Origin of the sequence: Acinetobacter sp. Marseille-Q1618, from assembly GCF_902809855.1 — a bacterium.
Classification (GTDB): Bacteria; Pseudomonadota; Gammaproteobacteria; order Pseudomonadales; family Moraxellaceae; genus Acinetobacter.
In genome coordinates this window covers 230,687-288,357 of record NZ_CADDWJ010000002.1, presented here as the reverse complement: position 1 = coordinate 288,357, position 57,671 = coordinate 230,687, and the positions used below count along the sequence as shown (strand labels likewise).

Annotated in this window: 60 protein-coding genes and 1 pseudogene (2 of these 61 running past the window's edge); 41 read left to right on the top strand and 20 right to left on the bottom strand. The window is 37.8% G+C overall.

From position 1 onward, the window contains the following. Positions 1-1,304, top strand: the 3' portion of a protein-coding gene (locus tag HUS24_RS08545) for an acyl-CoA dehydrogenase family protein (protein WP_173911655.1). 358 nt of this gene lie to the left of the window's left edge; only the last 1,304 of its 1,662 coding nucleotides appear in the window; its start codon lies off the left edge, out of view; the stop codon is at positions 1,302-1,304. A 61-nt stretch (positions 1,305-1,365) separates the two neighbouring features. On the opposite strand, the gene HUS24_RS08540 is transcribed toward HUS24_RS08545, so the two are convergent. Further along, entirely contained in the window at positions 1,366-1,851 is a 486-nt protein-coding gene (locus HUS24_RS08540) for an Lrp/AsnC family transcriptional regulator (RefSeq protein WP_173911654.1), read from the bottom strand. A gap of 127 nt (positions 1,852-1,978) precedes the next feature. Here HUS24_RS08540 and HUS24_RS08535 point away from each other — a divergent pair, with 127 nt between their 5' ends. Then, positions 1,979-2,614 carry a LysE family translocator gene (locus tag HUS24_RS08535; RefSeq protein WP_173911653.1) on the top strand — a complete coding sequence of 212 codons (636 nt, stop codon included), beginning with the start codon at positions 1,979-1,981 and terminating at the stop codon, positions 2,612-2,614. Between the two features lie 380 nt (positions 2,615-2,994). Then, positions 2,995-3,486 (top strand): macro domain-containing protein, encoded by a 492-nt coding sequence (locus HUS24_RS08530; RefSeq protein ID WP_171530825.1) that lies wholly within the window; start codon positions 2,995-2,997, stop codon positions 3,484-3,486. Positions 3,487-3,853: 367 nt separating this feature from the next. On the opposite strand, the gene HUS24_RS08525 is transcribed toward HUS24_RS08530, so the two are convergent. After that, entirely contained in the window at positions 3,854-4,048 is a 195-nt protein-coding gene (locus HUS24_RS08525) for a hypothetical protein (protein WP_171530824.1), read from the bottom strand. Between the two features lie 264 nt (positions 4,049-4,312). Further along, positions 4,313-5,218, bottom strand: coding sequence for a LysR substrate-binding domain-containing protein (locus HUS24_RS08520; protein ID WP_173911652.1), 906 nt, complete (start codon positions 5,216-5,218; stop codon positions 4,313-4,315). A 129-nt stretch (positions 5,219-5,347) separates the two neighbouring features. Between HUS24_RS08520 and HUS24_RS08515 the strand changes: the two genes are divergently transcribed. Both HUS24_RS08515 and HUS24_RS08510 read left to right on the top strand, forming a co-directional pair. Next, on the top strand, positions 5,348-6,025 hold the full coding sequence (locus HUS24_RS08515) for a hydrolase (RefSeq protein ID WP_173911651.1): 678 nt from the start codon (positions 5,348-5,350) through the stop codon (positions 6,023-6,025). Positions 6,026-6,206: 181 nt separating this feature from the next. Then, complete coding sequence (locus HUS24_RS08510; RefSeq protein ID WP_173911650.1) at positions 6,207-6,401, top strand: hypothetical protein; 195 nt, start codon at positions 6,207-6,209, stop codon at positions 6,399-6,401. A 2-nt stretch (positions 6,402-6,403) separates the two neighbouring features. Here HUS24_RS08510 and ptsP read toward each other — a convergent pair whose 3' ends face one another. Both ptsP and HUS24_RS08500 read right to left on the bottom strand, forming a co-directional pair. Next, positions 6,404-8,704 carry a phosphoenolpyruvate--protein phosphotransferase gene (gene ptsP / locus HUS24_RS08505; RefSeq protein ID WP_173911649.1) on the bottom strand — a complete coding sequence of 767 codons (2,301 nt, stop codon included), beginning with the start codon at positions 8,702-8,704 and terminating at the stop codon, positions 6,404-6,406. 82 nt (positions 8,705-8,786) lie between these two features. Then, on the bottom strand, positions 8,787-9,287 hold the full coding sequence (locus HUS24_RS08500; protein ID WP_065993396.1) for an RNA pyrophosphohydrolase: 501 nt from the start codon (positions 9,285-9,287) through the stop codon (positions 8,787-8,789). Between the two features lie 183 nt (positions 9,288-9,470). On the opposite strand from HUS24_RS08500, the gene HUS24_RS08495 reads away from it, so the two are divergent. Next, entirely contained in the window at positions 9,471-10,121 is a 651-nt protein-coding gene (locus HUS24_RS08495; protein WP_173911648.1) for an HAD family phosphatase, read from the top strand. A gap of 80 nt (positions 10,122-10,201) precedes the next feature. Here the strand turns inward: HUS24_RS08495 and HUS24_RS08490 are convergent, their stop codons facing one another. Beyond that, entirely contained in the window at positions 10,202-10,438 is a 237-nt protein-coding gene (locus HUS24_RS08490; RefSeq protein ID WP_173911647.1) for a hypothetical protein, read from the bottom strand. Positions 10,439-10,657: 219 nt separating this feature from the next. On the opposite strand from HUS24_RS08490, the gene HUS24_RS08485 reads away from it, so the two are divergent. Continuing rightward, positions 10,658-10,900 carry a DUF2789 domain-containing protein gene (locus tag HUS24_RS08485; RefSeq protein WP_171530819.1) on the top strand — a complete coding sequence of 81 codons (243 nt, stop codon included), beginning with the start codon at positions 10,658-10,660 and terminating at the stop codon, positions 10,898-10,900. 310 nt (positions 10,901-11,210) lie between these two features. Here the strand turns inward: HUS24_RS08485 and HUS24_RS08480 are convergent, their stop codons facing one another. Beyond that, entirely contained in the window at positions 11,211-12,068 is an 858-nt protein-coding gene (locus HUS24_RS08480; protein WP_173911646.1) for a LysR family transcriptional regulator, read from the bottom strand. Between the two features lie 407 nt (positions 12,069-12,475). Between HUS24_RS08480 and HUS24_RS08475 the strand changes: the two genes are divergently transcribed. Then, the gene (locus HUS24_RS08475; protein ID WP_254433832.1) at positions 12,476-13,159 is read left to right on the top strand and encodes a hypothetical protein; all 684 of its coding nucleotides are present in this window, start codon (positions 12,476-12,478) and stop codon (positions 13,157-13,159) included. Between the two features lie 25 nt (positions 13,160-13,184). Here the strand turns inward: HUS24_RS08475 and HUS24_RS08470 are convergent, their stop codons facing one another. Continuing rightward, positions 13,185-13,442: a DUF2061 domain-containing protein gene (locus HUS24_RS08470; RefSeq protein WP_217424358.1), complete on the bottom strand. Its 258-nt coding sequence runs from the start codon at positions 13,440-13,442 to the stop codon at positions 13,185-13,187. Between the two features lie 116 nt (positions 13,443-13,558). Between HUS24_RS08470 and HUS24_RS08465 the strand changes: the two genes are divergently transcribed. The 5 genes from HUS24_RS08465 (at position 13,559) to leuB (ending at position 18,203) form a co-directional block, all read left to right on the top strand. Beyond that, entirely contained in the window at positions 13,559-14,182 is a 624-nt protein-coding gene (locus HUS24_RS08465; protein WP_173911644.1) for a hypothetical protein, read from the top strand. A gap of 142 nt (positions 14,183-14,324) precedes the next feature. After that, positions 14,325-15,758, top strand: coding sequence for a 3-isopropylmalate dehydratase large subunit (gene leuC, locus HUS24_RS08460; RefSeq protein WP_173911643.1), 1,434 nt, complete (start codon positions 14,325-14,327; stop codon positions 15,756-15,758). 14 nt (positions 15,759-15,772) lie between these two features. After that, a complete protein-coding gene (gene leuD, locus HUS24_RS08455; protein WP_173911642.1) occupies positions 15,773-16,423 on the top strand; it encodes a 3-isopropylmalate dehydratase small subunit in 651 nt (216 codons plus the stop codon). 91 nt (positions 16,424-16,514) lie between these two features. Continuing rightward, on the top strand, positions 16,515-17,078 hold the full coding sequence (locus HUS24_RS08450) for a hypothetical protein (protein WP_173911641.1): 564 nt from the start codon (positions 16,515-16,517) through the stop codon (positions 17,076-17,078). A gap of 45 nt (positions 17,079-17,123) precedes the next feature. Further along, on the top strand, positions 17,124-18,203 hold the full coding sequence (gene leuB / locus HUS24_RS08445; protein WP_173911640.1) for a 3-isopropylmalate dehydrogenase: 1,080 nt from the start codon (positions 17,124-17,126) through the stop codon (positions 18,201-18,203). A 69-nt stretch (positions 18,204-18,272) separates the two neighbouring features. Here leuB and HUS24_RS08440 read toward each other — a convergent pair whose 3' ends face one another. Further along, a complete protein-coding gene (locus HUS24_RS08440) occupies positions 18,273-18,647 on the bottom strand; it encodes a hypothetical protein (RefSeq protein WP_254433831.1) in 375 nt (124 codons plus the stop codon). A gap of 149 nt (positions 18,648-18,796) precedes the next feature. Between HUS24_RS08440 and HUS24_RS08435 the strand changes: the two genes are divergently transcribed. After that, the gene (locus tag HUS24_RS08435) at positions 18,797-19,165 is read left to right on the top strand and encodes a lysozyme inhibitor LprI family protein (RefSeq protein ID WP_173911639.1); all 369 of its coding nucleotides are present in this window, start codon (positions 18,797-18,799) and stop codon (positions 19,163-19,165) included. A 53-nt stretch (positions 19,166-19,218) separates the two neighbouring features. On the opposite strand, the gene infA is transcribed toward HUS24_RS08435, so the two are convergent. Next, positions 19,219-19,440: a translation initiation factor IF-1 gene (gene infA / locus HUS24_RS08430; RefSeq protein ID WP_001284370.1), complete on the bottom strand. Its 222-nt coding sequence runs from the start codon at positions 19,438-19,440 to the stop codon at positions 19,219-19,221. A 229-nt stretch (positions 19,441-19,669) separates the two neighbouring features. On the opposite strand from infA, the gene HUS24_RS08425 reads away from it, so the two are divergent. Both HUS24_RS08425 and HUS24_RS08420 read left to right on the top strand, forming a co-directional pair. After that, complete coding sequence (locus HUS24_RS08425) at positions 19,670-20,680, top strand: AraC family transcriptional regulator (protein WP_173911638.1); 1,011 nt, start codon at positions 19,670-19,672, stop codon at positions 20,678-20,680. Between the two features lie 94 nt (positions 20,681-20,774). Beyond that, the gene (locus HUS24_RS08420; protein ID WP_173911637.1) at positions 20,775-21,485 is read left to right on the top strand and encodes an SMI1/KNR4 family protein; all 711 of its coding nucleotides are present in this window, start codon (positions 20,775-20,777) and stop codon (positions 21,483-21,485) included. 82 nt (positions 21,486-21,567) lie between these two features. On the opposite strand, the gene truA is transcribed toward HUS24_RS08420, so the two are convergent. The 5 genes from truA to asd all read right to left on the bottom strand — a co-directional run bounded on the left by truA (position 21,568) and on the right by asd (position 27,630). Continuing rightward, on the bottom strand, positions 21,568-22,365 hold the full coding sequence (gene truA / locus HUS24_RS08415) for a tRNA pseudouridine(38-40) synthase TruA (protein ID WP_173911636.1): 798 nt from the start codon (positions 22,363-22,365) through the stop codon (positions 21,568-21,570). Between the two features lie 8 nt (positions 22,366-22,373). Next, positions 22,374-23,369, bottom strand: coding sequence for an asparaginase domain-containing protein (locus HUS24_RS08410; RefSeq protein ID WP_254433865.1), 996 nt, complete (start codon positions 23,367-23,369; stop codon positions 22,374-22,376). Between the two features lie 67 nt (positions 23,370-23,436). Continuing rightward, positions 23,437-24,864: a hypothetical protein gene (locus tag HUS24_RS08405; protein WP_173911634.1), complete on the bottom strand. Its 1,428-nt coding sequence runs from the start codon at positions 24,862-24,864 to the stop codon at positions 23,437-23,439. A gap of 54 nt (positions 24,865-24,918) precedes the next feature. Further along, on the bottom strand, positions 24,919-26,361 hold the full coding sequence (locus HUS24_RS08400; RefSeq protein WP_173911633.1) for a FimV family protein: 1,443 nt from the start codon (positions 26,359-26,361) through the stop codon (positions 24,919-24,921). A gap of 150 nt (positions 26,362-26,511) precedes the next feature. Beyond that, complete coding sequence (asd, locus tag HUS24_RS08395; protein WP_173911632.1) at positions 26,512-27,630, bottom strand: aspartate-semialdehyde dehydrogenase; 1,119 nt, start codon at positions 27,628-27,630, stop codon at positions 26,512-26,514. Positions 27,631-27,816: 186 nt separating this feature from the next. Here asd and HUS24_RS08390 point away from each other — a divergent pair, with 186 nt between their 5' ends. Further along, the gene (locus HUS24_RS08390; RefSeq protein WP_173912520.1) at positions 27,817-28,926 is read left to right on the top strand and encodes an endonuclease/exonuclease/phosphatase family protein; all 1,110 of its coding nucleotides are present in this window, start codon (positions 27,817-27,819) and stop codon (positions 28,924-28,926) included. Positions 28,927-29,666: 740 nt separating this feature from the next. After that, on the top strand, positions 29,667-31,112 hold the full coding sequence (locus HUS24_RS08385) for a DUF2252 domain-containing protein (RefSeq protein WP_173911631.1): 1,446 nt from the start codon (positions 29,667-29,669) through the stop codon (positions 31,110-31,112). Positions 31,113-31,208: 96 nt separating this feature from the next. Here the strand turns inward: HUS24_RS08385 and HUS24_RS08380 are convergent, their stop codons facing one another. Beyond that, positions 31,209-32,312: a glycosyltransferase family 4 protein gene (locus tag HUS24_RS08380; protein ID WP_173911630.1), complete on the bottom strand. Its 1,104-nt coding sequence runs from the start codon at positions 32,310-32,312 to the stop codon at positions 31,209-31,211. A 69-nt stretch (positions 32,313-32,381) separates the two neighbouring features. Further along, positions 32,382-33,317, bottom strand: a complete 936-nt coding sequence (locus HUS24_RS08375; protein ID WP_173911629.1) for a lauroyl acyltransferase — start codon at positions 33,315-33,317, stop codon at positions 32,382-32,384. Between the two features lie 121 nt (positions 33,318-33,438). On the opposite strand from HUS24_RS08375, the gene HUS24_RS08370 reads away from it, so the two are divergent. The 12 genes from HUS24_RS08370 (at position 33,439) to HUS24_RS08315 (ending at position 42,210) form a co-directional block, all read left to right on the top strand. Then, on the top strand, positions 33,439-33,990 hold the full coding sequence (locus HUS24_RS08370) for an O-acetyl-ADP-ribose deacetylase (protein ID WP_173911628.1): 552 nt from the start codon (positions 33,439-33,441) through the stop codon (positions 33,988-33,990). A 30-nt stretch (positions 33,991-34,020) separates the two neighbouring features. Further along, positions 34,021-35,019, top strand: a complete 999-nt coding sequence (locus tag HUS24_RS08365) for an acyltransferase family protein (RefSeq protein ID WP_173911627.1) — start codon at positions 34,021-34,023, stop codon at positions 35,017-35,019. A gap of 74 nt (positions 35,020-35,093) precedes the next feature. Next, positions 35,094-35,969: an urease accessory protein UreD gene (locus HUS24_RS08360; RefSeq protein WP_217424350.1), complete on the top strand. Its 876-nt coding sequence runs from the start codon at positions 35,094-35,096 to the stop codon at positions 35,967-35,969. Positions 35,970-36,108: 139 nt separating this feature from the next. After that, a complete protein-coding gene (locus tag HUS24_RS08355; protein ID WP_173911626.1) occupies positions 36,109-36,681 on the top strand; it encodes a hypothetical protein in 573 nt (190 codons plus the stop codon). A 48-nt stretch (positions 36,682-36,729) separates the two neighbouring features. Beyond that, on the top strand, positions 36,730-37,032 hold the full coding sequence (gene ureA, locus HUS24_RS08350; RefSeq protein ID WP_173911625.1) for an urease subunit gamma: 303 nt from the start codon (positions 36,730-36,732) through the stop codon (positions 37,030-37,032). A gap of 14 nt (positions 37,033-37,046) precedes the next feature. Next, positions 37,047-37,361 (top strand): urease subunit beta, encoded by a 315-nt coding sequence (locus HUS24_RS17030; protein WP_173911624.1) that lies wholly within the window; start codon positions 37,047-37,049, stop codon positions 37,359-37,361. A 42-nt stretch (positions 37,362-37,403) separates the two neighbouring features. Beyond that, the gene (gene ureC / locus HUS24_RS08340) at positions 37,404-39,104 is read left to right on the top strand and encodes an urease subunit alpha (RefSeq protein ID WP_173911623.1); all 1,701 of its coding nucleotides are present in this window, start codon (positions 37,404-37,406) and stop codon (positions 39,102-39,104) included. A gap of 12 nt (positions 39,105-39,116) precedes the next feature. Beyond that, positions 39,117-39,695 (top strand): histidine phosphatase family protein, encoded by a 579-nt coding sequence (locus HUS24_RS08335; protein ID WP_173911622.1) that lies wholly within the window; start codon positions 39,117-39,119, stop codon positions 39,693-39,695. Between the two features lie 26 nt (positions 39,696-39,721). After that, positions 39,722-40,234: an urease accessory protein UreE gene (gene ureE / locus HUS24_RS08330; protein WP_173911621.1), complete on the top strand. Its 513-nt coding sequence runs from the start codon at positions 39,722-39,724 to the stop codon at positions 40,232-40,234. After that, the gene (locus HUS24_RS08325; RefSeq protein WP_173911620.1) at positions 40,221-40,886 is read left to right on the top strand and encodes an urease accessory protein UreF; all 666 of its coding nucleotides are present in this window, start codon (positions 40,221-40,223) and stop codon (positions 40,884-40,886) included. The genes ureE and HUS24_RS08325 overlap by 14 nt, the downstream gene beginning before the upstream one ends. A gap of 98 nt (positions 40,887-40,984) precedes the next feature. Beyond that, complete coding sequence (gene ureG / locus HUS24_RS08320; protein ID WP_173912518.1) at positions 40,985-41,599, top strand: urease accessory protein UreG; 615 nt, start codon at positions 40,985-40,987, stop codon at positions 41,597-41,599. Between the two features lie 26 nt (positions 41,600-41,625). Next, positions 41,626-42,210, top strand: coding sequence for a HupE/UreJ family protein (locus tag HUS24_RS08315; RefSeq protein ID WP_173912517.1), 585 nt, complete (start codon positions 41,626-41,628; stop codon positions 42,208-42,210). Positions 42,211-43,010: 800 nt separating this feature from the next. Here the strand turns inward: HUS24_RS08315 and HUS24_RS08310 are convergent. Both HUS24_RS08310 and HUS24_RS08305 read right to left on the bottom strand, forming a co-directional pair. Beyond that, positions 43,011-44,618 (bottom strand): cytosine permease, encoded by a 1,608-nt coding sequence (locus tag HUS24_RS08310; RefSeq protein ID WP_173911619.1) that lies wholly within the window; start codon positions 44,616-44,618, stop codon positions 43,011-43,013. Positions 44,619-44,941: 323 nt separating this feature from the next. Then, on the bottom strand, positions 44,942-46,843 hold the full coding sequence (locus HUS24_RS08305; protein ID WP_173911618.1) for an ATP-binding cassette domain-containing protein: 1,902 nt from the start codon (positions 46,841-46,843) through the stop codon (positions 44,942-44,944). Between the two features lie 34 nt (positions 46,844-46,877). Here HUS24_RS08305 and HUS24_RS08300 point away from each other — a divergent pair, with 34 nt between their 5' ends. From HUS24_RS08300 to HUS24_RS08265, 8 genes and pseudogenes are all read left to right on the top strand, one after another. Then, complete coding sequence (locus HUS24_RS08300) at positions 46,878-47,123, top strand: SlyX family protein (RefSeq protein WP_173911617.1); 246 nt, start codon at positions 46,878-46,880, stop codon at positions 47,121-47,123. Positions 47,124-47,241: 118 nt separating this feature from the next. Then, positions 47,242-48,249 (top strand): hypothetical protein, encoded by a 1,008-nt coding sequence (locus HUS24_RS08295; RefSeq protein WP_173911616.1) that lies wholly within the window; start codon positions 47,242-47,244, stop codon positions 48,247-48,249. Between the two features lie 374 nt (positions 48,250-48,623). Beyond that, entirely contained in the window at positions 48,624-49,073 is a 450-nt protein-coding gene (locus HUS24_RS08290; protein ID WP_173911615.1) for an ammonium transporter, read from the top strand. 29 nt (positions 49,074-49,102) lie between these two features. Further along, positions 49,103-51,745: a type I DNA topoisomerase gene (gene topA / locus HUS24_RS08285; RefSeq protein WP_173911614.1), complete on the top strand. Its 2,643-nt coding sequence runs from the start codon at positions 49,103-49,105 to the stop codon at positions 51,743-51,745. A gap of 77 nt (positions 51,746-51,822) precedes the next feature. Next, positions 51,823-52,269: an NUDIX pyrophosphatase gene (locus HUS24_RS08280; RefSeq protein WP_173911613.1), complete on the top strand. Its 447-nt coding sequence runs from the start codon at positions 51,823-51,825 to the stop codon at positions 52,267-52,269. Between the two features lie 56 nt (positions 52,270-52,325). After that, positions 52,326-53,072, top strand: a pseudogene (locus HUS24_RS08275) (NYN domain-containing protein); the annotation flags it as partial. Between the two features lie 250 nt (positions 53,073-53,322). Next, positions 53,323-54,081, top strand: a complete 759-nt coding sequence (locus HUS24_RS08270; RefSeq protein ID WP_173911611.1) for a hypothetical protein — start codon at positions 53,323-53,325, stop codon at positions 54,079-54,081. A 136-nt stretch (positions 54,082-54,217) separates the two neighbouring features. Then, complete coding sequence (locus HUS24_RS08265) at positions 54,218-54,781, top strand: HdeD family acid-resistance protein (protein ID WP_173911610.1); 564 nt, start codon at positions 54,218-54,220, stop codon at positions 54,779-54,781. Between the two features lie 260 nt (positions 54,782-55,041). Here the strand turns inward: HUS24_RS08265 and HUS24_RS08260 are convergent, their stop codons facing one another. Next, positions 55,042-55,491 carry a carboxymuconolactone decarboxylase family protein gene (locus HUS24_RS08260; RefSeq protein WP_173911609.1) on the bottom strand — a complete coding sequence of 150 codons (450 nt, stop codon included), beginning with the start codon at positions 55,489-55,491 and terminating at the stop codon, positions 55,042-55,044. A 94-nt stretch (positions 55,492-55,585) separates the two neighbouring features. On the opposite strand from HUS24_RS08260, the gene HUS24_RS08255 reads away from it, so the two are divergent. From HUS24_RS08255 to HUS24_RS08245, 3 genes are all read left to right on the top strand, one after another. Continuing rightward, positions 55,586-56,728 (top strand): glycerate kinase, encoded by a 1,143-nt coding sequence (locus tag HUS24_RS08255; protein ID WP_173911608.1) that lies wholly within the window; start codon positions 55,586-55,588, stop codon positions 56,726-56,728. A 61-nt stretch (positions 56,729-56,789) separates the two neighbouring features. After that, complete coding sequence (locus tag HUS24_RS08250) at positions 56,790-57,518, top strand: hypothetical protein (protein ID WP_173911607.1); 729 nt, start codon at positions 56,790-56,792, stop codon at positions 57,516-57,518. A 72-nt stretch (positions 57,519-57,590) separates the two neighbouring features. Further along, on the top strand, positions 57,591-57,671 hold the 5' portion of the coding sequence (locus tag HUS24_RS08245) for an ATP-dependent helicase (RefSeq protein WP_173911606.1). Its footprint extends 1,911 nt past the window's final position; 81 of the gene's 1,992 nt are visible here — the first part of the coding sequence; its start codon is at positions 57,591-57,593; the stop codon falls past the right edge of the window.

Below are 57,671 nucleotides of genomic sequence, written 5' to 3'. Positions count from 1 at the left end.
GGGCGGCAAGATTCTTTTTAGCAGGACAAGTGGAGTGTGGCAATTTATGTCCAAACTCAATGACTTTGGGCAGTATTCCACTGATTCAAAATGAACCTGAACTGTGGGCAAAAATTGGTGAAAAATTATTGTCCAATGAATACGATGAGCGTGATCTACCGATTGCCCAAAAGAAATCAATTTGGCTGGGTATGGGCATGACTGAAAAACAAGGTGGTTCAGATGTCCGTGCCAATGAAACATTTGCAGTTCCTGTGGCTGAATCAGGTCGTGGCAAAGCCTATTTACTCACAGGACACAAATGGTTTTTCTCGGCACCCATGTGTGATGCACATTTGGTTGTGGCAAAAACTGAACAAGATGGTTTGGCGTGTTTCTTTGTGCCTCGCTGGCTAGAGGACGGGATAAAAAACAACATTCAAGTACAACGTTTAAAAGAAAAAGTCGGAAATCGTAGTAATTCAAGCTCAGAGGTCGAGTTTAAAAACGCATGGGGCATCATGATCGGAGAAGCAGGACGTGGTATTCCCACCATTATCGAAATGGCGAATTACACACGTTTAACCTGTTCAGTCGGTTCAAGTGCCATGCTCCGACAAGCATTGACGCAATGCCTTGCCTATACCCGTCAGCGCAAAGCTTTTGGAAAGCATTTAGCAGAACAACCTTTGATGCAAGCAGTTCTTACTGATTTGGCTTTAGAAACTGAAGCAGCGATGCAACTGAGTTTTCATCTTGCGCATTGCTATGAACAAGATGATGCCTTGTCACTTGCATGGAAGCGCATCATGACCCCAGCGGCTAAGTTTTGGGTGTGTAAACGCACAGTTGAGCTCACAGGCGAAATGATGGAAGTTTTTGGTGGAAATGGTTATGTCGACACAGGCATCATGGCGCGTATTTTCAAAGAAGCACCTGTTAATACCATTTGGGAGGGCTCTGGCAATGTTATGTGTCTGGATGTATTACGTGCTATTCAGCGTGATCGTGAATCCATCGAAGTATTGTTCCAATCTTTTGCCAAAGTTGCTTCTCAGGATGTAATTTTACACAATGAATTACAGGCTTTGTTGAAACTATTTAGTGGCTTACAAGCACATGAATTGCAATTTATGGCACGGAGCTTGGTCAGCCGTTTGGTGATTTTGGCGCAAGCAATTTTACTTAAGCAATATGCACCTGATTATGTCTCAGAGGCCTTTATCCAAACGCGTTATAGTGAGTTTCATGGACGAGTTGTAGGGATGGTAGATGCAAAAGTGGTGGATGTTAAACGATTATTAGCAAGAGCATGGGCAGATTAAAAATGTAAAAAAAATTGAAGAAGTTGCTATGATACCAACTTCTTCAATGCTCAATGCAGATTTATTTTAGCTGGGTGCTTTGAATAGGGAAGTTCAAAAAAGGTTTAATTTCCTTTAAAACAAACATACTTTGCATTTCTTTAATGCCTGGCAAACGTCGAATGATAGACATTGAAAAATCAGCATAGGTATCCAAATCAGGTGAAACGACTTGAAGAAGGAAATCAGCATCGCCACCAATGCTATAACAGGCAACGACATGTTCTAAGGCAGTCACTTCTTCTTCAAATTTTTTGGCTTCTTTTTCACTGTGGCTGTCAATTGAAACTCGAATAAAAACCATAACTCCTAACCCGATTTTTTTACGGTCAAGTAATACGCCATAGCCTTTAATGATTTTAGTATCTTCTAAGTGTTTTACACGTCGCCAACAAGGTGAAGCAGACATCCCAATTTTTTCTGCAAGTTCAGCGTTGGTGATCCGTGAGTCAGTTTGAAGAATTTCTAAAATCTTGCTATCTGTTTTATTAATTGTAATCAAAGACATTATTTACCTATAAAATACAGTATCTAGGTTGTTTATACCCTTTTATTTGGTTTTAAGGGAATAAAAAGATCAGCTTTACCTTGGTTTTTGTAAAAAAATAAATGCAATATTTTATAAGAGTATTGCAATGGAATATTTCACCCAAATTTCGACCTATTTATTTACACTAATTTTAGCTGCACTTATTCCTGGACCAGGCATGACAGGGTTAATGTTCAAAACATTAACCCATGGATATAAAAGTGGAATATTCATGCTTTTTGGCTTGATTACCGCAGACTTAATTTTTTTATCTACTTCACTTGTGTTAATTGCATATTTCAACCAACTCAATGCAAGTTTTTCATTTTACTTGGATATCTTATGTAGCTTTTATTTGTTGTATTTGGCTTATCAGTATTGGCATTTTAATGGAAATTTATTCAATGAAATAAGTGAATTAAACACAAAAAATAGGATTTCAGCTTACCGTGATGGCTTATTGATCACTTTAAGCAACCCTAAAACCATTTCTTTTTATTTGGCATTGGTTCCTGTAATTTTTGGCTTTCAATCACTGACAAAAATTAGTTTATTGCTCATTTTATTCACAGGAATAATCTTATTGCTTGTTGGTGGGCTTTATATTTTTGGCGCAGTTAAATTAAAAATGTTACTCAATCAAAAAACAGCCCAACAGATACTGATCAAAGCATTAGCATGTATCATGTTTGGTTTAGCATGCACTATATTATTTCCAAAAGTATATAAACTATTTTTATAAATGGTTTTATTAAATTTGTATCGGATAAATCATTATTTAAGACACTTTTATATTTTTATTTATATATGAATTGAAAATATTTATTTGATTATCTTTATAAAAAATCATCAATAAGCTAACTATTTTTGAAATAAAAATAATTTTATAAACATATGTTTTTACTCGTTGTTTTAGGTGTAAGATGATAATAGAAGCAATGCTTTATTTTAAGCTTTAAAAGTGCTGTGTTTATATCAATATATTAACATTGTTTTGAATAATTTTTAAGCATAAAATGTGACTCGATTGTTGATGTAAAATACATGAAAATAATAAATAAATCCGCCATATTAGAAATAGAAAGATAGAAAGATGATAATTTTAAATAGAGGAGATCGTTCATGATCTATGAAGTTTCTGGAGATATTTTACTGAGCGAAGCACGTGCAATTGCGCATGGGGTTGCACCAAATGATAACTTTGCAAGTGGTTTGGCTTTAAATTTAAGAGAACATTGGCCTGCTTTATATAAAGATTTTAGAAATTATTGCCATATTTATCATCCAAAATCAGGTGAATTGTGGACTTGGGTAAATGCTGAAGGGCAACGCATTATTAACCTCATGACTCAAGAAGCTGCTTATGATAAAGGCGCAAAACCAGGTAAAGCTTCTATTGAATATGTGAACAGTACACTGAAAGCACTCAGACAAGTGGTACTTGATGAGAAGATAGAAAGCCTTGCTTTACCTCGTTTAGCAACAGGTGTAGGTGGTTTGGACTGGGATGAAGTCCGTCCTTGGGTATATAAGCATTTAGAAGATTTAAATATTCCGATTTATATCTACACACTGTATCAAAAGGGTGTTAAGGCTGAAGAAAAAGCTGAATAACCACTATTTATCATCTATAAAATAAGATGAATAATACCATGAAGCTCAACAAGTGATCTTGTTGGGCTTTTTGTGTTTTAAAAGTGAACAGAGGATTGAGCGCCTTAACTCAAAAGGATTTAGCAAATTTCTCTATCTTTTATGAATTATGACATGGAATGGCATAAGGGATAAGTTTCGAAAAACTTATCCCTTATTGGCTTAGAGCAATTACTTATTTAAAGCATAAGCTCAAATCTTTAAATGAGATTACTTTTGTTTTTTAAGCTCTTTTTTAAGCTTTTTCAATTTGCCTTCGTGTTTAGAGATTTTATCCAAACGCGCTTTGATTTTTTTCTTTAAAGATTTAACTTGCTTAGACATCATGTTACTCCTTAGTTTTGGTATCCGTTGGCTGATGTTTTTTGATAAAACTACGGATAAATTTTCTTAATTCTCGTGCTGCACTGGTATCTAGGTTGTCACATAAGTGTAAGAACTCATCCCGCTCAGCACTATTAATGCGAATTAAGAGTTGACCATCTTTTTTATTCACCTTTGTTTTTTTGGGTAATTCAGCCATAACGTATTTATCCCCAAAGGTGATTATCAAAAATGTATATACAATATATATACGTTTTTAAAATAAAGCAAATTTATCTTCTTGAAAAGATTTAATTATTTTGTGATTTAATGAAAATTTATGTAAATTATCGTAAGGATTTAGAACTAAGCTACTGTTATCTCTGTGTTTATTTTAGAATCAATTTGCTTTAAAAAATAAAGATCATTTCATAAAAAGACCAAGATAAAATAGTCAATGTTGGTCTTTTTACTTATTCAATTCTTATGTCGTTTGAGTTGTTCTAAATTCTTCAACTAAAAAATCAATCAATGCTTTGACGGATGGCAGTTGTCCTCTACGTGAGGTATAAGCAAGATGAATTAATTCTGGTTTTGGTTCCCATTCAGGAATGATTTTAACTAAACGTCCCGTTTTTATGTCTTCTCTACTGATCAATTCGGGGAGTTTTGCTACACCTAAACCTTGTAAGGTTGCAGAATGTAATGCGACTAAATCAGTGGTGGTGAGCCGAGGGTCACATTTAAAATAATAATGTTCATTGTTTTGATTAAATAAATTCCAATGATACTCAGGTGCGAACGATTCCATCATCAAAATGGGCCAGTGATGTAAGTCATCTAAAGACTGGAGTTTAAAACGTTGGTTGACCAAATCAGGACTTGCCACAATATATTGCTTTGAAATAGCCAAATCACGAACAATCAAATCACTGTCCGTTAAAGGCAAAGGGCGAATACGAATGGCAACATCATAACGTTCATTGATTAAATCAACTTTACGATTGGTGGCCTCAACATGCAGTTTTACTTTGGGATATTGTATTAAGAATTTATTTAGCATTTGACTGATATTAATATGCAATAAATTAGTAGGGCAGGAAATTTTTACAGTTCCTGTAGGTTCTGCGCTCAGCATTTGCATAGCTTCATCCGCAGCTTCGGCTTCAATCAACATCGCTTTACAGTGCTGATAATAAATTTTTCCGACTTCCGTGATGGAAATTTGTCTAGTCGTTCTATTTAATAATTTGACACCTAAGCGTTTTTCTAACGCTGCTACTCTGCGACTCAATAATGATTTTGTCAGCATTAATTCATTGCTTGCTGCCGAAAACCCACCGTATTCAATTACTTTTGCAAAATAGTAGAGATCATTTAGATCTTTCATTGGCTCACCTTATTTAAAAACTATTTTATTGTTTACGTCTTAGGACAATGTGTCATATTTTTGGTATTTAATAAATATTGTTGCATTATTAATATTATAAACACACCAATAAACATGAAGGTAATAAAAATGTCTACACCAGCAAATTTTAACGGTCAACGCCCAGTGATTGATCCTAAAGATTCAGTAATGTTATTGATCGATCATCAAAGTGGTTTATTTCAAACCGTAGGTGATATGCCAATGACTGAATTACGTCAACGTGCATCTGCTTTGGCGAAAATTGCATCATTAGCAAATATTCCAGTCATTACAACGGCTTCAGTACCACAAGGTCCAAATGGTCCATTGATCCCTGAAATTCATCAAAATGCACCACATGCGCAGTATGTCGCGCGTAAAGGTGAAATCAACGCTTGGGATAATCTTGAATTTGTACAAGCGGTAAAAGCGACGGGTAAAAAAACATTGATCATTGCAGGAACAATTACCAGCGTATGTATGGCTTTCCCTGCAATCAGTGCAGTTGCAGAAGGCTACAAAGTATTTGTAGTGGTTGATGCTTCTGGGACATATAGTAAAATGGCGCAGGAAATTACATTGGCACGCATGGTTCAAGCTGGTGTAGTCCCGATGGATACCGCAGCGGTTGCTTCTGAAATCCAAAAGACTTGGAATCGTGAAGATGCAGCAGAATGGGCGCAAGTTTATACGCAAATTTTCCCTGCATATCAGTTGCTTATGGAAAGCTATAGCAAAGCACAACAAGTCATTAGTAATAACGAAGTACTTGATTCAAATCGCTAATTTTAATTGATGAAGCCATCCTGTAAAGGGTGGCTGTTTAATATAAAATGAGATCTTTATATTTTTGTAAGATATTGATAGTTATGCTAAAATATTTTATTAAAATGCTTGTATTTTGTGCAGAAAGGCGTAATATCACATTCCCATCTTATTTTGATGGGTATTAAAAAAGGTAAATAAAATGGCAAAGAAAAAAGTAGTGCCAGAGCTTGTGACTCACAACTTTGTGGCAAAACACATGCACGATTTTAACAAAAGCCAAACTTTTGTAGATCGAAAAAAAGATGCAAAACGTGGTTATGCTAAACACAAAAAAGGTCGATATTCTGATGATTATCGACCTTTTTGTTTTAATGGCTTTTATTTTTATGCATAGTTTTAACTATAACTGACTACACGTGTTGTACTTTTCACCATATCTCCCAGACCATGGGTTTTAAAATAATATTCAAGCAAACTTCTTACCATCAATGGATTATTCATTTTCAATGCTTGCTCTAATAGCTCTTTTGCATCTGGCATAGGCACATGACAAATTGCTTTACGCACACGTAAAATATTACTTGAACTCATTGATAGGGTATTAAAGCCCATTGCCATCAGCAAAATCGCATTCAATGGATCGCCCGCCATTTCTCCACAAATGCTGACAGGTTTATCATACTTATGACATTCTTTTACTAAACGTGTCAAAGCACGTAATACAGCAGGGTGTGCATGTGAATAAACGTTCGCAACACGTGGATTGTTACGATCAACAGCCAATAAATACTGAGTTAAATCATTTGAACCAACAGAGAAGAAATCTACTAAAGGCGCAAATTCATCAATTTGTAAAAGCACACTTGGAACTTCGACCATGATGCCGATTTTTGGTTTGGTGATTTTAACTTGTTCTTCTTCTTGAACAGCATGCCAGTCACGATCTAGTAAGTATAAAGCTTCTTCCACCTCACTGACACTGGTGACCATTGGCAATAAAATATGTAAGTTATTTAAACCAATACTGGCTTTGAGCATGGCACGGATTTGTGAAGAAAAAATTTCAGGATGATCAAGGGTAAAGCGAACACCACGCCAACCTAATGCTGAGTTTTCTTCTTCAATCGAGAAATAAGGCAAATCTTTGTCCGCACCAATATCTAGTGTCCGCATGACCACAGGTTTATTAGCAAAGTGGCTGAGTTGTTGGCGATAAATTGCCCGTTGTTCTTCTTCACCCGGAAAGCGCTCACGCAGCATAAATGGAATTTCAGAACGATATAAACCAACGCCTTTGGCACCACGTTGCACGCCACGTACTACATCAATCATTAAGCCTGTATTCACATACAACTTAACAGCAATACCATCAGGAGTAATGGCATCTTTGGTTTCGTACTGTTTAAGGTCTTTGGCAATTTGCTCTTCTTCTTTTTGGATCTCTTTATAACGAGTACGCATACGACGTGGTGGATTAATAAAAACCCGTCCTTGATGTGCATCGACGATCATTTCCACATCATCAAGTGTATTGACTGGAAGTTCAGTCACACCCACGACAGTTGGAATGCCGAGCGCACGTGCGACGATGACCATATGTGAGTTCATCGCACCTTCAGTGGTGACAATCGCTGCAATTTTATCGACAGGCAGTTCAACCAAAGCCGCAGTAGAAATTTCATCACCAATAAGAATGCTTTCATCAGTCAGTTCACGATGACTTGAATCTGCTTCTTGTAAATAGGCCAATATACGACGACCAAGGTCTTTTAGATCTGAAACCCGTTCACGCAAATAGTCATCTTCCATTTGTGCAAATAGTGCAATGTGTTTGTCAATCACAATACGTACCGCACCTTGTGCCCAATTGCCATCACGGATTTCAGTCTTGATCTCAGAAGGTAAGGCATTTTCATCTAACATGCGTAAGAATACGCTAAACAGCGCACGCTCTTCTGCCATGAGCGCATCTTGCATTTTGTCATCAAGTGATTGAATTTCATTACGTACAGATGCTATCGCATGATCTAAAAGTTGTAATTCTTCACTAATGTCATCGGCTTCACGATCTGGCACAGCCGCCAAATCTGCAGGTGGATAGAGAATAATGGCACGACCAATCGCAATCCCGCCTGAGCCTGAAATTCCTTGAAAGGTTTTATAGGTCGGTAAACTGTTTGGCTTACGGAAAACGTCAATATTACCTACTGCATGTGCATGTGCAATCACACCCGAAAGTTGGGCACATAAAGTGACTAAAAATGATTCAGCCGCTTCACTAAAATCTTGGGGTTCTTTATTTTGTACCACCAAAACGCCCATGACTTTACGGCGATACATCACAGGGACACCGAGGAAAGAGTTATAAATCTCTTCGCCAGTTTCAGGGAGATATAAAAAGCGTTCGTGTTTCGGCGCATTGTCTAAGTTGACAATTTCCTCACGTTGTCCGACTAAACCGACCAAGCCCTCACTGGTATGCAATGAAACATTGCCTACAGCATTGGGGTTGAGTCCTTTGGTCGCCATGAGGACAAAGCGTTGATTACGCTCATCGAGTAAATAAATGGAGCATACATCGACATGCATCGCTTCAGAAACTTGATTGACCATGATTTCTAAAGACTCATGCAAGCTGACAGACGTATTAATTTCTTGGACAATACGTCTTAGGGTGTCTAGTTGCATGTTCGACATGGGATATATGCTCCTTATAGTAGGATTGTGCTCAAATGTATAATTTCACTTTTATTTATAACAGTAGCCTCTCAAAAAATCTTTAGATTTTTATAGAAACTTCAGGTAAAAATTGTGGCATTTGCATACACAACTCCATCATTGCTTTACGATAAACATCACGTTTAAAATTCACCACCTGACCCAGCGGATACCAATAGCTAACCCATTGCCATTGGTCAAACTCTGGCGGATCAGATAGGTTCAACTGAATATAGTTCGTTGATGCTACCAATTTTAATAAAAACCATTTTTGCTTTTGTCCAATACATACGGGATCGGAATCCGAACGAATGTATCGAAGCGGCAAACGATAATGCAACCAACCTTCGGTTTGTGCAATTATTTGGACGTGCTCTGGTAGGAGCCCAACTTCTTCTCGTAGTTCTCTAAAAAGAGCTTGCTCAGGAGTTTCTCCAAACTGGATACCTCCTTGAGGAAATTGCCATGCATTGTGACCAATGCGCTTTGCCCATAAAACTTGTCCAATATCATTTGCCAAAATGATCCCGACGTTGGGTCGGAAACCTTCTGAATCGATCATTTGGCTACCTAAATTTTGTGAATTTCATTGACTTTGTATATGGGGACATTCACTCTTTAGTCCAACTCGACAAAGTCAAAGTAATAATGTTGTAAAATTGCTATGATCTTAACGAATTTCTATCGACTAGCGGAGATAGATTTACATTTTTTTTCTTAATTTTCAGTTTGCACGAGTATTTTCATGAAATTGGCGCTGTTTGACCTTGATCACACCTTATTAAATACCGACTCAGACCATTCTTGGGGGGAGTTTTTAGTCAAAGAAGGTTTGGTCGATCCGATTCATCATCGTGCAATGAATGATAAGTTTTATGAAGACTATAAAGCTGGGCAACTGGATCCGATTGCCTATAATGAATTTGTCTTTGAGTTTTTGACGCAACATGACAATGCCTATTTAACAGAATTACATCAACTTTTTATGCAAAAAGTGATTCGTCCACAAATGCGTCCCAAAGGTTTTGAGGCGATTCAACGTCATCAAGATGCAGGACATGCTTTAGTGGGAATCACCGCAACATCGGACTTTATTACTGCACCGATTTTCCGTGAGTTTGGGATTACCGAAATCATTGCGACCAATGCAGAAGTAGTTGATGGAAAATACACAGGTAAAGTCATTAATATTCCGTGTTATCAAAAGGGTAAATTGGCACGTTTAGATCAATGGCTTGAAGGGCGTGATGTGACAGAGTCGTGGGCATATTCCGATTCGATCAATGATCGCTTCTTGTTGGAGTATGCAGATCATGCAATTGCGGTAAATCCTGATGATCGTTTAGCGGCTTTGGCAAAAGAACAAGGCTGGGATATTCAAGATTGGTCGATTTGATTTTTCGAAAACTTAAAACAAGCAAAAACTCAAAACAAGCAATGTGATCTGATATTGCTTGTTCTTTAAGTATTTAAAAATTAAGATAAATATTCTTGACGAAATTGTGAGTTAAAACAGCCTAATACAAAAATGAGGGTAAAAATAATCCAACTAAGTACTGCATAGAATCGAATTTGTTCTACATTCCAATCCCATGCAAACCAACCCAAGACAAAAAAAGATTTCCAACCTTGGATGATTTTGGCACCACCCCAAGAAATGATCCATTTATGTAATAGGCTCATGACAATATAAAAAGCGATCCAAATCATCATTTTAAAGACCTGATCAATATTTTTATAAAACTACATTTAAGCGCATGACTTTAAAATCATTAAAACATAATGGTTTGTACATATATATCTGAACTTGTAAATGTTATTTTCAAAAATAATCGTCAAGATTTTGATTATTTTGAATAAATTTATACTTCATTTTAAAACTAAAAATGTTATGTTGAAAGCAAAGATTTTATCTTGATCTGGAGAAAAGAAATGAGCCAAACACGTCCAAGAATGACCAATTTATTTGAACAACTCGGTTTAGATGCAAGCGAAGCAGCAATTGCCCAATTCATTGAAACACATCAACTTGATGCAGATACTTTTTTAACCCAAGCAGACTTCTGGACGGATGCGCAACGTCAGTTTTTAGATGAAAAGTTGAGTTCAGATGGAGAGTGGGCAACGGTTGTGGATCAACTGAATGAATCATTACACGAAGATTCTGTAAAATAATAAAGATATTTTCATGCGGTAAAAATTAAAAACCATGTAATCAAAATTTACATGGTTTTTTTATTTCTTAAATTATTTAATCAAATTGCAATAATCTATGTTTTAAAATAGCACTACAAATAATAAGAATAGTGAAAACAAAAAAGTAAACTCATTATTCAACAATACAACAGATACAATAAGAAAATACAGCGCTCAAGTCAGAATTCCATATTTCAGATACGGAGTTCTTCCAAGTTTAGTTTGACTTGGATGATTTCTGAAATATGGTTTTCTGGTTTTATTTTAAAATCTTAAATCACTTAATAATTTATTTCATCATTTCAATAAGTTCTAAAACAGCACGTGATTGACTACGTGCAGGATGCCAGACCATTCCTAATTGGCGATACATATTTACATTTATATCTAATTGTTTTAAATCATTATTTAATAATGTCTTAGGCAAAACTGACCAACCTAAACCAATTGAAACCAACATACGAATCGCTTCTAAAGTATTGTTACTCATAGTTATTTTAGGTTTTAAACCTTTTTTCTCAAACTCAGCCAAAGTGATTTGACTGGTATAGGTTTGGGATGCAGGAATCAGGCTCGAATATTCGATTAAATCTTCAATGGTAAGGTTTTCTTTGTGTGCCAAAGGATGAAAAGGCGCAACCACAAATGCCAAAGGATCATCCCAGATTTTGACGTATTTTAAACGCTCATCCCCTTGTGGTGGTAAAGTCAAAAATGCTAGCTCTAAATCACCTGCAAGTACTTGTTCGTGCGCTTGTTCTGAGTCGACAAAATGCACATCTAAGGTGACATTTGGAAAATCTTGGACATATTTTTTGAGGTGTACAGGTAAATGATGCAAGCCGATATGATGACTTGTACCAATTTTCAGTTTACCTTGCACTTGCCCTTGTTCATGGCTGAGCGTGTGGTGAATATCACCCAACTCATTTAACCAATTTTTAACTTTGGGTAATAACGAATGTGCCGCATGTGTCGCTTGAACCCCACGCCCTGCGGACTCAAAAAGTTTGACACCAAAATAATCTTCAAGGCTATGTATTCGTTTGGTGACAGCAGGTTGGGTAATAAACAGTTGTTCTGCTGCCATAGAAATTGAACCAGTTTCCATAACTTTAACAAAGGCTTCAAAAGCAGCAAGATTCATGATATTTCCCATCCATAAAGAATTTTTATACGTAATTCATTATTCAGAAATTTTTAGAATTAATCAAAGCAATTCTTAAAAAATTACAAATTTTGAAAATTATTTAAAGCAGGACAGATATCTAGAAAAATTTATATACACGTTTTTGCTATACAAAATATAGGATTTACTTTTATAGTGAAGTTATAAAAATAAATAAAAGGTTAAAGCTATTGCACATTATACAACATCGCGCTATCCATGATTTTAATCAAATAAATCGCAATACATTCAAATGCTCGTGGAAACGGTTTTTTCTTTTGGGTTTTATTATTCTGCTATTCGGGGGCTTATTTCTCTATTATTTTAATCTGTATTTTCCACTGATCTTTAGCATCATTTTTGTGTTTTTTTGGACATTGGCTCGAATGCGGCATCGTCAGAAATTAAAACACTTGGTTGAAATGCAAATTCCCAATGATATTTGGCAAGCATTTTATCAGCGTCATCCACAAGTAAGTTTGTCTTCACAACAGATCATTGCTGAGGGCTTTAAAGATTATCTCGCTCTACATCTGTGGTCGAAAAACTCCTATGCGATGCCTTCACATGCAGTCGATGCATTGTGGCATTTATTGTTGGAAGAGTATCCATATTTTTATCGACAATTATGTCAAAGCTCTTTGGGTTATCTCTTAAAGCATAAACCGCACGATCAAAATCCGACAGCGCTACAAAAAGCACAACAACAGCAACAATTGATGAATACGTGGCATGCTGCATGCCAGATCCATCATTTAGATCCAAAAAATACGCAAACTTTGCCTCGTTTATTTCAGATCGATGCACAGGTAAAATGGGAAAATGGTATTTATTTTAAATTACCCTTATTGCTTGCGATGTACGCACAATTACTTCATGTCAGTTCAAATACTTCACTTATAGAACAAAATAGCGCATGTTCGTCTACAACCGCATGTTCATCTTCATGTTCAGGCTCATCCAGCGATGTGAGTCATTCTCATTCAGGTCATGATGTGAACTCCGATGGTGATTCGAGTTCAGATTCTTCGTGTAGTAGTTGTAGTAGCTGTGGCGGAGGTGGTGATTAAGTACCACAGCATTTGATTTTAGAAATTAAGCATCCATTACTGTAGCTTTTTGTGCATTTAGTGCAGCTTGGTCTTTTTTATTCCAGATTTTTTCATGGAAGAAGAATGCAAATGCTTGTACAGTAGGTTCGAGTAAACTTAAGGTGATAGCCATCCATAAATTACCAGTGACCACATAGCCAACCAACATTGCAACAGTAATGTGCATGATGTAGTAGCTTAAAGTTTTTTTGAAAATACGCTGATTGGTATTAACGAAGTTTTGAATACGAGCCATGAGAATCACCACTAAAATGTTTTAATTTTTTAAATAATAATCATTATCATTTGTGTTGTAAAAGAGATTTTTTGATTGACGACCATTGGTTTTGTAAATAAAAAGCGATAACTGAGAAATATATGCAGGATAACAACTCTAAATTCATACAAATACAAGGTGTTATAAAGTCACTTGAATATGGAGATCATAAAGAAATAAATTGGTGGAACTATCGACGTCCTGTGATTTATGGTCCTCAAAACTTTGATGCGACCTGTTTTTCTGCCCAAATCGATCAATATTCATGTGTTGGGCATTTTACACAATTGGTTTTTACAGAAGAGGATGAAGTCGAGGTTGTTTTAAAGCGATTGGAAAATAGTCAGTATTATCAAGTATATGCTTTACAACATCAGCAAATTTTACATCTAATGCCTGAACTTCATTCAAGTTATTTATATGTAGATCCAAATCAAAAAGTACCAAACTGGATGTGGATTATTTCATTGCTTTCTATCCTATTGCTTTTGAAAAGTTTTGGAATTGTGGGCGCTTTAATCGCTAGTTTTAGTGTTCTCGTTGTAATTGCTTTTAGTTGGGTGCTGTTCCGACAACTTCGAGGACGGTGGAAAAACTTTCTGATCAAGCATCAGTTATTTAAGATGCCATTAATGCAGCAAATTAGTTTAAGTCAAGCGAGTCAAAGTCAGCATTGGTATAGAATGCAAGAATTTGTTATAGACTTAAATTTGGTCAAAAGATAAGTTCAATGAAGTGTTTTTATTATTTTAATATAGATTCCTAAAAGTTTTTAAATTAATAAAAATGATAAATTAGATTTATGTAAAAACGTGGTTATAATCGAAGTTAATGAAAGAATTACCCAGTCCAGTGGAGCACCTCGACATGGCAGGCGAAAACCAAAAAGCAAAAACATTGTATGATAAATTGTGGGATGACCACTTAGTAAAACAACGAGATGATGGTTCAGCACTTCTTTATATTGACCGTCACTTATTGCATGAAGTAACTTCTCCGCAAGCGTTTGAAGGCTTGCAATTGGCTGGACGTAAACCTTGGCGTTTAAGTGCAAACGTAGCAACCCCTGACCATAACGTACCAACTTCAACCAAAGAACGTTCGGAAGGTATTGCAGGGATCGAAGATGATACTTCACGTATCCAAGTACAAACCTTAGATGACAACTGTAAAACCTTTAATGTGGTGCAGTTTGACATTAATGATGTACGTCAAGGGATTGCACATGTCGTTGGTCCTGAACAAGGTTTAACCTTACCAGGTATGACAGTTGTTTGTGGTGACTCACATACAGCAACACATGGTGCTTTCGGTTGCTTGGCACACGGGATTGGGACTTCTGAAGTTGAACATGTATTGGCAACCCAATGCTTAGTTCAAAAGAAAATGAAAAATATGTTGGTACGTGTTGATGGTAAATTAGGTCAAGGCGTTACACCAAAAGATGTAGTATTGGCGATTATCGGTAAAATCGGTACTGCGGGCGGTACAGGTCATGCGATTGAATTCGGTGGTCAAGTGTTCCGTGATATGTCGATTGAAGGTCGTATGACCGTATGTAATATGGCAATCGAAGGCGGCGCACGAGTAGGTATGGTGGCTGTTGATGAGAAAACCATTGAATATGTGAAAGATCGTCCTTATGCACCAAAAGGTGAACAATGGGATGCTGCGGTAGCCTATTGGAATACTTTGCATTCTGATGAGGACGCACATTTCGATACAGTTGTCATGTTACAAGGTGAAGAGATTGAGCCGCAAGTATCTTGGGGTACTTCACCTGAAATGGTGATTCCAGTATCTCAAGCAGTTCCAACTTTAGAACAAGCCAAAGATGAGGTACAGCGCAATGACTGGACACGTGCATATAACTACATGGGTTTAAATGGTGGTCAGTCATTGGCTGATATTCAATTAGACCGTGTGTTTATCGGTTCTTGCACCAATTCTCGTATTGAAGATATTCGTGCAGCGGCTGAAGTGGCGAAAGGCAAAAAAGTAGCGACGAGCATTAAACAAGCGATGGTGGTTCCAGGTTCTGGTTTGGTCAAAGCACAAGCAGAAGCAGAAGGCTTGGATAAAATCCTGATCGAAGCCGGTTTTGAGTGGCGTGAGCCGGGTTGTTCAATGTGCTTAGCAATGAACGCAGATAAATTACAACCGGGTGAGCACTGTGCATCGACGTCCAACCGTAACTTCGAAGGTCGTCAGGGCAATGGTGGTCGTACGCATTTAGTGAGTCCAGCAATGGCGGCTGCAGCGGCAATCGCAGGTCACTTTGTTGATGTACGTTCATTCTAATAGGAGCAAACAACATGAAAAAATATACCGTTGAACAAGGTATCGTTGCACCATTAGATCGTGCCAATGTCGATACAGATTTGATCATTCCAAAGCAGTTTTTGAAATCAATCAAACGTACTGGTTTTGGCGAAAACTTATTTGATGAATTACGTTATTTAGATGAAGGTTTTTTAGGTCAAGATAACTCAAAACGTCCTAAAAACCCTGATTTTTCATTAAATCAACCACGTTATCAAGGTGCTTCAATTTTGATTTCACGTGCCAACTTTGGTTGTGGTTCAAGTCGTGAACATGCACCTTGGGCATTGGAAGAGTATGGCTTCCGTACCGTGATTGCACCAAGTTATGCTGATATTTTCTTTAATAACAGCTTTAAAAATGGCATGTTACCTGTGATTTTATCTGAAGAAATCGTTGATCAGTTGTTTAAAGAATGTTTTGCAACTGAAGGCTATCAGTTAACGATTGATTTAGAAGCGCAAGAGGTTTGCACACCAAGTGGTGAAGCTTTCAAATTTGAAGTTGATCCATTCCGTAAACACTGTTTGTTAAATGGTTTGGATGATATTGGTCTAACTTTACAGGCAGCGGATGACATCAAAGCCTATGAAGAAAAAACCAAAGCTTCTCGTCCTTGGGTTTTTGCTGAAATACATGCTTAATTGCATAATATATAGCGTGAAGGTTCAACTCTTGATAACATGTGAAGCATAAAAAAATGTATGTTTTAGGTGACAGGGTTGGACCAAAATAATGATTAAGGTCTTTGATTATCGCATCGTGATTGGCGTATTCAGTATTCTATTGAGTGCGTGTCAAATGTCAGACGTTTCACGTGTTAAAAAAGCGGAAAAAAAATATCATGATCCTCTTAATACCGTCAGTATTTATTGTACTGGTGCAGAGAGTTGTGAGTTTGGTCGACTGAATAACATCACGTTAATAGATGAAAATACCCATCGTGTTGATTCTGCTGCGATTGAAAAAGGTTATTTGAAACTTTCAAATCAAGACCCGAAAAATCGTACGCTATTTCTATCAGTGCCTGCAAATCAATATGAGTTGGTGATTCGTTTTTATCCTATTTCTCAACAACATGCTGAAGTTTTTCATGTGATTCACCATTTTAAAGCGCATCAAAACTACACCTTTAAAATGTATCGAAAGCGCTCTGAAAATGCAGGTAGCTTGTTGAATGTTTCAGCACCATCACCTTTATGTGTGGATATGCTGCAAGCAGAACAAACCATTCGTCGTTTCTGTCGACCTTATAATGCAGAAACGGGTTTAAGCGAATATATTGAGCAAAAAATTTAAACTTAGCTGACAGTATCACTGTCAATCATGAAAATGGAAATACAAATGTCTAAACAAATTTTGATCTTGGCAGGTGATGGGATCGGTCCTGAAATTGTTGCTGCAGCAGAAAAAGTATTAAGCAATGTCAATGAAAAATTTAATTTAGGTTTGTCTTGGGAACACGGTTTACTTGGTGGTTCAGCGATTGATGCGCATGGCGAACCTTATCCAGCGGTGACGGCTGAACAAGCAAAAAAAGCAGATGCGATTTTACTTGGTGCGGTAGGCGGTCCGAAATGGGACAATATTGAACGTTCAATTCGTCCAGAGCGTGGCTTATTAAAAATTCGTAGTGAATTGAATTTATTTGCAAACTTACGCCCTGCGATTCTTTACCCACAACTTGCAGATGCTTCGAGCTTAAAACCAGAAGTGGTTTCAGGTTTAGACATTCTGATTGTACGTGAACTTACAGGCGGTATTTACTTCGGTCAACCACGTGGGATTCGTGAGCTTGAAAATGGCGAAAAGCAAGGTTATAACACCGATGTGTATGCTGAGTCTGAGATTAAACGTATCGCCAAAGTTGCTTTTGAAATGGCAAGTTTACGTGGTGGTAAGGTGTGTTCAGTCGACAAAGCGAATGTATTAGAAGTGACTGAACTTTGGAAGCAAACAGTCACAGCATTGAAAGAACAGCAATATCCAAATATCAACCTTTCACACATGTATGTCGACAATGCTGCAATGCAATTGGTTCGTGCACCAAAACAATTTGATGTGATCGTGACAGGTAACTTGTTCGGTGACATCTTGTCTGATGAAGCGGCAATGTTGACAGGTTCAATTGGTATGTTGCCATCAGCATCTTTGGATGAAAATGGCAAAGGCATGTATGAGCCATGTCATGGTTCAGCACCAGACATCGCAGGTCAAAACATTGCGAATCCGCTTGCGACTATTCTTTCTGTGGCAATGATGCTTCGTTACACTTTCCGTGAGGAAACTGCTGCCAAAGCAATTGAAGATGCAGTGGGTAAAGTCTTGGATCAAGGCTTACGCACAGGCGATATTATGTCTGAAGGTATGACCAAAGTGGGTACGACTGAAATGGGTGATGCAGTGGTTGCTGCGCTTGCTTAATCTTAATGTAGAAAATCTAATGATGTTAAACGCAGCTTAGGCTGCGTTTTTTGTGCAAGTTAGATGGTTTCAACACGCTCGCCCTGAATAATTCACGGCTTTTGCGATCCCTTGAGTTAATTCAAAAATAATTTTGCATTGAAAATTAATATCATAACTACTCGCACCAGCCCGTACTGTGCCTTGACCAAGATTAGCTTGTGGAATAGGAATATTTAAAGGTCGATAAACAGTATAAATCAATTGATCCTCACTGACCTGTGGTGCGCTACTCTGATAGCCTAATTTTTTGAAATTTAAGTTGTCTTGAATACTTTGGCTAGATTGGCCGAGAAAATCATGTAAATACGCATTCAAATCATAAGGACGATTGAGATCAGTTTGACAGCCAAGTAGCCCAAAAGAAATAACAGCAACGCTTGATAATAATATAATTTTTTGCATTTTATACTCCATGTTTTCGGCACATTATTTGTATTGACATTCATGTAGAGTGTAGTAAATATTTCTATAACTAAATGTTGTTTGATTGCTAAGTCAGATAATTGGTCGTTAAGAACAAAAAAGTGAAATAGGATAAAAAGGATACAAAGATGAAAAAGATATGGGCAGCGTTAAGCGTAATGTTGGTATCAAGTTTTGCATTTGCAGATAATTGTGATAATGCGCGTAATGCTTATGATGATATTTATTGTAGTAACAAAATTTATGCGAGTGCAGATGCTGAACTCAATAAAAACTATCAACTTCTTCGAACTAAACTCACAACAAATCAGAAAACAATTTTGAAGCGTTCACAAGTCTCGTGGATTAAACAACGTGATGCACAATGTTCTGACGAGGCAGAGCGTACGGTTTTTGTAAATTGTAATTTAGAACAGACACAAGAACGCAACGCTTGGTTAAGAGAGCGTATTCGTGAATGTGATACTGTGGGTTGTAAAAGCAGTGCGCTAAATTAAGTTAAAATAGCACATGAAAAAAGCCACAGAGGTGGCTTTTTGCTTGCTAAAACTTAGCGTGCACGATATGTGATACGACCTTTAGTTAAGTCGTAAGGTGTCATTTCGACTTTCACACTGTCGCCTGTTAAGATACGAATATAATGTTTACGCATTTTACCAGAAATGTGAGCAATCACTTCGTGACCGTTTTCTAAACGTACACGGAACATAGTATTAGGAAGCGTTTCGGTGACAACGCCTTCGAACTCGATAAGTTCCTCTTTATTGGCCATAGCCTACCTGATGATCAAATTGGAAAGGCGCAAATTATAGGCAAAATTTTAGAAAAAAACAAGTCAATGCAAGTGGCTTGCGGAGCAAATTTAGGCAAAATAGTCAAACAAAGAAATAAATTTTTTCAACAAAAAGTTGCTTATACATGTTGTCAGTTTGGTCAATCGACTGTAATCTAAATCACATGATTTAAGTATAAATTGAATAAGATACAAGGAAGGGCACTGCGTGAGTCAGCTAACTGATGCTTCGGTTGTTTTGCGATTAGGCTATCAAGCGATTCGTCGTGCGGGATTGCCAACTGAAGAACTATTATCTAAAGCGGGTGTAGCATTAAATCAAATTGATCAAAATGCCCGTACCCCTTTAAGTGCGCAATATGCTTTTTGGATTGCCGCTGAAGAGGTGAGTAAGGATCCAGACATTGGATTACATCTTGGTGAACACTTACCACTCTATCGTGGTCAAGTGATTGAACACTTGTTTATTTCAAGTGAAAATTTTGGTGAGGGTTTAAAACGTGCATTGGCCTATCAACGCCTGATTAGTGATGCTTTTCATGCCAAATTGGTGGTTGAAAGTGATGGACGTTGTTATTTAACCAATGGTGAGCAACCGTTTGCAGATAGCATTGTGAACCGTCATTTTTCTGAATGTGCGATTTCGGGCATTTTACGTTTCTTTAAATTTATTACAGAAGGGCGTTTTGAGCCAATTTACATTGATTTTAACTTTAATGAAGGCGCATCGGATGATGAATATTTAAGGGTGTATGAATGTCCTGTGAGTTTAGGGCAAAAAGAAACACGCTTATATTTTGATGCGACGATTTTAGATTATCCGCTGTGGCAAGCTGAGCCTGAGTTGCTACAGTTACATGAACAGCTTGCGATTGAAAAACTACAAGAGTTAGCACGCTACGATCTAGTCGGTGAAGTGCGTCGTGCTATTGGTTCAACCTTAGAAAGTGGTGAAACGACTTTAGAAACGGTGGCAGCGCAGCTACATATTACCCCACGTCGTTTACGCACGCAGTTGTCTGAGGCAAATACCAGCTTTCAGCAAATTCTTTCAGATTATCGTTGCCGTTTAGCGAAAAAACTTCTAGCAAATACCAATGAGAGTGTGGAACGTATTGTATATCTGACAGGTTTTTCTGAACCAAGTACCTTCTATCGTGCGTTTAAGCGTTGGACCAATGAAACGCCTGTGGAATATAGAAAGCGTAAGCAACGTTGAGTTTAATATTAGAGTCAATCTTTAAAAGCTTCGGATGTCAGCATGCGAGGCTTTTTTATTGTAAATAGGATTTGAAAATAACAAAGGATAAAAAATGAATCAGCAATTGCAAAGAATAACAGCTAAGCTTGAACAACTAAAAAATTTAGATATCCATTTACAAGTGTTTGGTGCGCAACAGCATCAATACCAACTCAATTCTCCTTTGTCTATTGACGTGATTCAGGCTTTTGAACAAGACTATCAGGTGACTTTGCCTAAAGATTATGTGGCATTTTTTACGCATATCGGCAATGGTGGCGCAGGTCCATTTCTAGGTTTAGAACCTTTTGAGCATGCATTATTTGTAGATTTAGACTATCCAAATCCGCAATTATTGCTTCATCCAAATTTGCCTTTTCCGCATCAAAACGCATGCAATGCGTTATTTATAGCGACTTGTGATGAAGATGACGAAGATAATGAACGACAATATTATGCATTTCATGCACATCAAATGGATGGTTGTATTGCTATCTGTAATTATGGTTGTGGGGTGAGTTTAAACTTGGTTGTGAATGGTGCTGAGTATGGTTATATTTGGACGGATGATCGTGCTAATGATGGTGGGATTTATCCTTCACAAGAATTGGGAAATATTGAAAAATTAAGTTTTTTAGATTGGTATGAGTTATGGCTAGATCAAAGTCTAGCAGAAATACAAGAAAAACTTGCGCCACCACATCGTATTGAAGACGATGAAAATGATTTTAAAAAAACAAGTGAGCCGATAGTAAGGCATAGAAAGTGGTGGAAATTTTGGTAAGGAGAATAAAAGTATATTAAGCTTTTATTCTCTAAAACCTATAAACGAGTAGTGGAAAAGCAGATGATGAATCGGTTGAGCATTACTCAGGCATATTGAGCCAATGTGGCCCTAAAGGCATTTTAGGTAATTCAAATTGTTCAGGATAATCGGCGTGAATAAAATATAAGCCATCTGGTGGCGCAGTAATACCCGCAGCTTTACGGTCTTTTGCAGCAAATATTGTATCAATATGCTCAATTTCATACATCCCTTGCCCAATTTCCAATAAACAGCCCATGATGTTTCGTACCATGTGATGTAAAAATCCATCTGCTTGAATATCAAGCACTAAGTAATTGCCATGTCGGATTAAACGACAATGTTTCACATGACGAACAGGCTGGTTGGATTGACAGGCTGCCGCACGGAAACTTTCAAAATTATGCGTGCCTTCAAATTTTTTGGCAGCTTCAATCATTTTATCCACATCGAGTGGATAAAATGCATGTGTAACTTGTTTATAGAGTAGAGCAGGGCGGCTTGGGGATTGATACACGACATAGCGATAACGGCGTGCTTTGGCTTTAAAGCGCGCATGAAAGTCTTGATCCATTTCTTTGATCCATTGGATGGAAATGTCTTTGGGCAGTTGGCTATTTGCACCCATCAGCCAGCCACGCATGGGGCGTATGGCGTGGGTATCAAAATGCGCCACCATATTGGTTGCATGGACACCTGCATCGGTACGTCCTGCACCATGCAAAATGATGGGTTCGTCAGCAATGGTGCTAAGTACTTTTTCTATGGTTTCCTGAATACTGCGTACGCCAGCCTGTTGAGTTTGCCAACCTTTATATCGAATGCCACAAAACTCAATCCCAATTGCAAAGCGTTGCATAATTACCCCTATTCAGGTTGACTGTCTAAATGATCGTACCAATGCTCATGCCATTGTGCTGAGCTTGGGTATTGTAAATAAATTTTTAAGATTTTGGCATAAAGATCAGCTTGGCTGTGTGCATCACTGAGTAAAATATTGGCAGATTGAATCCATTGGCTAACTGCATAACGTTGATCCAAACCGCCGAAAGGAACTTGTGTGCTTAACACTATGCTACAACCGTGTTCTTTTAAGTTTTTAAAATATTCAATAATATTCTGATTTACTGATAAATTTCCAACGCCATAAGCTTGTAAAATGAGAAAGTGGGGTGGTTTTTGTAATAGTACGCTGAGATTATTTTCCAATTGTTGCTGTTCAATCGGTAAGATCATCCAATTGAGAATATTTAGTTGTGCTGCTTTTTCAATATCAGCAATAGTAACAGAATAAGCTGCATTTTTAGTGTTTAAGGGATCCACGTCATCTAATTGTACTTTCTTGCCACAAAAAGCATCTAAGGCGGTACTGTGTACTTTTAAAACGCTATTTGCATGAAAAACCTGATGATAAAATGCCAAATACACACCAGCTGAAACTTTTGTGACATTGTCGAGTGCTGTGTTGAGGTTATCAATCGCATCGGTAAATTCACGGGTATTATCACCTTGCACAGTAAGAAGCGGATATTGACTCCCTGTAAGTATCAGGTGACAAGAGTTTGCTAAAAAGCGTGATAAGACCGCAGCAGCATAACTTAAAGTGTCTGTACCATGAATCACTACAAAATATTGAAAAGCCTGTTGCTGTAAACTTTGAATTTGCTGTACAAGTTTGAGCCAGTCTTGAGCAGTACATGCACTACTGTCTAAAATTTCATGCGCTTTAAAACATTCGATGTGTAGATGGGCAGGTAATACATGTTTGAGTTGAGGAATAAACTCATTTTCAGGCATGGGACTTAAAGGCTCGCCAATACAACCAAAAGTTCCACCTGTATAAATTAATGCAATTTTTTTGATCATAATTTTTTGGTTCACCATAAAAAAGCAGCCAAGAATGACTGCTTTTATCTTAAAAGGAAAAAATTTAAGAAGCTATGCGATTGAGTAAATTTTCAGAATGTTGTTTTTGCTCTACTGAATAGCTTTCTTGATTTTGTGCTAAAAGCTGACGTGCTGCATCATAAGCACCAAGTTCAATATATTGCTCTGCAAGATCTAAGTTTAGCGTAATGTCATTGGTCGCTAATAATACTGGAAATGCTTGTGCTAAAGGATCAGCAGATGTTGATTCAGAAACAATAGGCGTATCGGTTTGACTCTCAAACGCTAAGTCTTGAGTCTGTGGTTCACTCAGGTCAAAACTAAAACTTGGTTGAGGATCTAGAGCAGGACTGTCTAATTTAAAGTCAAGAGAAGGTGCTGTTGTACTCGGTTCTGAAATTGATGGCTCTGGCGCAGTAGGAGTCACTGGTACTTCAAAGTCAAGTTTAAATTCAGTCAGCGTTTCCGTTGTTTGAGGTTCTTCTACTACTGGTTCAGTTACTGGTGCTACAGCATCAAAACTGAACTCAAGCGGAGCAGTGTTATCTAGCTGTGTTGAGCTGACATTCTCTTGCGCTGTTGGACTGGTGGGTGCTGTTGTATCTAAACCAAAACTAAAATCCAAAGCTTCACGAGCTTGTGTTGTTTCAGGTTGTTGTTTGGGTTCAGCTAAATCGAACTCTAAAACTGTTGGTTCTGCAGTAGATGTTTCTTGCACTGGAGCAGCGGTTTTTTCAATTGAAGTATTTGACGTAAACTCTAAATCAGCGCGTGGTGGAACTGGATCTGTTGTTTTTAAATTTTCTGGAGTTTCAGTTTTTGTTGTTGAGCTATATTCATCTTGCAATAAATCAAAACTATGCGCTTTACTTTTGGCTTGTTGCTCAGGGTTGATTAAAGAGTCAAAAGCATCAGCTGAAACAACTTTCTTTTCAACAGGTGGGATGCTTTGAGTTGTTACTGATGTTTCAGTGTCGAATTCAAGAACTTCAATTGTTTTTTCGGATAAGCTTGTTTGTCTTTCTTCAGCTTGCTGCACAATATCGTGTAAACCAAGACTGCGTAAATATTGCAATAATTGATTAACTGCAAACTCATCTTTTTGTGCTAAATGAATATCAAGTAAAGATAAATATAAACCATGCTGACGATTATCTTGATTAAGTGCAAGGTTAATCTGTGCTTCAGCTGCAGAATAATTTTTTTCTTTGATCAACGTTTCAATTTTTTGCTTTAAGTCTTTATTGACTTCTACTACGGTTTCTTGAATTGCAACAGGCTCTTCAACCGTTTGTGTTTGTTGACGTTGACTAGTACGGGCAGTTTTAGCGACATTTTTTTTTGCTGATTTTTTGTTGCTAACTTTTTTATTGGCTTTATTGTCATGAGTGTCTTGTTGACTTGCTTCTCGTTTTTTGAGAACGATAGCAACCACTAACAATAAAACAAAAGGAATGATATACAACAACATCTTTTCTACCCCTTCATTGCATCCAATGAACCTTAATTTAAAAAAATACGTGAATTACTTAGGTTTTTTTGCTTGAGCTTGCTGTTGCAGTTGTTGCTGAATCTGAGCAAGTCGAGCATTGAGCAATTGAATACGATTGTTCTTTTGATTTAGAGCTGAATTCAGTTGCGTCACGTTATTTTGTAATTTAACTGTTTTTTCGCGTGCTGTCATAACTTTTGTAGATAATTCTGCTGAAGTTGTCTTTTGTAAGCTATTTGTGTGCGTGGTCGATGAGTCTTGTGATGATTTTTGATCTACAACAATACTCATTTCTGCCTGATTTAACCGATATCTTGTTTTACCAGATGGAGCTTGCTGTGTAGTTGGTGGAGCTGGTTTAAACTTTTGTTGTGTATTCGGCATTGGTTGTACCAGATTTAAGGCAACACCTTGACGCAGTCGGTTTGGGTCACCTTGAATAAAGGCTTCAGGGTTATTGGCTTGTAGTTGGCGCATCACCTCAGGAACACTTTGATGCGTTCTAGCTGCAATTTTACTGGCAATTTTCCATAAAGATTCATTGGCTTGAACTTTATATATCTCTTTTGATGTTGCCGTTACTTTTGCTTGCTGCGTTGCATTTGAATTTTGTTGATTTTGATTTTGATTTTGATTTTGTGCTGTAGTTTGTTGAATTTTTTGTTCTGGTTTTGGTTGAGCTATTTCTGCTTTAGGTGTTATAGCAGAATGTTGCTTTAAAAATGCGGCACGTGTTGCATCGGCATCTTCACGGGCATGATTTGTATTTGCTGTTCGAGTAACTTGAGTAGATGGTGAAGCTGTATTTTCTTTTGCTGTTATTGGTGCATTTTGAATAGTGGTTGAGGGCTGTGCATTAGTTGTTGCAGCAATTGCTGTATTGAGCAACGGTAAGGGTGCTGTTGAAATTGCAAGTGGGGTGCTAGTTGGTGCTGTCGTTACTGCATTAGCTTTTGTAGCAGTATTCTCTGTTACAGTAGCTTTAATTAATGTACTTTCTGGTAAATTTAAAGCAATATCTTTTTCGCTAACAATGACTTGAGGTATTAATGATTTTTCATTAGTTGGCATCGCCATAGGCGTAGCAGGAGATTTTGTACGCGTTAAATTGGCTCTAACCTGCTGAATGTAGGTTGCATTACCTTCTTGAATTTTTAAAAGAATATTTAATTCAGGTTCAATAATTGGGCGAGTTGAAGTGATGACGATTACGCCACTACCATCGCCTGAACGACGAGTAAAAAAGTTCAAATGCCCTGGCGCTTGCTGGGATGCACGAACATTGATCATATCTTCCGCTGTCGCCAGATTGACATCAATTTTTTCATTTGGATTGGAGTTGCTAAATTTCATCTCTGCATAGAGCAAATCTCCTGAGCCAGATTGAATTTGAATCGGATCAAGTTGAATTGCAGATACAGATTGTGATGCAATAATAGCTAATATGGCAATTTTTAGTTTGTTATATACGGTCATCGCTTTCATTGCTCTAATGAAATTGTCGTCAGTTAACCAAGCATAAGTTTGCTTAGTTATATCCCCAAATAGATTTTTAACAGTATAGTTACATAAAAAAGCCGAACTTTATAGTTCGGCTTTCGATTATTTAACTAATTTTTTCAAAAATTAAGCATTTTTATACTCAATTAGGATGCGTAACATACGACGTAAAGGTTCTGCTGCACCCCAAAGCAATTGGTCACCGACAGTGAATGCACCAAGATACTCTTTACCCATATTCAGTTTACGTAAACGTCCTACTGGAACAGTCAAAGTACCTGTGACTGCGACAGGTGTTAAATCTGTCATTGATGCTTCACGGGTATTTGGAACTACTTTTGCCCATTGATTTGACTGACGAATCATATCTTCGATTTCATCAAGCGGGACATCTTTTTTCAATTTCAAGGTTAATGCTTGTGAATGACAACGCATCGCACCAATACGCACACAGTGCCCATCGATAGGAACAATTTGCGCATTGCCCAAGATTTTGTTGGTTTCAACTTGACCTTTCCATTCCTCTTTCGACTGACCACTTTCAAGTTGTTTGTCGATATAAGGAATCAATGAACCTGCTAACGGCACACCAAAGTTACTTGATGGGAAACCTTCACCACGTTGTAATTCAGCAATTTTAGAATCAATATCTAAAATCGGAGAGCGAGGATCATCCAATAAATCTTTGGTATTGTTATATAAATATCCCATACCATTGATCAATTCACGCATGTTTTGTGCGCCTGCACCAGATGCAGCTTGATAGGTCATGGCAGTCATCCATTCCACCAAATTGGCTTGGAATAATGAACCCATGCTCATCAACATCAATGAAACGGTACAGTTACCGCCAACAAAAGTTTTTGTCCCTTTGGCTAAACCATCTTTAATCACATTGAGGTTCACTGGGTCAAGTACGATGATTGCCTCATCATCCATACGCAAAGTAGATGCAGCATCGATCCAGTAGCCATTCCAATTTTCAGCTTTGAGTTTTGGAAAAACTTCAGAAGTATAATCGCCACCTTGGCAGGTAATAATGACATCCATTTGCTTCAGACTGTTAATGTCTGATGCATCCATAAGTGCTGGGGCAGTCTTACCACCAAAAGCAGGGGCTTCACCACCTGCATTACTGGTAGAGAAATAGAATGGCTCAAAATGAGCAAAATCATTCTCTTCAACCATACGTTGCATAAGGACGGAACCAACCATCCCGCGCCAACCGACCAGACCTACTTTCATGTCACTTCGCCTCGGTGCGTAAAAAAATTAATAGGGGGATTCGAGTGTATCAAAAGGCGGTGTAACTGCAATAGCTACACAATCAAAACACCAACAATATTGTGCAATATATCTTGTTTATGTTACATGCAAAACTGATATAAATTTATGAATCGATAAAAAATTAAGAATATAAGAGTTTGAATGATGATTTGGATTGAAATTCTAGCAGGTCTGGTGATTTGGCTAAGCTTCTGGTCGTTGATTCCACGTGATGAATGGTGGTTTCGAGGAGCAGATTTTCCACGCCTGCAAATTTTAGTATTGGGCATAATTGCATTTTTCTTGTTGATATTTTGGCAGGGAGAATGGGATTTAAAAAGAGAAGTAATCCTATTTTTATTGATTGCTGCATTGGCATATCAATTAAAAATGGTCTTGCCTTATACGTTTATTTGGAAAAAGCAAGTTGCACACGTGCGTAAGGAGCAACTTGATCCTGATCGTCAAATTTCTTTGATTGTTTCCAATGTCTTAACGCCAAATGATCAATATCATTTACTGATTGAACAAATTCAAAAGCATCAGCCAGATATTGTATTGACCTTAGAAACAGACCAAACTTGGCAAAATGAATTATCTGTTATCGAAAAAGATTATCCATATCGTGTGCCTGTACCTTTAGATAATTTATATGGTATGCATTTGTACAGTAAACTCGAGCTAAAGGATGTTGAAGTTAAATTTATTTTAAGTGATGAAATTCCATCCATCCATACCACAGTGATTTTGCGTTCTGGACAACCTGTTCAGTTATATTGTTTACATCCCAAGCCACCCAGCCCGACTGAAGCCAAAGATTCAGTTTTACGTGATGCAGAGTTGTTGATTGTGGGGGATCAGATTAAAGATTTGGATGAAAGCTGCATCGTGATGGGGGATCTGAATGATGTTGCTTGGTCTAGGACTACACGTTTATTTCAGCGCATTAGTGGTTTACTGGACCCTCGTGTAGGTCGAAAATATGTCAACACTTTCCATGCCGATTATAAGTTACTTAGATGGTCACTGGATCATATTTTTCATAGTACAGACTTTGCCTTAGTGCAAATGCAACGTTTACCGCATGTGGGTTCTGACCATTTTCCAGTCTATGTCACTTTACAAACGGGGCGAGTATTTGAAAATATTCAAGAAGAATTAGAACAAACAGATGCAGATGAAGACGAAGCACAGGAGGCGATTCAAGAGGGGATTGAAAAAGCGGAACGAGAAGAAAAAATTGTTACAGATGAAATCGCGCAAGATTATAAATAGAGAACTAAGTTATCTTGATGTTTGACATTTTTGTAAGCATAAGCTTACGTCAATTTAGGTGCTTAGCGGATAGGCAAGTAGCAGCGTTGGTTTTATTATAGCGCTATCGGTACATGGAGTAGGGAAAGGAAAAGTCCCATTAAGGAAGACGAAGCCGATGGAAAATCATCATGGAAATGATGTTGGAATGGATCACCAAACACAATAATAAGAATACCCCTTGAAAGCACAACCTCATATACCCGAGTTTTGCAGGAAGCAGAACTCGGGTTATGCTTATTTGAAAGTCTAACAAATAATCAACTGCGATGTATTTATCAAAATTTCAATGACTTAAAAATTCATATCATTCTAAGAAAATAAGTTAATATTCACTTTTAAGTTTGCCTAGCCTCATATTTTATTGAAAACTTAGATTAATTTGTGTTGGAGATACTACCCTTTTGAAGGATCAAAAGGGACAAAAATCCTTTGTTGGTCAAGAGGTACATCCATGATACCTTTGCCCAACGGCGACATCCCTGTCGCCTAACGTGATAGCATTATTTGTATGGAAATTTCAAAAATAGTTTTTTATTAAGTGACTTTAAAAAATTGGTCTTATTTTTTATATTGTCAATTTAACTGATTCTGCATGTAATGCTATTTTCATTTTTTGAAAAAATAAGATGAAATGGAATATCTGATTTGCTGCGTGAGTGCTATGATTTTGCATCAAAATAAATTAGAAATTTCTTGTGATGCAAAAGAAAAAATTTTTAGAATTACCCAAACAACTTTGGACTGAATACAGTTTAGAGCTCACAACCCACCAATATCACGGCAAGTTGCTTGATCAACATCAAGGTTTTGAGTTGGGAAAAGCACAACGCAAAATTACACCACGTTCAGAACTGAGTCAGTTGTCTGAACGTCCAAAAGGCATAGATGCACTCACCGTCTATCATTGGAGTAATCAAGGTCGTGTTGATCTTTTAAAACCTGTTCGTGCCAAACGCATGAGTATTTCCCCATTTGCTTATTTTCGTGGCATGCCTTCACTGATGTTATATGATCTCGCATGGGAAAAAAGTCATTCAGGTTTGATGCAACAGATTTGTGGGGATTGTCATTTACTTAACTTTGGTGGCTTTGCCAGTCCTGAGCGGAATCTACTATTTGGTATCAATGATTTTGATGAAACCTTAGTCGCTCCTTTTGAATGGGATTTAAAACGTCTTGCAACCAGTTTTATTATTGCTGCACGTGAAATCGAGTTAGGAGATCGTGTTGGCTTAAAAGCGATAGAAGTAATGATAAATGCCTATCGCCAGCATTTACAGCATTTTAGAACATTGTCACCATTACAAACATGGTATGAAAAAATTGATGCTGCGGTGCTTTTGCAGCATACTGAAGATCAGAAAATTAGAAAAAAACGTGAAAAGCATTTGGCTTCAGCACATCGCCGTACATCTGCATCGGTATTACCTAAACTTACTGATTATGATGCTGAAACAGGGCATCGCTGTTTTATTGATGAACCCCCTTTACTGCGCCATCCTGAAGAAGGGGAAGTATTTGCCAAAAATTCTAAAGAGTTTTTTAGACGTTATCGAGACTCGCTTAAATCAGATCGCCAAGTCTTGTTTGACCGTTATCGTTGTACAGATGTGGCTTTAAAAGTTGTAGGGGTGGGGAGTGTAGGTACGCGTGCAGCGATTGCATTATTTGAAGATGCAGACCGTGAACCTTTGATTTTGCAGATGAAAGAAGCCAATCCTTCAATTTTAACGCCATTATTTCCTGAAAAAATCAAGCATGAGGGGGAGCGGGTAATTTCAGGGCAGCAGTTGATGCAAGCTGCAAATGATATTTTCTTAGGTTTTGCCTCATATAGCAAAGAACATCAGCAGTTCTATGTACGTCAGTTGCGTGATATGAAAATCTCGGTTGACCTTGAAGATATGGATGATGTTTATTTATATGAATATGCGGACAGTTGTGGTTTGGCTTTGGCACATGCGCATGCCAAAGCAGGTAATGCAGATGTGGTATTGGGATATCTGGGTGAAGGTAAGCAAAGTGTCAAAGTTTTGCAAGAATATGCTTTTAAATATGCTGAACGTAATGCTGCCGATTATGCACAATTTTTACAAGAAATTGAAAACGGAAAAATCGAAGTTGCAGGCGATGAGGTTTTATAATCACTTTATATTTTGAGTGACGTTCAAAATGCCTTTCTATCCATGAAAGGCATTTTTTATGCTAATAATTTTAAATAGAATAATGAATTATCAAGGTTATTTGTTTAAAACCTGTTGATACAGTTGAATCGTTTGATCACACATATCTTTTAGACTAAATTGCGTCACAGGCGCAACCTGTTGCGGCTGATCAATGTGTAATTTCACAGCATTCAAAAGCGCATTTTTATCATCAACACTAATTTTGCCTTGCGGATAGACATTTGCCAAAATTTCAGCCACACCGCCTCGATCCCACCCAATCACAGGTGTCCCGACTGACAGTGCTTCTAAAGCTGTACGTCCAAAAGTTTCTGCTTGGTTCGACAAAGACAACACTATATCTGAGAATGCCAACCATTCACGAATGTCTGAACGATGGCCCACAAAGGTTATGTGATCAGTTAGATTTTTGCTTTTAATGGTATTTTCTAACTCATCTAAATAAGCTGCTTTTTTCGGGTCTGCGCCACCGACGACAATGGCATGTAGATGAGGATATTGATCGTGTAAATTTTCCATTAATTCAATCAGCGTTTCATGTCCTTTTAGGCGAGTAATACGCCCCGGTAGACAAATCAAAAACTTATTTTCTAATTGTGGGAAATCTTGAAAAGTGTGTTGAAACCACTGCGCAGGTGGTTGATAACCATGTGGAAAAGCAGTGGGATCAATCCCACGATAAATCCGTACAATGTCCTCAGGCGGGCAGTTTTTATAATTGTCTTTAATATATTTGACTACACTGTTGGATACGGCAATGACCTTTTCTGCTTGGGTCATGATGGCACTGTAACGATTAATCGAATAAAAACCATGTACAGTACTGATCAAATGCGGACGTTTTTCTACAGCAATGCCTTTAAGCGCAAAATGAGTTAACCATGCAGGTACACGAGAACGAACATGCACAATATCAGGTTGATGTTGTTCAATCAGTTTTCGTAATGGGCGAATTTGCCATAGACTCGACAATGCTTTTTTATGAATGGGTAGGGTTAAGTGAATTGTGCCTTCTGCTTCAAGTTCGGGAACTAAACGTCCACCATTTGAAACTACCAATGACTCATGACCATCGGCAACTAAGGCTCTAGCGATTTCTAAAGTACCACGCTCAACACCACCACTATTGAGCTCTGGAAGAAGTTGCATTATTTTCATACGTTTTCCTTTTAGTGGTGCTATTGATAAGATAGGAAAAATAATTCACATTGAAGATATTGAAAAATCTTAATAAATTTTTTCATAACCTTCAGGGCGAGTTTTAAAGCGACGGTGAAACCACATATATTGAGTAGGTGCAATGCGTAATTGATTTTCAATAATTTTATTGACTCGAATTGCATCATCAAGTTCATCTGCACTCGGTAAATTCTCCACCACAGGTTCGATTAACACACGATATTGTGGATTTTTAATACTACCATGGCGATAAAAATAGAGCGGAATTGCCACTGCTTTCGAAATTTTTAATAGACGACGATGTGCTGTTACGGTTGCCGCAGGGATACCAAAAAAAGGCACCATGACACCTTGTTTTAAACCAAAATCTTGGTCTGGACTATACCAAATCGCATCGCCTTCTTTAAGATGACGAATCAGACCACGCATATCATCATGATCAATCTGTGCTTTATAGATTGTTGCACGACAACGATAAATCAGCATATCCAATAAAGGATTATTTTGTGGACGATAAACCACATCAGGTTCAAAGTATTGTGCACATAAATATCCCCCCGCATCCAGTAGGGTACTATGTGTGCCTAAAAGCAAAACGCCTTTACCCTCTGCTTGAGCATTTTCGATGTGTTGCAAGCCTTCAATGCTCACTCGATCTTTAAACCATTGTGGTGAATACCATGCATTTAAAGTTTCAAATACACCAAGCATCATATCGACAAAGACAAGACGAGCATTTTCCTGAACTTGTTCGGCTGTCCATTCTGGAAAGCACACTTCAAGATTACGAACAGTGGTTTTACGGCGTGATTTCAAATGCTTAAAAGCAAGATTACCTAAGCGTGTTGCCAAACGATGTTGGATTGCCCAAGGTAAAATGGCAAGCAACATCAAAAATACAATTGCAATCCATATTCCCCAATATTGTGGCAATAAAAATGCCCAATAAAACTTTCCAGATTCGTAATGATGCTTTTTACTCATATTAATGTGAGAGATTGCAATTGTTTAGATGGTTGAAGTTTAACATGAACTAAATTTAAAGGCGTAAAGCATTGTTCTATAATCCTAGAAACAAGGATCAGGATGATGTGGCTTAAGTTTAATGAAAAGTATTCGATTAATTCAGGGTGATATCACCATTCAAAAAGTAGATGCGATTGTCAATGCTGCCAATACATCTCTACTCGGCGGTGGAGGGGTAGATGGTGCGATTCATCGTAAAGGTGGGAATGAAATTTTAGTTGAATGTCAGCAAATCCGAGCACAACAAGGAGGCTGTGCTGTTGGAGAAGCGGTCATGACAAGCGCAGGATTACTGCCAAGTCATTATGTCATTCATACCGTAGGACCCACATGGCAAGATGGGCAGCATCAGGAAAGTCAATTATTGCAAAATGCTTATATTAATAGTTTGAATCTTGCTGAACAAAAGCACTTGCAAAGTATTGCTTTTCCAAATATTTCTACAGATATCTATCGTTTTCCAAAGTTTGAGGCAGCGGATATTGCAATCACAACCACAGTGGATTTTATGAAAAATGCACAGCATGTACAGGAAGTTAATTTTGTTTGTTTTGATGTGGAAAATTTTAAGATCTATCGACAACGCCTAGCGCAAATTGATACCTCTGATGTGCAAATTTTGGGTATATAATTTCTAAAATTTTCTGGTTTATACGCCATTATGCGCAACCATTTTCTTGATACCCATAAGGCGATACTGATCTTTTTGGTGGTCTTTGGACATTTTTTAGAACGCATGATTGGATGGCGTGATCCGATTAGCCATACTTTGCTTGGAACGATTTATTTGATTCATATGCCTGCTTTTATTTTTGTGTCAGGCATTTTATATAAAGATAAAAATTGGCTGAAAAATACTTTATTTTTCCTCTCGCTTTATATTCCATTTCAATTTTTATTTGCGGTTTATGATGGCTTTTGGTCAGGGCAAATACTCTGGAATTGGAATGTATTTATCAAACCCTACTGGATACTTTGGTATCTGTTGGGAATGATAGTGTGGACCTGCCTTACGCATTTTTTATTAAAAATATCCAATGGCTTTGCTTTGATATTTTCCTTGTTTATGGCAGTTTTTATAGGATTGAGCCCTTGGAATAACTATTTATACTCTATGGGGCGTATTTTTGTATTTTTCCCATTTTTTATTGTGGGTGTGATTTATGGCAAAAGCATCGTTGAGAAAATCCAACAACGAGATACTGCAAAATATTATGGTTTGATCTGTTTAATGGGCTTGGCAGCTTTTGTATCTTTCACACAAATCAATCAATATTGGTTGTTTGGGAGTTTGAGTTATTCACAATTAAAAGTTAGTGTTTTTGATGGAATATTCATGCGAATAGCCTGTTTGACTTTATCAAGTTTAGGTATTGTGGCTTTACTGTCGGTAACGCAATTTTTTCAAGGGAAATGGCAAAAATTAGGAACTTATACCTTGCCTGTATATCTGTTACATGGATTTGTCGTGATGTGGATTGCACGTTATTACCAAGTTGATTTAAATGTTTTTTGGGAAATTTTGATTTGTATTGTTTTATCTATTTTAAGCTGTTGGATTTTACAGCAAGTATTTTTTGATCAATTTTTAAGAAAAATGTCGTTATGGTTAGTGAAGCCTACAGAATATTTATTAACATATTTAAAAATGAAAAATTAAGTATAGGTAAAGTATTGGTGCAATTTTTGCTACATTTTAACAAGTAAATTAAAAACATAGTACAACAGCCCTAGATGAACGATTTAGTTTTTGCAAAATCGCAGTACGATGCGCAATATTGGTACGCCAAATTAGAATTAGGTTTTAAAAGTGATCAAAAACGCACTATTTTGCATCATCGAAAACATGTTGGACCTGTTCGGGTGCAAAAAATGCTATGGCCTGAAAAAACAGGGGTATGTCATGCCATCATCGTGCATCCACCCGCAGGGATTGCAGGCGGAGACCATTTAACATTTCAAGTGGATGTTGAGCAACATGCTCATGCAGTTGTGACAACGCCTGGTGCTGGTAAATGGTATAAAACCAATGGCAAGGCAGCCTTTCAGCATATTTATATTGATGTAAAAAATAATGCAACATTAGAGTGGTTGCCACAAGAAACTATGCTCTTTGATGGTGCAAATGCTAATTCAGAAAGTATTATTCATTTAGATCAGGCAGCGAGTTTTATTGGTTGGGATATGTTAGTGCTCGGACGTCAAGCCCGAGATGAAAAATTTAAACAGGGACGCTTTCAAAACCTTTTTAAACTTTATCGCACTCAGACACTGTTAGTTGCAGACCAACTCAATTTTCTTGGGGGAGATCGTTGGTTGAGTTCATGTCTAGGTATGAATGGGTGTGCTGTCATGGGGAGTTTTTGGGCGGTACCGCCTGAGAAATTTCGTGCAAATATATATTTAGATCAACATCTTGATTTGATTCGTGAACTGATAATGCGAATGAATGTGCCTGTGACATTGACTATTTTGGGCGATGTTATGTGTGCACGTTATTTAGGCAATGATGTTCGACAATGTCATGATGCTTTTGCTGCGATTCGTGCCAGACTAAGACGTTATTGGTTTGATTTGGACGAAGAATTCCCACGAATTTGGCGGACTTAGCTTTAAAAAATGATTTATTTTCCAAATCTCATGTGATGAGTGTGTATATAAATGCATAAAAACCATCGTATAAAATCAAGGTAATCTAATGAAAAAATTAATAATATTATATTTTTTAATGCCACTATTATGTTATGCAATGCCTGAGCAAAATATTTCTGAAATTAAACAACGGATGTCAAAAAATCCAATATTTGTAAATAACTTAGATAAATGTCCTGCCGATACCTCACCAGATAAAAAAGCTAAATCACCTCAAAACTATAGCACTGTGGCAGCATATTGTCGGGAAAACACTTTGGCATGCTATAAAAAGTGTGAAGATAATCAAGGCGATGCTTGTTATTTTACTGCATTAAATTTACAGCAAGCAAAGCAGACACAAACTTCTGAACAGTTATTTCAAAGAGGTTGTGAATTAGGTGTTGCATCGGCATGTACCAATAGAGCAGCAGGTGCAATGACTTTTGTGGATAGCCTAACTTTAGAGCGAAAACAATGTATTACACGAACATTTGAGAAATCGTGTAATTGGAATGATCCTTGGGGGTGCACGATGTATGCAGCTGAGCTGATCAACAATGATGATTCTAAGCAGACTTATGACAAAGCATTGGATGCATTGATCATGAGTTGTGTTTACGGTAAGTCAGATCCTGCCTGTGTGAGAGGAATGGAAATCAAACAATATATTCTTAATCAGCGTAATTAAAAAAGTGAGCACGATTTTTGCATAGATGAATAAAAATAGGAAAATGCTATGGAACTCAATCCAACTGAAAAAGACAAGTTATTGATTTTTACTGCAGGTTTAGTGGCAGAACGCCGTAAAGCACGAGGATTAAAGTTGAATTATCCTGAATCCATTGCATTTATTTCTGCTGCACTTTTAGAAGGCGCACGTGATGGCATGACCGTTAGTGAGCTGATGCATTACGGGACGACATTGCTTAGTCGAGAAGATGTGATGGAGGGTGTGGCAGAAATGATTGCTGAAGTACAAGTCGAAGCAACTTTTCCTGATGGCTCGAAACTTGTCACTGTACACCAACCTATTTTATAGCAGAAGGAAAGCAAATGATTCCTGGTGAAGTGATTGCCTCTGAAACAGACATTGAGTTGAATGTTGGGCGACAGACCTTAATCATCAATGTGGCAAATATGGGAGATCGTCCGATACAAGTTGGCTCACATTTTCATTTTTATGAAGCCAATGATGCTTTGCAGTTTGACCGTGCACAAACCAAAGGCTATCGCTTAAATATTGCTGCTGGTACGGCTATTCGTTTTGAACCAGGACAAAGTCGTCAAGTTGAATTGGTGGCTTTGGCAGGAAAGCGAGAAGTGTATGGCTTTGCAGGTCGGGTGATGGGGAGACTTGATGATGCATAAGCAAAGTAATTTAAAAAATACACAAAATCAGAGTACTTAACCATGAAAATGTCCCGCCGTGCGTATGCTGAAATGTTTGGCCCTACTGTTGGAGATCGTGTACGTTTAGCAGATACCGAATTATTTATAGAAGTCGAACAAGACTTAACTACGTATGGTGAAGAGGTTAAATTTGGTGGTGGTAAAGTCATTCGTGATGGCATGGGACAGTCACAACTTTTGGCAGATGAAGTTGCAGATACGGTAATTACCAATGCTTTAATTGTGGATTGGTGGGGCATTATCAAAGCTGATGTCGGTCTGAAAAATGGTCGCATTTGGAAAATTGGTAAAGCAGGCAATCCTGACATTCAACCCAATATTACTATTCCTTTGGGTGCTGCTACAGAAGTCATTGCTGGGGAAGGGCAGATTTTGACTGCGGGTGCAATTGATACGCATATCCATTGGATTTGTCCGCAACAAGTTGAAACAGCACTTATGTCAGGCACAACCACCATGATCGGTGGCGGGACAGGGCCAGCAGCAGGCACATCGGCAACTACCGTGACACCTGGACCTTGGCATATCGCCACCATGCTACAAGCCATTGATGATTTGCCGATGAATATTGGGTTATTGGGTAAAGGTAATTTGAGTCAGCCTGAACCAATTGCCGAACAGATTCAAGCGGGTGTAGTCGGTTTAAAGTTGCATGAAGATTGGGGTTCTACACCTGCTGCTATTGATAATTGTCTAAGTGTTGCAGAGGATTATGATGTACAAGTTGCGATTCATACCGATACCTTAAATGAAAGTGGCTTTTTGGAAGAAACCCTTGCTGCATTTAAAAATCGTACCATTCACACTTATCATACCGAAGGCGCAGGCGGTGGGCATGCACCTGATATTTTAAAAGCCATTGGACAAAAAAATGTGTTGCCCTCGTCAACCAATCCAACTCGCCCATATACCGTAAACACCATTGATGAGCATTTAGACATGTTGATGGTCTGTCATCATCTTGACCCTGCGATTGCGGAAGATGTGGCATTTGCTGAAAGTCGGATTCGCCGTGAAACCATTGCCGCTGAAGATATTTTACAAGATTTAGGGGCGATTTCGATGATGTCATCAGATTCGCAAGCGATGGGACGGGTGGGTGAGGTGATCATTCGGACATGGCAAACCGCACATAAAATGAAAATACAACGTGGTGCACTAGAAGGTGATACGCCTCATCGTGATAATCAGCGTGTGAAACGCTATATCTCGAAATACACGATTAATCCTGCGATTACTCATGGTTTAAGCCACGAAGTAGGTTCGATTGAAGAAGGAAAATTGGCGGATTTGGTGCTGTGGAAGCCTGCATTTTTTGGGGTAAAACCTTCTATGATTATCAAAGGAGGCATGATTGCTGCTGCACCGATGGGGGATATTAATGCCTCGATTCCTACACCTCAACCAGTACATTATCGTCCGATGTTTGGTGCTTTTCCTCGTGGGGTACATAACACTTGTATTACTTTTTTATCGCAAGTGGCGATTGAAAATGGTGTTGTTGAAAAGTTGCAGTTAAAAAAGCTGATTTCACCTGCTAAAAATACGCGAAAGATCACGAAAGAGGATATGAAGCACAATAGTTATTGTCCTGTCATGGATGTGCATCCTGAAACCTATGAAGTAAGAGCAGATGGTGTGCATTTGAGCTGTGAGCCTGCGGAAGTGTTGCCGATGGCACAACGGTATTTTTTGTTTTAAAGGATAGCTTTCATGGCAGTTTATTTGATTCGTCATGCACAAAGTGTTGGAAATGTAGATGGCAAAACTGAATCACATGCAAGTATTGCTTTGACGGATTTTGGGCATCAGCAAGCGCATCAACTGACACAGATATTGCCACGAGCTCACCATGTCATTATTTCACCATTTTTAAGAACCTTACAGACTGCGCAACCGATTTTAGAGCGTGATAAATTACAACCTGAAATTTTGCCGATTGAAGAATTTTCTTATTTGTCTGATTTGAAATGTAAAGGTACAACTTTAGCGCAACGTAAGCCATGGGTAGATGCTTATTGGCAAAATTTAGATGTGGATTATGTCGATGCAGCAGATGCTGAATCTTTTCGTGACCTATATTTACGAGTTGAGGCTTTATTTACATTTCTTGATCGAGAACAACATAGTTATATCGATCAGAACTTGATGTTGTTTAGTCATGGTCAATTTTTACAATTATTTAAGATGTTACGGGAGAATCATCAATCTGTTTCAGCGCAGCTTATGCAACAGTTTCGCCACAATATGCTTAATCAACCTATTAAAAATACTGAATTTTTCACTTATTAAATGATTTATACATTAGAGGAGAGTGGATGAAAATCTTTACCCAACGCCTAGAGCAGACTGAAACTAAAACAGCAGTAGAAACTGTGGCTCTGACTTTTGACACACGTCAAAAAAGCCGTTTTCGGGCAACTTTAGAAAATGGTGAAGATGTCGGTGTGGATTTACCTCGTACTGGAATTTTAAGAAGTGGTGCATTGATTGCCACAGAACATGGAGATGTTCTACGTGTCGATGCCAAAGCGGAACGGTTGATGCAAGTAACCGCACAATCTGATTTTGATTTGCTCAAAGCAGCGTATCATTTGGGAAATCGACATGTACCACTAATGTTGACACCTAGTGCTTTGTATTTTGAGCCTGATCATGTTCTTGCGGAAATGATGGTTGGTCTAGGTTTAACTGTGACAGAAACCGAGCATCCTTTTGAACCTGAAAGTGGTGCTTATGCACAGCATAGTCATAGCTATGAGCGCTTATCAAAAGCAGAAAGTAAGCCTTTAAGCTCTATCACAGCGATTCACGCACATGACCATCACTAATGCGGTAGATTTGCTCAAGCTATTAACTTTGTCATCTACCGCTTTGCCAATAGGTGCTTATTGTTATTCACAAGGTGTAGAAAGTGCCATTGAAAAAGGGCTGATCTATGATGAAAGCTCAAGCAAAGCCTACTTTGAAGAAGTCTTAGAAATGGTTTTGGTACGTTTTGAATTACCCATTTTAAAAAGGTTAATGCAGAATTTTACGTTAGAAAACGAGTTTCTATATTGGGCAAATTTATACCGTGCCAGTCGTGAAAGTAAAGAGCTGTTGACTGAGTCACAGCAATTGGCATTTTCCTTAAATGCATGGATTAAAGATGTACTCATGCTAGACGTAAAGGTGAAAAAACAATTTGGTTTTGTCCCTGTTTATGCACAACTTTGTGGTCGTTTGGGCTTGAGCCCAACCGATGTTTTAACGGCATATAGCTTTTCTGTCTTGGAAAATCAGGTCTTGGCTGCGGTTAAAACCATCCCATTGGGGCAAATGAGCGGTCAACGTATTTTATGGTATTTACATGGCTTAGTCCCTGATGCAGTACACAGTGCAATGGCGTTGTCTGATGATGAAATGAGTAGCAGTTTGCCACAATACGCCATGCTTAGTATGCAGCATGAAACGCAATATTCACGGCTATTTCGATCTTAAAAAATGAAAGATCGGAGATTTCACCTCAAGTTTCAGTAATTTTTTAACAATCAGATTCAATTTTCAGTGTTGAAGCAACGAATAAAAGGAAAATAATGATGTCACAACGTAGCCCATTACGTGTCGGAATTGGTGGTCCTGTTGGGTCAGGCAAAACGGCATTAACGCTGAATTTATGTCGCGCATTACGTGATAAATATAATATGGCAGTGGTCACCAACGATATTTACACCAAAGAAGATTCTAACTTTTTAACCCGCAATGAAGCCATGTCGCCAGACCGTATTGTTGGTGTGGAAACAGGCGGATGTCCACATACTGCAATTCGTGAAGATGCCTCGATTAACCTTGCTGCAATTGATGATTTATGTGAAAAATTCGATGGTCTTGAATTGATCATTATTGAAAGTGGTGGTGATAATTTAGCGGCAACTTTTAGCCCTGAATTATCAGACTTAACCCTCTATGTGATCGATGTGGCAGGTGGAGAAAAAATTCCTCGTAAAGGTGGGCCAGGTATTACTAAGTCTGATTTATTGATCATTAACAAAACTGATTTAGCACCGATGGTTGGGGCAAATCTTGAAGTGATGGATCAGGATGCTAAACGGATGCGTGGCGATAAACCCTTTATATTTTCAAATATGAAAACCGAAGATGGTTTGGCGGAGATTATTTTATTTATCGAAAAACAAGGTTTATTTAAAGCTTGAGGGCAGGCGCAATGAAAAAATTAGAAATGAATAGATTGTTGCAAAAACTTATCGTCATTGTGGGGGCAAGTTCGCCAATGTGGGCTTTGGCTCATGTCGGGCATGAACATACGCATACGCATACGCATTTAGGCTTTGAGGCAGGTTTTATCCATCCATTTACAGGGCTTGACCATATGATGATGGCTTTGGCATTGGGGGTATTGTTTTATTCTGCATTGAAGCGTTGGCAAGTCACAGGTTTAGTGTCGATGGTTGTGGCTTTGGTCGCGGGTTTTGCGATGGGTACAGCACATTTAATGCCTGAAAGTTTTGCTGAATACGGCATCGTGGCTTCATTGATTGCTGTAGCTGTGGCACTTTGGTCAAAATCAAAAATGATTTTACCTGTTGCAACTGCGATGTTAGTGACTTTTCATGGTGTTGCACACGGTGCTGAGCTTGGGCATTCAGGACATTTTTTAAGTTTAGTGTCGGGTATGGTCGCAGCAATGTCTTTGATTTATGTTGCAGGTTTGTTTTTTGGGAAATTTATCGTTGAGCATATTCCTTATGGTAAAAAAATTATTGGGGGATTAGCCGTATTTATTGCCTTGATTGGTTTGGCTTAACTGGTCTAAAATTTTAACAATCCTACATGAAAATGTGGGATTTTTTGTGTCTGATCTTTTTATATAAAAAGCTTCAAATCAATAATGTCTGTCAGTTAAACAAAATTATTGGATAAATTTTTAAAAACTTCTCCTAACTCTAAGCCATATATGGCGTAAGCAAAAAGAGGGGAATTTGCAGTAACTAAAGTAATTTTTAGTGATCTTACGTGGCAGTGCCACGCATCCTATCTTTCAAAAAGGTGAGGAACATGTTCTGCAAGGGGGAGGATTAAAAAATGCTTAACGGATTGGCATTCCCTTTATTCTAATACCATTCTTGGAAAATAACAGAATATAAGTGGTTTGTTTTTGACGGAGTCTGACATCTAAAGTTTGTATTTAGAGACTAGCCTTCGGCTCGACCTACTTTTGTTTTGGCAAAATGAGAAGTGAAACTTCGCAAGAAAACCACCTTGCGGAGCGTTGCTCCTCACCGCAGAACTCGACAAATATCGCAAATTGATTGAGGTATTGCAAAAACATGATCAATCATTGGTAGCCCTGCCTCAGACAACTGCGGATGACGTTTCCGCGTCTCAATTTATGATTAGAAACAGAAAAAATCATTCCTAAAATATATTATAAAAATTTTATTGATTGGTATAACCTTCTCTCAAAGGAAGAAAAATTTTTCAATATTAATTTTTCTATCAATCAGTGATTGTTTTTGATTTTTGCAAGCGCTTTATTTGAGAACATCATCAAAAAATAAGGCTTCAAATGAAGCCTTAAATTTAAAGTAACTATTTTTAGTTTTATTATTTTTCCATGGTTTTACACAATGAGCAGATCACACCATGATGTTTGTGTGAGTATAAAATATCAGGACGTTCATAATTTTCATTACACGATACGCAGTGATAAACTGTAGCGACAGGAGTGCCTTCAGCGTCATAACGTGGTTCTTTGATGCCATCATTTTCAGACTTAATGTAGTATTTGCCTTTGGTGAGTAGCCCCATGATTGGGGTGAGGACAAATGCCACAACCAAAGCAATCAATGGAGAATATGCAGCAAGGAAATCCCCCAATAGTCCAAAGAATGCCGCAATAGACAGTCCCGCAGCAGCAAGGAATGAAACCATACCAACAGGGTTGATGTTATACAACATATCACGGCGATACTCAGGCTGTTTTGGTGAGAGTTTGAGGATGTATTTATTGATGGAAATGTCAGTTGCAACCACCACGACCCAAGCAATGGCAAAGTTAGAATAGAAGCCTAAAATTTTACCTAATACTGCAAACATATTCCCTTCCATCAATGCAAGGGCAATTGCTAGATTTACAATGACGAAGACAATGCGTCCCGGATAGTGTTTACTGATTCGAGTGTAGGCACTTGTCCATGCAAGTGAACCAGAATAGGCATTGGTGACATTAATTTTAATTTGTGAAATCACTACCAAAATTACAGCTAAAGATAGCGCCAACCAACCTGGTAACATGTCATGAAAAGCCGCATTAAATTGTTGTACAGGCTCAGTTGCATTCACACCTGGGATTTTGGTCAGTAAGTAGAAACCTAAAAATGCCCCAATGATTTGTTTTATTGCACCAAGAATCACCCAACCTGGACCTGCTGAGATCACGGCAATCCACCAAGATTTACTATTTTCTTTGGTTTTTGCAGGCATAAAACGCAAATAGTCAATTTGTTCACCAATTTGCATAATCAAGGATAAACAAATCCCGGCACCAAGCATAATAGCTGCCATGTCCATGGGTGCATAACCACTTGTACCGGTATAGGTGGTAAAAGCACTTACGAGGCTAGGTTCTTTGTGAATTAAATAAGCAACAGGTCCGATCATTAAAATCAGCCAGATAGGTGTGGTCCATACTTGTAATTTACTCAGTGCTTTCATGCCGTAAATGACCAGTGGAATGACCATGACCGTAGAAATCAAATAACCTGCCCAAAGCGGAATCCCAAGCCCCAATAGCAAACCTTGCGCCATGATAGAACCTTCGAGCGCAAAGAAAATAAAGGTAAAACTGGCAAAAATGATACTGGTTAACACTGAACCAATATAACCAAAGCCTGCTCCTCGCGTGATTAAGTCTAAGTCGATGTTGTAGCGAGCAGCGTAGTAGGCAAGTGGAATCCCAGTTAGAAAAATAATAATGGCTGCAAATAAAATCGAGAAAACGGCATTGATTGTCCCATAGGTCATACCAATACTTGCCCCAATCGAAAAATCAGCCAAATAGGCAATGCCGCCTAACGCTGTAATCGCAACGACTTTTGGACTCCAGCGACGGAAACTATGTGGTGCATAACGTAAAGTATAGTCTTCTAATGTTTCATTCGCAGCCGAGGATGGGCGGTCTGCAAAGGTATCTGTTGTAGATGGGTTATGCATCGTAAACACTCCTATATTTTAATTTTGTGTTTGTTGAGTGTTTTGCAAAATAAATGCCAAAGACTATTGTTTATAAAATCTTAAAAATATTTATTTGATATATAATATTTTATTAAATAATTATAAGAAATTATTTACATGTATGAGAGATTTGATCGATGAGCTTAAATAGAAAAATGCTATCAATTAAGAACAATAGATAAGCCAGTATGAATCATATTAATGCAGTTTAATTTTTTAATCGCATTAAAATGAAACATAAAAATGATGCAGTTAAAAAACTCCGCACATGAGCGGAGTTTTTATTTAAGACAAAAGCAAAATTAACCCTTACTCATTTCCTCAAGTTCTTCCCAACGTTCTAACTTTTCCAATAACAAGTCATCAATTTCAGTCAAACGATTAGATAATTTCATGGCTTTGTCTGCATCAGAAACAAATAAAGAACCATCTGCAAGGAGTTCATTAATTTCAGCTTGTTCTTTTTCTAAAGCTTCCATTTCCGCAGGGAGTTGCTCTAAGGCACGTTGGTCTTTATAACTCAGTTTTACTTTTTTCGGTTGAGCGACTTGTGCAGCAGCTTCGGCTTTTGCTGCGGCTTTTTTCACTGCACTTTTTTGATCAACTACTGTCTGGTCAGGGCGTTGCTCCAAATAATCTTGGTAACCGCCAATATATTCATCAATGTTGCCTTTACCATCAAACACCCACGTTGAAGTCACAACATTGTCCATAAATGCACGGTCGTGTGAAATCAATAACAATGTGCCTTTGTATTCGCTGAGCATTTCTTCTAATAACTCAAGTGTCACCATATCTAAGTCATTGGTTGGTTCATCCATGACGATCAGATTTGATGGTTTAAGTAAAAGTTTTGCTAATAAAATACGGTTACGCTCACCACCCGATAAAGCTTTAACAGGGGTGCGGGCACGTTCAGGTGAGAACAAGAAATCTTGTAAATAGCTATAGATATGGCGGCGTGAACCATTGACATCGACATGGTCAGAGCCTTCAGATACGTTATCTTTCACAGATTTTTCTAGGTCTAAAGCATTACGGAGTTGGTCAAAATAGGCAATTTCAAGTTGTGTGCCTGTTTTTACTGAACCACCGTGTGCAATCTCACCTAAAATGGCTTTGATCAGAGTGGTTTTACCAACACCATTGTCACCGACTAACCCAATACGATCGCCTCGAAGAACCAAAGTAGAGAAATCTTTGATGATCGGATAGCCATCATATTCAACACGTAAGTGTTCAATTTCAAAAACCATTTTCCCAGAACGTTGTGCGTCTTGGGTTGCCATACTGACTTTACCTTGTTGGAAGCGGCGAGCTTTAGACTCTTCTCGTAAAGCTTTGAGCGCACGCACACGACCTTCGTTACGGGTACGACGTGCTTTGATGCCTTGGCGAATCCAAGCTTCTTCTTCTGCCAGTTTTTTATCAAACAGCGCATTTTGCTTTTCTTCAGCTTCCATTTGCTGCGCTTTAAGTTCTAAATAACGTGAATAGTTCCCTTCGTAACTACGCAAAATTCCCCGATCTAGCTCAACGATACGGGTGGCAATATTGTCTACAAATGAACGGTCATGAGAAATGAAAAGTAAGGTTAAATTATTTTGATCAAGTAAGAATTTTTCTAACCATTCGATACTTTCAACGTCTAAATGGTTGGTCGGTTCGTCAAGTAACAACACATCAGGCTGGGTCAGTAGCGCACGCGCCAACAGCACACGACGTTTACGACCACCAGATAAATCCGCCAAGTCTGCTTCAGGGTCTAAGCCCATTTTACTTAAAATAGAGTTAACTTTGGTTTCAAGCGACCAACCATCGAGTTGATCCATTTGGTGTTGTAAATTGCCCATACGTTCACAGGCATCCATATCACCGAGTACACACGCATCACTGGCTTCATGATATGCTTTTAATACTGAAGCAGCTTCACCAGCACCATCAGCAACAATATCAGCAACTTTGCCCGAATCCATCGGAACATCTTGCGCCAACATTGCAATACTAATGCCATTTTGTAATGAAATTTCACCAGCATCTGGCAATAAACTTCCCTCAATCAGTTTAAGTAAAGTAGACTTACCTTCACCGTTACGCCCAATCAAACAGACTCGTTCGCCACGTTCTAAACTGAAGTTTGCGCCGTCGAGCAGGGCTGGTCCACCAAACGCAAGTTGGACATCCCTTAATGTAATATAGGCCATAGTGTTTCCTAAACATCCCAAGTGAGGACTAAAAGTGACTAAACAAAAAAATTTAGATGATCAGGCGTCATTTTCCGCACCCATAGAAGATTTGCAAGTCCGAATTACATTTTTAGATGATTTAGTTGAACAATTGAATGATCAAGTGGCGCAACAAAGTTTGGAAATTGCAGATTTAAAGAAACAAATGCAGTTGCTTTATCAGCGTGTGGAATCTGCGGATTTATCAGAAGGAATCGCAGCATTTGATCCGATGACCAATCGTCCACCGCATTATTAATATCACTTTCATTTTATTTTTAAACTTTAAAACAGCGGCAACGCACCGAAATATATTTGACCTTTATGCAAAAGCTCGGTGTAATGCAGACTCTCAATCTGGTTGTTAAAAATTGATCATGCAGAATAAAGTTGTACTTCTTGATATTGAAAATAATATGCCAACATTAAAAATGTTAAGGGATGTTGTGGAGCATTATTCAGCTTTATATCTGTTTAATTGTGCAGGGAAAATTGAATTTGCATTGGATGATTTAACTGAATTGGCAAGCTTGATTGCGAGTGGACAAATCATCATTTTGGATGTGCCTGAAACCACTGAAAAAGAATATGAATATGCGGTGGTGGTAGGCCAGCTTTTAGCTTTGCTTGAATCTGATACACATATTGAAGTGATTTCTGCGATGCCAAGTTGTTCTATGTTAATGGACATGTTGCGTAGTTCAGACTTGAGTTGCCATTTAATTCAAATCGAAGCGGAAAATTCAGAAAAAATATCTAAAAATATCATCCCAAGTGTTGAAACTATTTTAAATAAACCCGCTTTACAATTGGTTAAAAAATACTGCGATGCTGTAGTGAAAATGACAGGTAAACCAAATACGGTTGAAAAGTTAAAAAACTCAATTGTGAATTGCTTACAGGTCGTTCCTGAAAAAGCCCAACATTTATTGGGTATGTTGATTAATTTAAAAATAGTCAAAAAAGAAGATGAACACGTTTGGTTTAGAAAAAAGCGATTAAAACAATGGTCTGAACTTGATTTAGAACAAAAAAGCGTTGTTTCTGATGCGAAAGTTTTACAAATAGATACTGTTTTAGAAAAACTCAGTACAGGTGCAAAACTGGTGATTTCCGAGTTGGAAAGTCAGCAAAATCAAACAAGCGTAACTGAACCTTTAAATAAAAACTTTGAGAAAATTGACCCTGTACAATGGGAAGTGATTCAAAAACTCAATGAATTAAAAACAGATAAACCCAAAGATATCTATGAGCTTCGGGATTTGTTGGAAAAAATGTTTCCCAAATCTGATGTTCGATTATTACTCAAAGAGTTAATTGAAAAAGGCTATATTTATTGGAATGGTCATGATGTAATTTATAGTCATGAAATGGTTTTGAATTAAACTTTTTATAAAGCTAAAAAAGAGGTTTAAACTTTGACTTTAAATCTCTTTTTAAATTTAAATCTTCAAAAGTTCGCTGCTCATTCTTAACTAAAATTTTCAGTATTAATCACAAATTTAGACTGATCATAAGGCAAGTAAATGAAAGCATTTTTAATTGAAAAATATAAGCGACATAGGTTATCAGTAATAAAATTCAAAACTCTAAGTTGGCTAGCATTATACCGAATGAAGGATGATGAAAAATAATAAATCCATTTAAAATAAACAAGATCACTTGTATTTAATAGACTTTTTCAGCGACAAATAAAAATTTGATCTTGCGTTTTATATTCAGCTTATGCAACTCTAATATAGGAATAAAAAGGTGAACTATGGAACACACAGGTCTTTGGGTTGCGCTCATTGTAATTGTTTTTGTATTGGGTTCAATTTTTGGCTTACGCATAAGCCCAAGAGAAAAAGCATTAGGTTTAATGCGAGAAAAAGCACGAAAAATGGGATTACATCCTCGTTTGGTGGCAGCACCTGACTGGACGAAAGTGCCGATGGCAACAGAAAGTCGTGCCAGCATGGTGGCGTATTATAGTGTGTTAATCCCAGAAGCTCGTTTACCTTTAATGCGTGCGCGTGTAGAAGATCAAAAATTGAAATTACTTCAGGGTGATGCGAAATTTAATGATTTTCCCATTGCATTAAAAGGGATTTATGCTATTGATATGCAAGCTAACTGTGTAGGACTCTATTGGGATGAAGAATCAGACCTTCGAGCAACACAATTAGAAGATATGAAAGCATATTTACTTTCTTTGGCTGAAATTTAACTTAAAAAGAATAGGATAAACGGTTCATTATGGCGAAAGCTCCTCGGTCCACAACCAAAAGCACAACTGCAGACACTCCCAATGCAGGCAAGAAGCGTGCCTTAGTGATTGTGGAGTCGCCTGCAAAAGCGAAAACCATCAATAAATATTTAGGTTCAGATTACATCGTAAAGTCATCAGTAGGTCATGTCCGTGATTTGCCTACAGGTGGCTCAAGTAAAACGACAGAAAAAAAACCTGCGACACGAACCAAGCTGACAGATGCACAAAAAGCTGAAAAAGCACAAACTGCATTGGTCAACCGTATGGGGGTTGATCCAGAACACGATTGGAAAGCGCACTATGAAGTGCTTCCAGGCAAAGAAAATGTCGTGGCTGAACTGAAAAAACTTGCAAAAGATGCTGACGAAATCTATCTCGCAACGGACTTGGATAGAGAAGGGGAAGCGATTGCTTGGCATTTAAGAGAAGTGATTGGTGGGGATGAAAATCGTTACCACCGTGTGGTATTTAACGAAATCACAAAAAATGCCATTCAAGATGCTTTTAAACAGCCGACACGTCTTGATTTAAACCGCGTCAATGCCCAACAAGCACGTCGTTTTCTCGACCGTGTGGTGGGCTTTATGGTATCGCCATTACTTTGGGAAAAAATTGCGCGTGGTCTATCCGCAGGGCGTGTGCAATCTGTTGCAGTTAAGCTTGTGGTTGAACGTGAACGTGAAATTCGTGCATTTGTTCCTGAAGAATATTGGCAAGTGTTTGCAGATACTAAATCTAAAAAAGATGACATTCGCCTTGAAGCAGTAAAGCAAGGTGGTAAGACCTTAAAATTGCAAAATAAAGCGCAAACTGATGCTTTGTTAAAAATTTTAAATGATGCTGAATATAAAGTTGCAACCCGTGAAGATAAACCGACTAAGGTTAATCCTAGCGCACCGTATATCACGTCGACTTTACAACAAGCAGCCAGTACGCGTTTAGGTTTTTCTGTGAAGAAAACCATGATGTTGGCACAGCGTTTGTATGAAGCGGGTTATATTACTTATATGCGTACTGACTCAACATTCCTAAGTGATGATGCGGTCAGCATGGTACGTAACCATATTCAAACTGAGTATGGCGATAAATATCTTCCTGCAAAAGCCAATCGTTATGGCAATAAAGCGGGCGCACAAGAAGCGCATGAGGCGATTCGTCCATCCAATGTTGCACTGGTTGGTGATCAACTTGCGGGTGCAGAGCGTGATGCACAACGTTTGTATGATCTGATTTGGCGTCAGTTTGTTGCCTGTCAAATGACCCCAGCAGAATATTTATCATCAACGATTTTGGTTGATGCCAATGGTGTCGAACTCAAAGCCAAAGGTCGTACTTTGGTTTTTGATGGTTTCACCAAAGTGCGTGGTCAAAATAAATCTGATGATGATGTTTTATTGCCTGCGGTAAAAGTTGGTGAAATCCTCAAGTTAGAAAAACTTGATCCATCACAACACTTTACCAAACCACCTGCACGTTTTACCGAGGCGTCATTGGTGAAAGAGCTTGAGAAAAAAGGTATTGGTCGTCCTTCGACTTATGCTGCGATTATTTCTACGATTCAAGATCGTGGTTATGTTAAACTCGATAATCGCCGTCTTTATGCTGAGAAAATGGGTGAAATCGTCACAGATCGTTTGGACGAAAGTTTTAACAATTTGATGAATTATGCCTTTACTGCAGATTTAGAAGGTCAGCTCGACAAAGTTGCAGATGGTGAACGCAATTGGAAAGAGTTACTCGATAGTTTTTATGGTGACTTTAAAAAACGTTTAACTACTGCTCAAGGTGAAAGCGGCATGCGCCGTAACTTACCTGTGGAAGTTGAAGCTGTGCATTGTCCAGAATGTACTCGTCCTATGCAGATTCGTACAGGGACAACGGGAGTATTCTTAGGATGTTCAGGCTATAACTTGCCACCAAAGGAACGCTGTAAAGGTACATTAAACTTAACACCTGTCGAGTCGCTTGCTGCATTGTCTGATGATGATGGTGCGGAAACAGCAGATTTAATGTCGAAAAAACGTTGTCCGATCTGTGGTACAGCGATGGACAGCTATGTCATTGATGGTGGTCGAAAACTGCATATTTGTGGTAATAATCCTGACTGTAACGGTTATGAGCTTGAAGAAGGCGAGTTCAAAATCAAAGGTTATGATGGACCAACCATTCCATGTGACAAATGTGATGGTGAGATGCAGTTAAAAACAGGTCGTTTTGGTCCTTATTTCGCTTGTATGAACTGTGATAATACTCGCAAGGTATTGAAAAACGGGCAACCAGCGCCACCACGTGTCGACCCGATCAAAATGGAACATTTACGTTCAACTAAGCATGACGATTATTTTGTCTTGCGTGATGGGGCCGCAGGTCTGTTCTTAGCAGCAAGTAAGTTCCCGAAAATTCGTGAAACTCGTGCGCCAAAAGTGGCAGAATTACGCACAGTAGCAGATCAAATTGATCCGAAATATCAATTCATTCTACAAGCACCTGATGTCGATCCTGAGGGTAATCCAACTTTAGTGAAATTTAGTCGTAAAAACCAATCACAGTATATTGGCTCTGAAACGGCTGAAGGTAAACAGACCAAATGGTCACTGGTGTATAAAGATGGAAAATGGGTTGAGGCTTAAGCTTTGATTCATGCAAAAATGCTAACTTCGGTTAGCATTTTTTATGCTTTTAACTTTGAAAATAAATAGAGATTTAGATGATTCCAATTCGCTCCATGATTATATCGAGTGTTTTATTGTCCAAAGTGGATGGTGAAATGAAAATTTTGTTAATGAAGCGAGTTAAAGGTGATTTTTGGTGTCATGTTGCAGGAAAAATTGAAGCCAATGAAACTGCAAGTCAAGCTATTCTGCGTGAAATTAAAGAGGAAACAAGTATATATCCTGAGCGTTTGTTTAGTGCAGATTATATTGAGCAGTTTTATGAAGCAAGCGAGAATGTCATTGAAATGATTCCTGCATTTGTTGGATTTTGTGAGGATGACCAAGCTGTTATTTTGAATGCTGAACATACTGAATATCGTTGGTGTAGTTTGACTGAAGCCAAAGCTTTAGTGGTATTTTCCAATCAAAGAAAACTGTATGATTTTGTGTGGGATAATTTTGTTGAACATACGCCTGAAAGGCTGTTGGAAATAAAATAATATTCTAATTTTTGAATGCTGCGTAGGCATAAAAATTAATTTTTTTTGGGGAAATAATGGAAAATAAAGTTCATAAATTAGCAGTTTTAATTGATGCGGATAATTCGTCTGTGCATTCAATTTCATCCATTTTAGAAGAAGTTGCAAAGTATGGGATTGCGAGTGTGAAGAGAGTCTATGGCGATTGGAGTAGTGAAACACTAAAAAAATGGCGAGAAGTACTACTCCCTCATGCCATTACCCCTGTTCAGCAATTTGCTTATACCAGTGGTAAAGATGCAACAGATATGATTTTGATCATAGATGCAATGGACTTATTATACGGTGGTGCATTGGATGGATTTTGTATTGTTTCCAGTGATAGCGATTTTACGCCATTAGCTTCTAGAATAAGGGAAAGTGGATTAACTGTTTATGGTTTTGGGCGTAAACAAACACCTGATTCTTTTAAAAAAGCATGTGATAAATTTATTTCTGTAGAAAATTTACATATTGATGAAAAAGAAGAAAAACAAAATACTGATACTAGAATGAGTGAGAATTCGGTAAAAACATCTACAATAGAACGAGAAAAAATTAAGCAACAAGTTGATAAGGCAACACTAAATTTGATTTATAAAGCAGTTAAGGATAATTCTGATGACAGTGGCTGGGCATATTTAGGTTCTATTGGGACATATCTTAGTACAGTGAAGCCTGACTTTGATACACGAGATTATGGTCACTCAAAGTTATCAGGACTCATCAAAGAGCTAGGTATCTTTGAAACAAAAATGCAAGGTAGCCAAATGTATCTAAGAAAAGCAAGTTTTAGTACTTTTATTAAATTGGTACAAAAGGCTATCAGCGAAAATGTTTCTCAAGAGAATTGGGCGAATTTCAAAGATATTATTCAAGCTTTGAAAAAATCGGATTTAAACATTAGAAATTATGAAGAAGCCATAGAAACCATACATAATGGTTGGATTGAAACCAAACAAGAAGGTGAGGTTAAATCTGCTAGAATTATTAGATTAATGCCTTGAAGTATTATAAATCTTAAGTAGAAATTTTATGTGGAAAAATATTCGAGTCATTGTCTTATTGGCGATTTTACTTGTGGTGGCTGTAAATGCTTGGCGAGATATGAACCAAGATTGGACGAAACCGATCATGGTATTACTCCATCCAATTAATGCAGATGGGCAAGTAGCGACTGAGCAGTATATACAGCAATTTTCAATTGATGACTTAGATGAACCCAAACAATACTTACAAGAACAATCGAAAAAAATTCGAGGACAACCGATTCAATTTTATTTTCAATTAGGCAGAAAATTAGAACAATTGCCACCTAAAGTGCCTGAAAATGGAGGAGCATTAGACAATATTTTATGGAGTTTAAAATTTCGCTATTATGCTTGGAAACAACATAAAAATGGTGATGGTGCACCTGCGGTAACGTTATATCTCAATTATTATGATCCAAAACTCACCAAGCAAGTAAAACATTCCACTGCTTTAGAACGAGGTAGAATTGGTACAGTCAACTTATTTGCCTCAAAAAAACAAAGGGAGCAAAACAAAGTCGTGTTAGTGCATGAGCTATTACATACCTTTGGTGGAAAAGATAAATACGACCTGATGACAGGTCAGCCGATTTTCCCATTGGGTTATGCACATCCTGAACAAAAACCATTGTATCCACAACAATATGCAGAAATTATGGGAGGATATGTTCCTATTTCTGCCAATAAAAGCAAAGTCCCAAATAGCTTACACGACACCATGCTGAGTGATTTAACTGCACAAGAAATAGGTTGGTTGAAATAGAACATAAAATGTAACCTTTTTATTTATATTTCAAAAAATGCTGACAGCGTTGTTGTTCCAGATGCAGATTCTATACAGACAAAAAAACAAATTAGACTAACAATCAAAGTGATGTAAAACAAACTTGAGAAGAATTATGCGTACAGTGGGAAATGATTTGGTTCGCCATCAACTGCATGAAAATCGTAAGTGGTATCTTTTACTTGGTGCAGTGTTGGTGATTTTTGGGTTGGTTTTATTGGCTTCATTGGGTATGGCGACTTTAACCGTAGTTGCTCTATTTGGTGTGCTGATGATGATTGGTGGTATTTTACACCTCATTGCTGCTTTTAAAATCTTTGATGGTGGTTTTCGCTGGCTATGGGCATTGTTTGGGGTTTTGTATTTAATTGCTGGTTATTATGCGTTTAAATCACCGATCACTACGGCAGTTGTGCTGACCAGTCTATTGGCAATTGCATTGTTAATTGGTGGTTTTATCCGTATTTTTAACGCCTTTATGCTCAAACCAATGTCTGGGTGGGGCTGGACTTTATTTTCAGGGCTTTTAACTTTGGCAACAGGTGCGATTATTTTAGCTTCACCTGATTCACCATTTTGGGTGTTAGGTTTGTTCTTGGCAGTGGATATTTTATTTCAAGGGGTGAATTATCTCACCTTTGCTGCTGCAATCAAGAAGATTCCTCCTGTGAGTTATTGATGGTTTAAATGAATGAAATAATGCTCAATCAATATTTCTAATATTTTATTTTGGAAAGTTTTGAGTTAGCACAGCCCGTATTTATGTGAAAAATCTAGATTAAGTTGTGTGGGCAATGTCTAAATTTTGAGAGATGAGGAATATATTCCGCAAGGTTACAAAAATCGTTGAGCAAAGGTGATAAGGATATCCTTATTGCTCTTGCTCAACGGCGACATCCATGTCGCCTAAATTCTATTGAAGAAAAAATTAGATATTACTTAAGGCGCGACCTGATATTGACTTGAAATTGCAATTCGATTCCAAGTGTTAATCACAATCGCAACCCATTCAATCGCTGTGATTTCGTCACTTGATAAAACCTGTGCAGCTTGTTCATAAACAGAGTCAGGAAAATGCTGCTGTGCGATTAGCGTGATTTCTTCGATCAAACTTAATGCTGCACGTTCTTTCTCTGAGAAATACTGACTTTCACGCCAAGCACTGATGAGCGCAATGCGATCTATGTTTTCACCTGCTTTGATGGCATCTTGGGTATGCATTCGCACACAAAAAGCACATTGGTTAATTTGTGAAGCTCTAAGTTTAAGTAAATGTGAAAAGCCAATATCTAAACCTGCTTGTTTAATTTTTTGCTGACTTAAATTTTCTAACTCAAGCACAGCTTTATAAAGTTCTGGTGCGGTTTTACCGAGGTTAACACGTTGCATAATACTGATTTCTTGTGTGGGAGCAGAGTAGATAGTTTATCTATTTACCAAAAATAGGTATGTTGTTTTTTGAAATTATGTCTGAAGCTTTCTTATGTCTAAAATTTTTGTCCTTGCTCCTGATTCATTTAAAGAAAGTATTACGGCTGAACAAGCATGTCTAGCCATGCAACGTGCCATCAAAAAAGCCATGCCAGATGCTCAAATTATTCAAGTCCCGATGGCAGATGGTGGCGAAGGTACAGTGGATGCTTTGGTTTCAGCACGAAATGGGCGAAAAGTTGCAATTGAAGTTTCAGGACCATTCATTCAGCAGAAAGTAAAAAGCTATTTTGGTTTGATCGAAAATGATCAAACGGCAGTGATTGAAATGGCGCTGGCAAATGGGATTCATTTACTGGAAAAATCACAACGAAATCCCTTACTAACCTCAACTTATGGCACAGGAGAAATGATTAAAGCTGCTTTAGATTTGGGAATTTCTAAAATGATTATAGGATTAGGTGGAAGCGTGACCAATGATGCGGGTGCAGGCATGGCACAAGCGTTGGGGGTAAAGTTCTTGGATGAAAATGGTCAATCCGTTACATTGGGTGGTGGTCAGTTGCATCACATCCATAGTATTGATCTTTCTGAATTGGATACACGTTTAAAGCAGACTGAGATCATCATTGCCAGTGATGTGAATAATCCTTTATGTGGGAAAAATGGCGCTTCCCATGTTTTTGCACCACAGAAAGGTGCAAGTGCTGAAATGGTTGAGATTTTAGATCATAACTTAAAGCACTTTGCCAATTTGCTTGAGTCGACTTTAGACATTGATATGCAAAATCTTGCTGGTGCAGGGGCAGCAGGTGGCTTGGGTTTTGGTTTAATGGCATTTGCAGGTGCAAGGATTCGTTCAGGCGTGGAAATCGTGATTGAGGAAACCAAGCTTGCTGACAAAATTGACCAAGCGGATTATGTGTTTACGGGTGAGGGTGGTATAGATTTTCAGACCAAGTTTGGCAAAACGCCCTTTGGTGTAGCACAGGTGGCAAAGCATTTGAATAAACCTGTGATTGCTTTTGCTGGTTATGTTGGAAATGATATTGAAGAACTTTATGCCGAAGGTTTTACTGCGATTTTTGGTATTGTGGATGGTGTATGTGATTTGCCAACTGCTTTGAAAAATGGTGAGAGGAATTTAGAAAGAACGTGTGAGAGTGTGGTGAGGTTGTGGAATTCCTATATTTAATGGAAAGGATATTATTTATGAAGTAAAATATTTTTTTAAATAAGATCTTACATTAAAACTTATGAATCAAATTTCCTTTTTAGTTAATGAAATAATAAAAGTTAAGGAGTTTTCTAGATCAATAGGTGGTTGTGGTCCACTAACTGGATGGAAAAATTTCTTAAAGGCTGAAGATGATTTTTTTGTACGTTACCATGTAAATAATTTACAAAATATAGTTCTTGCATTGCATGAGTCTTTAAGAATAGAGGCTGAAATTAATGAACAACAACTACTTGATCAATCTTGGATAATTCAAACCTTAGATGCTTTGAATTTATATGGTGAATTTCGAGAAAATTTATCGAGAGTAACACCTCAATCTTTAGAATATTTAAGAATGTCAGCAAGAACATGGCAGCATGGTTTTGAAGTTAGATCCGTATTAGATGAGGAAAAGGTTAGTCGCTTGGTTACGCTGTTAGAAGAGGAAAGAGCTGTAATTATTCAAGATGATAACCTCAGTTTTGATTTAAAAAGAGTTCTTGTTACAGAATTAGATAAATTAATTTGGGCTTTGAAAAAGTATTCTAAAGTTGGTGATGTTCTTCAGAGTGCACTAAAAAATATTTATGGTGAAGTTTTATTAAATCCAGAAGTACAAAATGAATTTCTTAAAAGATCAAAGTTAAAAGATACTATTGCAGAAATATCATCGTATATAACAATAGGTACGGCAGCTTATCAGTATTTACCTACGCTAACTCAAAAGGCGGTGGAAGTATTGAAATTAGTTAATGGTAATGATTGATTGAGAGTTGGAAAGAGAAGTTAACAAATTAAATCTGCTAAACTACACCCATCCACAACACGATGAGTATCCATGAGTTTAGCCAACCTGATCAATGAATTAAACCCTCAACAAAAACAAGCTGCGACAACTGAAACCAAACACAGTTTAGTA

Excerpts from the sequence above, each read along its gene's own strand:
- HUS24_RS08540 (WP_173911654.1), bottom strand. The coding sequence starts at position 1,851 with ATGTCTTTGATTACAATTAATAAAACAGATAGCAAGATTTTAGAAATT.
- HUS24_RS08535 (WP_173911653.1), top strand. The coding sequence starts at position 1,979 with ATGGAATATTTCACCCAAATTTCGACCTATTTATTTACACTAATTTTA.
- HUS24_RS08530 (WP_171530825.1), top strand. The coding sequence starts at position 2,995 with ATGATCTATGAAGTTTCTGGAGATATTTTACTGAGCGAAGCACGTGCA.
- HUS24_RS08525 (WP_171530824.1), bottom strand. The coding sequence starts at position 4,048 with ATGGCTGAATTACCCAAAAAAACAAAGGTGAATAAAAAAGATGGTCAA.
- HUS24_RS08520 (WP_173911652.1), bottom strand. The coding sequence starts at position 5,218 with ATGAAAGATCTAAATGATCTCTACTATTTTGCAAAAGTAATTGAATAC.
- HUS24_RS08515 (WP_173911651.1), top strand. The coding sequence starts at position 5,348 with ATGTCTACACCAGCAAATTTTAACGGTCAACGCCCAGTGATTGATCCT.
- HUS24_RS08510 (WP_173911650.1), top strand. The coding sequence starts at position 6,207 with ATGGCAAAGAAAAAAGTAGTGCCAGAGCTTGTGACTCACAACTTTGTG.
- ptsP (WP_173911649.1), bottom strand. The coding sequence starts at position 8,704 with ATGTCGAACATGCAACTAGACACCCTAAGACGTATTGTCCAAGAAATT.
- HUS24_RS08500 (WP_065993396.1), bottom strand. The coding sequence starts at position 9,287 with ATGATCGATTCAGAAGGTTTCCGACCCAACGTCGGGATCATTTTGGCA.
- HUS24_RS08495 (WP_173911648.1), top strand. The coding sequence starts at position 9,471 with ATGAAATTGGCGCTGTTTGACCTTGATCACACCTTATTAAATACCGAC.
- HUS24_RS08490 (WP_173911647.1), bottom strand. The coding sequence starts at position 10,438 with ATGATGATTTGGATCGCTTTTTATATTGTCATGAGCCTATTACATAAA.
- HUS24_RS08485 (WP_171530819.1), top strand. The coding sequence starts at position 10,658 with ATGAGCCAAACACGTCCAAGAATGACCAATTTATTTGAACAACTCGGT.
- HUS24_RS08480 (WP_173911646.1), bottom strand. The coding sequence starts at position 12,068 with ATGAATCTTGCTGCTTTTGAAGCCTTTGTTAAAGTTATGGAAACTGGT.
- HUS24_RS08475 (WP_254433832.1), top strand. The coding sequence starts at position 12,476 with ATGCGGCATCGTCAGAAATTAAAACACTTGGTTGAAATGCAAATTCCC.
- HUS24_RS08465 (WP_173911644.1), top strand. The coding sequence starts at position 13,559 with ATGCAGGATAACAACTCTAAATTCATACAAATACAAGGTGTTATAAAG.
- leuC (WP_173911643.1), top strand. The coding sequence starts at position 14,325 with ATGGCAGGCGAAAACCAAAAAGCAAAAACATTGTATGATAAATTGTGG.
- leuD (WP_173911642.1), top strand. The coding sequence starts at position 15,773 with ATGAAAAAATATACCGTTGAACAAGGTATCGTTGCACCATTAGATCGT.
- HUS24_RS08450 (WP_173911641.1), top strand. The coding sequence starts at position 16,515 with ATGATTAAGGTCTTTGATTATCGCATCGTGATTGGCGTATTCAGTATT.
- leuB (WP_173911640.1), top strand. The coding sequence starts at position 17,124 with ATGTCTAAACAAATTTTGATCTTGGCAGGTGATGGGATCGGTCCTGAA.
- HUS24_RS08440 (WP_254433831.1), bottom strand. The coding sequence starts at position 18,647 with ATGCAAAAAATTATATTATTATCAAGCGTTGCTGTTATTTCTTTTGGG.
- HUS24_RS08435 (WP_173911639.1), top strand. The coding sequence starts at position 18,797 with ATGAAAAAGATATGGGCAGCGTTAAGCGTAATGTTGGTATCAAGTTTT.
- infA (WP_001284370.1), bottom strand. The coding sequence starts at position 19,440 with ATGGCCAATAAAGAGGAACTTATCGAGTTCGAAGGCGTTGTCACCGAA.
- HUS24_RS08420 (WP_173911637.1), top strand. The coding sequence starts at position 20,775 with ATGAATCAGCAATTGCAAAGAATAACAGCTAAGCTTGAACAACTAAAA.
- truA (WP_173911636.1), bottom strand. The coding sequence starts at position 22,365 with ATGCAACGCTTTGCAATTGGGATTGAGTTTTGTGGCATTCGATATAAA.
- HUS24_RS08405 (WP_173911634.1), bottom strand. The coding sequence starts at position 24,864 with ATGTTGTTGTATATCATTCCTTTTGTTTTATTGTTAGTGGTTGCTATC.
- HUS24_RS08400 (WP_173911633.1), bottom strand. The coding sequence starts at position 26,361 with ATGACCGTATATAACAAACTAAAAATTGCCATATTAGCTATTATTGCA.
- asd (WP_173911632.1), bottom strand. The coding sequence starts at position 27,630 with ATGAAAGTAGGTCTGGTCGGTTGGCGCGGGATGGTTGGTTCCGTCCTT.
- HUS24_RS08390 (WP_173912520.1), top strand. The coding sequence starts at position 27,817 with ATGATTTGGATTGAAATTCTAGCAGGTCTGGTGATTTGGCTAAGCTTC.
- HUS24_RS08385 (WP_173911631.1), top strand. The coding sequence starts at position 29,667 with ATGCAAAAGAAAAAATTTTTAGAATTACCCAAACAACTTTGGACTGAA.
- HUS24_RS08380 (WP_173911630.1), bottom strand. The coding sequence starts at position 32,312 with ATGAAAATAATGCAACTTCTTCCAGAGCTCAATAGTGGTGGTGTTGAG.
- HUS24_RS08375 (WP_173911629.1), bottom strand. The coding sequence starts at position 33,317 with ATGAGTAAAAAGCATCATTACGAATCTGGAAAGTTTTATTGGGCATTT.
- HUS24_RS08370 (WP_173911628.1), top strand. The coding sequence starts at position 33,439 with ATGAAAAGTATTCGATTAATTCAGGGTGATATCACCATTCAAAAAGTA.
- HUS24_RS08365 (WP_173911627.1), top strand. The coding sequence starts at position 34,021 with ATGCGCAACCATTTTCTTGATACCCATAAGGCGATACTGATCTTTTTG.
- HUS24_RS08360 (WP_217424350.1), top strand. The coding sequence starts at position 35,094 with ATGAACGATTTAGTTTTTGCAAAATCGCAGTACGATGCGCAATATTGG.
- HUS24_RS08355 (WP_173911626.1), top strand. The coding sequence starts at position 36,109 with ATGCCTGAGCAAAATATTTCTGAAATTAAACAACGGATGTCAAAAAAT.
- ureA (WP_173911625.1), top strand. The coding sequence starts at position 36,730 with ATGGAACTCAATCCAACTGAAAAAGACAAGTTATTGATTTTTACTGCA.
- HUS24_RS17030 (WP_173911624.1), top strand. The coding sequence starts at position 37,047 with ATGATTCCTGGTGAAGTGATTGCCTCTGAAACAGACATTGAGTTGAAT.
- ureC (WP_173911623.1), top strand. The coding sequence starts at position 37,404 with ATGAAAATGTCCCGCCGTGCGTATGCTGAAATGTTTGGCCCTACTGTT.
- HUS24_RS08335 (WP_173911622.1), top strand. The coding sequence starts at position 39,117 with ATGGCAGTTTATTTGATTCGTCATGCACAAAGTGTTGGAAATGTAGAT.
- ureE (WP_173911621.1), top strand. The coding sequence starts at position 39,722 with ATGAAAATCTTTACCCAACGCCTAGAGCAGACTGAAACTAAAACAGCA.
- HUS24_RS08325 (WP_173911620.1), top strand. The coding sequence starts at position 40,221 with ATGACCATCACTAATGCGGTAGATTTGCTCAAGCTATTAACTTTGTCA.
- ureG (WP_173912518.1), top strand. The coding sequence starts at position 40,985 with ATGTCACAACGTAGCCCATTACGTGTCGGAATTGGTGGTCCTGTTGGG.
- HUS24_RS08315 (WP_173912517.1), top strand. The coding sequence starts at position 41,626 with ATGAATAGATTGTTGCAAAAACTTATCGTCATTGTGGGGGCAAGTTCG.
- HUS24_RS08310 (WP_173911619.1), bottom strand. The coding sequence starts at position 44,618 with ATGCATAACCCATCTACAACAGATACCTTTGCAGACCGCCCATCCTCG.
- HUS24_RS08305 (WP_173911618.1), bottom strand. The coding sequence starts at position 46,843 with ATGGCCTATATTACATTAAGGGATGTCCAACTTGCGTTTGGTGGACCA.
- HUS24_RS08295 (WP_173911616.1), top strand. The coding sequence starts at position 47,242 with ATGCAGAATAAAGTTGTACTTCTTGATATTGAAAATAATATGCCAACA.
- HUS24_RS08290 (WP_173911615.1), top strand. The coding sequence starts at position 48,624 with ATGGAACACACAGGTCTTTGGGTTGCGCTCATTGTAATTGTTTTTGTA.
- topA (WP_173911614.1), top strand. The coding sequence starts at position 49,103 with ATGGCGAAAGCTCCTCGGTCCACAACCAAAAGCACAACTGCAGACACT.
- HUS24_RS08280 (WP_173911613.1), top strand. The coding sequence starts at position 51,823 with ATGATTCCAATTCGCTCCATGATTATATCGAGTGTTTTATTGTCCAAA.
- HUS24_RS08270 (WP_173911611.1), top strand. The coding sequence starts at position 53,323 with ATGTGGAAAAATATTCGAGTCATTGTCTTATTGGCGATTTTACTTGTG.
- HUS24_RS08265 (WP_173911610.1), top strand. The coding sequence starts at position 54,218 with ATGCGTACAGTGGGAAATGATTTGGTTCGCCATCAACTGCATGAAAAT.
- HUS24_RS08260 (WP_173911609.1), bottom strand. The coding sequence starts at position 55,491 with ATGCAACGTGTTAACCTCGGTAAAACCGCACCAGAACTTTATAAAGCT.
- HUS24_RS08255 (WP_173911608.1), top strand. The coding sequence starts at position 55,586 with ATGTCTAAAATTTTTGTCCTTGCTCCTGATTCATTTAAAGAAAGTATT.
- HUS24_RS08250 (WP_173911607.1), top strand. The coding sequence starts at position 56,790 with ATGAATCAAATTTCCTTTTTAGTTAATGAAATAATAAAAGTTAAGGAG.